The following is a 57,671-nucleotide window of genomic DNA, read 5'->3' on the forward strand; positions in this document are numbered from 1 at the left end:
TTTTAGCCTTCGTTCCCATAAAAGCTCAGTCCAGTATCTCGGTTCGCTTGCTTTTCCCGCTAGAGTCGCCGCCTTACACTCCTAAATATACGTGTTTCTTTATAGAATAACTATTTATGAAATTCATTCATCTAATTAAACTTAAAATTATTTTTGTTGCTATTAGATTGTCATGAACTAGGGTATTCTACTAGTGATAATTATCTAGGGAAACGTTATATTAGTGCGCTTACAAAAAGTTGTTGTAATACAGCTATTGATTGCAAATGATACAGTATAGGACAGAGCGGACAACTCTTTATTTTAAGGGAAATCTTCGTTTATAGCTGGAATATATGATTGACCGACGATATTTTATTCAGTATACTGAGTCCTAAGGATAAGTTGTACTAGTTAAAAAGTGATTTATTTTAATACAGTTGAAAGGGAGATGTGACAAATGGGTAACAAAAACAATAATATTTTTGATCCAAAACAAACGCTAACTGAAATCGAAGACAAGTTTGAAATGTTCCAAATTCTGAATGAAGAAGGCGAAATTGTTAATGAAGAGGCGGATCCAAAATTAGCAGACGAGGAGCTAGTAGAGTTAATGACGCGTATGGTATATACACGTATTTTAGACCAACGCTCTATCTCACTTAACCGTCAAGGGCGATTAGGCTTCTACGCACCGACTGCTGGTCAAGAAGCGTCACAACTTGCTTCTCATTTTGCCTTAGAAAAAGAAGACTGGATTTTACCAGGTTACCGTGATGTACCACAAATTGTTTGGCATGGTTTACCTTTAGAAAAAGCATTTTTATTCTCACGTGGACACTTTGCAGGGAATCAGGTTCCTGAAGGTGTAAACGTTTTAGCACCACAAATCATTATTGGTGCACAATATATTCAAGCTGCTGGGGTAGCGCTTGGTCTTAAAAAACGCGGTAAAAAAGCCGTTGCTGTAACATATACAGGTGATGGTGGATCATCACAAGGTGATTTCTATGAAGGCATTAACTTCGCTGGCGCATTTAAATCTCCAGCAATTTTCATTGTACAAAACAACCAATACGCAATTTCTACACCTCGTGAATTACAAACTGCAGCAAAAACGATTGCACAGAAAGGTGTAGCGGCTGGTGTGCCAAGTATTTTAGTAGATGGCATGGATGCTCTTGCAGTATATGTAGCTACACGTGATGCACGTGAGCGCGCAGTCAATGGTGAAGGCCCAACATTTATTGAAACAATGTGTTACCGCTATGGTCCACATACAATGGCAGGGGATGATCCAACACGTTACCGTACATCAGATACAGATAGCGAATGGGCACAAAAGGACCCGCTTGTACGTTTCCGTAAATACCTAGAAGCTAAAGGTCTGTGGGATGAGAAAAAAGAAGAGGCTGTCATAGAGCGTGCAAAAGAAGAGATTAAAGAAGCTATTAAAAAAGCTGATGCTGCTCCAAAACAAAAAGTAACAGAGTTAATGGAAAACATGTATAAAGGCGAAATGCCATCGAATTTAAAAGAACAGTATGAAATCTACAAAGAGAAGGAGTCGAAATAACCTATGGCACAAATGACGATGATTCAAGCAATTACAGATGCACTTCGCACAGAATTAAAGAACGATGAAAACGTTCTTGTATTCGGAGAAGATGTGGGTGTCAACGGTGGGGTATTCCGCGCAACTGAAGGCCTACAAAAAGAATTCGGTGTTGACCGAGTATTCGATACACCATTAGCAGAGTCTGGTATTGGTGGCCTAGCGATTGGTCTTTCTCTAGAAGGTTTCCGACCAGTTCCTGAAATTCAATTTTTTGGATTCGTTTATGAAGTAATGGATTCAATTAGTGGTCAATTAGCACGTATGAGCTACCGTAGTGGTGGTGTATACAACGCACCTGTAACAATCCGTTCACCATTTGGTGGTGGCGTACATACGCCAGAAATGCACTCAGATAGCTTAGAGAGCTTAATGACAGCGCAACCAGGATTAACTGTTGTTGTACCATCAACACCATACGATGCAAAAGGCTTACTCATTTCATCTATTCGTAATGATAATCCAGTTATTTTCTTAGAGCATTTAAAATTATATCGTTCGTTCCGTGAAGAGGTACCGGAGGAAGCATACACAATTCCACTAGGAAAAGCGGATGTAAAACGTGAAGGTAAAGATTTAACAATCGTTGCATATGGCCTCATGGTACATGAAAGCTTGAAGGCAGCAGAAGAACTAGAAAAAGAAGGTCACTCTGTCGAAGTTATTGACTTACGTACAATTCAGCCAATTGATATTGAAACAATCATTGCTTCAGTTGAAAAAACAGGTCGTGCAATTGTTGTTCAAGAAGCGCAAAAACAAGCAGGTATTGCTGCGAATGTTGTAGCTGAAATTACAGAGCGTGCAATTTTAAGCTTAGAAGCACCTGTACTTCGTGTAGCAGCACCAGATACTGTGTACCCATTCCCACAAGCAGAAGGTGTTTGGTTACCGAACTATAAAGATGTAATGGAAACAGCGAAAAAAGTTTTAACATTCTAATGTAACCTGCAAATTTGATGAAGAGCAAAGAGAAAGGATGGGTACACATGGCATTTGAATTCAGATTACCAGATATTGGCGAGGGTATTCACGAAGGAGAAATCGTTAAATGGTTCGTTAAAGCTGGGGATACAGTGAAAGAAGACGATATTCTTTGTGAAGTACAAAATGATAAAGCAGTCGTAGAGATTCCATCACCAGTTGAAGGTAAAGTAGAGGAAGTATTAGTAGGAGAAGGTACAGTAGCTGTTGTGGGCGATGTATTAATTCGTTTTGATGCTCCTGGTTACGAAGACTTAAAATTAAAAGGTGACGACCATGCAGAAGCGAAAACTGAGGCTCAAGTACAGGCAACTGCTGAAGCTGGTCAGGATGTAGCGAAAGCACCTGCTAAAGAAGAAACGCCAGTAAAAGAAGCGGCTTCTGTAAAAGAAGAAGCTACTGATAGTACTAAGCGTATTATTGCGATGCCTTCAGTACGAAAATTTGCACGTGATAATGATGTAAATATTCGTGAAGTTGCAGGTACAGGCAAAAATGGCCGTATTCTAAAAGGAGATATCGAGAATTTCTTAAATGGTGGTGGCGTAGCACAGGCTGAAGAAGCACCAATTGCAGCGGAAGAAGTAATTGCTCAACAAGAGCCAACTTCAGCGGCACCAGTGGTTCTTGAAGGTGATTTCCCTGAGACACGTGAAAAAATGTCTGGTATTCGAAAAGCGATTGCAAAAGCAATGGTACACTCGAAACAAACAGCTCCTCATGTTACACTTATGGATGAAGTCGATGTGACGGCACTTGTAGCACATCGTAAAAAATTCAAAGATATCGCTGCTGAAAAAGGTGTGAAATTAACGTACTTACCATACGTTGTAAAAGCGCTTATTTCTACTTTGCGCGAGTTCCCAGAATTTAACCGCTCATTAGATGATGCAACACAAGAAATTATTCAAAAGCATTACTACAATATTGGTATTGCGGCAGATACAGAAAAAGGCTTACTTGTTCCGGTCATTAAACATGCAGATCGCAAATCGGTATTTGCGGTATCAAATGAAATAAATGAACTAGCAACAAAAGCCCGTGATAGCAAGCTTGCTCCACATGAAATGAAAGGTGCATCAATGTCTATCACGAATATCGGTTCGGCAGGAGGACAATGGTTCACACCAGTTATTAATCATCCTGAAGTTGCAATTTTAGGAATTGGTCGAATTTCAGAGAAACCTGTAATAAAAAATGGTGAAATTGTAGCTGCACCTGTGTTAGCATTATCATTGAGCTTTGATCATCGTATGATCGATGGAGCCACTGCGCAAAATGCTTTAAATCACTTAAAGCGTTTGTTAAGTGAGCCAGAATTATTATTAATGGAGGCGTAACAAAAATGGTAGTAGGAGATTTCCCAATCGAAACAGATACTCTTGTCATTGGTTCAGGTCCTGGAGGATATGTAGCAGCAATTCGTGCAGCACAAACTGGCCAAAAAGTAACAATCGTTGAAAAGGATGTAATTGGTGGTGTGTGCTTAAACGTAGGTTGTATCCCATCAAAAGCATTAATTTCAGTAGGTCACCGTTTTGAACAAGCTAAGCATTCAGATGACATGGGTATCGTCGCTTCTGACGTGAAATTAGACTTCTCAAAAGCACAAGCATTTAAAGACAGCGTTGTTAAAAAATTAACTGGCGGTGTTGAAGGCTTACTTAAAGGCAATAAAGTTGAAATTGTACAAGGTGAAGCTTATTTTGTAGACGCTCATTCAGTGCGTATCATCAATGGTGAATCTGCTCAAACTTACACATTTAACAATGTGATTTTAGCAACAGGTTCTCGTCCAGTTGAAATTCCAACATTTAAATTTACTGATCGTGTACTAAACTCTTCAGGCGCACTTTCTTTACAAGAAGTACCTGGTAAATTAGTCGTTATCGGTGGAGGATATATTGGTACAGAGCTAGGCTCAGCTTATGCTAACCTTGGTTCACAAGTAACAATTATTGAAGGCGGCAAAGATATTTTAGCTGGCTTCGAAAAACAAATGACACAAATCGTGAAAAAAGGCCTTAAAAAGAAAGGCGTTGAAATGGAAGTAAACGCATCTGCAAAAGGCGTTGAAGAAACAGAAAACGGCGTAGTAGTAACATATGAAGTTGGCGGAGAAGAGAAAAAAGTTGAAGCTGATTACGTATTAGTTACTGTTGGTCGTCGTCCAAATACAGATGAAATGGGTCTTGCTGAAATCGGTATTGAATTCGGTGAACGCGGTCTTATTAATGTCGACAAACAATGTCGTACAAATATTCCGAACATCTATGCAATCGGTGATATCGTAGCGGGTCCTCAGCTTGCGCATAAAGCTTCTTATGAAGGTAAAATTGCTGCTGAAGCAATCGCTGGCGAAAAATCAATCGTGGATTATTTAGCTGTTCCTGCTGTATGCTTCACAGATCCAGAAATGGCGACTGTTGGTTACAATGAAGATCAAGCTAAAGCAGAAGGTATCGAGTATACTGCAGCGAAATTCCCATTCGCAGCAAATGGTCGTGCTCTTGCATTGAACCAAGCAGAAGGTTTCGTGAAGCTAGTAGCTCGTAAAGAAGACGGCTTATTAATTGGTGCTCAAATTGTTGGTGCTGGTGCATCAGATATGATCGCTGAAATGGGCTTAGCTATTGAAGGCGGCATGACTGCTGAAGATATTTCTCTAACTATTCATGCTCACCCAACACTAGGTGAAATCACAATGGAAACTGCTGAAGTTTTACTAGGCAACCCAATCCATATTTTAGCTAAAAAATAAGTTGAAACATTTGAAACGACTATAAAGCATGTTTGCTTTATAGTCGTTTTTTTGTATATTCCTTGTAATTTTGATACAGTTAATATAGAAAGAATATTCTAATAATACAGAGGTGATGATGAGATGGAATTAGGCTTAAAGGGCAAGGTGGCAATTATTACAGGTTCAAGTAAAGGCATCGGATATTATACTGCCATGCAGCTTGTCAAAGAAGGCGCTCAAGTTGTGTTGTGTGCACGTGGTGAAAAACAGCTACAAGTAGCAGCTGGTTGCATTAAAAACGAAACGGGCAAGGACGTTTTATTCGTACCGACTGATATTACGAAAGAAAAAGATTGTAAGAAGCTTATCGAGCGAACAGTAGCGCATTATGGGCGTATTGATATTGTCATTAATAACGCCGGCACAGCATCAGCCAATCCTTTTGAATCGGTTAGTAGTGAAGTATGGCAGGCAGATTTAGATTTAAAAGTGTTTGGAGCTATTAATTGTTCGAAATTTGCTGTGCCTCATATGCGTAAGGTTGGTGGGGGAGCCATTGTTAATGTAACAGCTGTCATGGCAAAAACGCCACCAGCAAGTTCGCTTCCGACTACTGTCAGTCGTGCAGCAGGGCTTGCTCTAACGAAGGCGATGAGCAAAGATTTAGGAAAAGATAATATCCGTGTAAACTCGGTTTGTATTGGGTTAATTCGCAGTGATCAAATTGAAAATCAATGGAAAAAAGAAGCATCGGAGTTATCATGGGGAGAATATTCTCAAAAGGTTGGCCAATCTATTCCTCTAGGGCGTGTTGGTGACACGCAGGAAGCAGCAAATGTTATTACTTTCTTAGTATCAGATGCCGCAAGCTATGTGACGGGAACGTCTGTTAATATCGATGGTGGTTCAGGTCACGCACTATAAATACATAAAGAGTGAAGAGAAATAAGTTCTCTCCACTCTTTTTATTCTTCTTCATTAATAATGACATTTTTACCACGCATTTTCATAAGTAGCGGTATGAGCAACCAAGACACTGCAACAACTAAAAATAGTAATGATAAAGGTTTTGTCATGAAAATTGAAAAATCCCCATTAGAGATAGTTAAAGCTCGACGCATATTATTTTCGATCATAGGTCCCAAGACAAGAGCAAGTACTAGAGGCGCTACTGGGTAGTCGTTTTTAGCAAATAGATAACCAAGTAGTCCACAAGCAAGTAATAAATATAAATCAAATGTTGTATATTGCACGGCATAAACACCGAAAAACGATATAGCGATAATGATTGGTAATAAATATTTTTTAGGCGTTTCAATTATTTTTGCAAAAATACGTACAAGCGGCATATTTAAAACTAATAACATTAAGTTACCAATAAACATACTTGCAATTAAACCCCAAGCAACCTCAGGATGCTCATCAAATAATAACGGACCTGGCTGAATATTGTACATAATGAGTGCACCCATTAAAATAGCGGTAGTACCAGAACCTGGAATACCTAAAGTTAGAAGTGGAATCATTGCACCACCCGATGCTGCATTGTTAGCTGATTCAGGTCCAGCTACACCAGCGATATGCCCTTTGCCGAATTTCTCTGGTGTCTTACTGAATTTTTTCTCGGTAATATAAGAAAAGAAAGAAGCAAGTGTTGCCCCTGCACCAGGTAAGACACCGATGAAAAACCCTAAAAATGAGCCGCGTGCAATCGGCACTGCACTATCTTTTAAATCTTGTTTTGTTGGTAAAATGCGCGTAATCTTTGCAATTTGACCATCATCACCGTCTTTTTCAAGTATCGTTTTGAATACTTCACCTAGGGCAAATAAACCGACGGCAATTGTCAAAAATTCAATTCCAGAAAACAACATTGGTTGACCAAAAGTAAAACGTTCGATACCTGATACTGCATCAATTCCGACTGTACCAAGCATTAAACCAAGCACCGTCATGATTAACGCTTTCGTAATCGAACGCCCAGCAAGTCCACTCACTGCGGCAAGACCTAGGAGCATTAATGAAAAATATTCAGCAGGACCGAATTTTAATGCCACACTGGATAATGGTTTGGCTAATAGTACAAGACCAAGTAATGCTATGATGCCTGCACAAAACGATCCAATTGCAGCAATAGCAAGAGCACTACCAGCACGACCTTGTTTCGCCATTTGATAACCATCGAGTGTTGTAACAACAGATGATGATTCACCAGGCGTATTTAACAGAATAGAAGTTGTTGAGCCACCGTACATAGCCCCGTAATATACGCCTGCAAGTAAAATGATAGAACTTGCAGCAGCAGCTTCAGTTGGTAATCCTGATGTAAGTGTTGCAGTAACTGGTATGAGCAAAGCAACCCCACTCATTGGACCAATTCCAGGAAGCACCCCAACTGCAGTTCCGATAATAACGCCGACAAAAGCAAATAATAGATTTTGCCATTGAAAAGCAACTGCGAAGCCGTCAGCTAAAAATTGCACTGTTGACATGTGTTCACTCCTTCACACTAAAAAGTAGGCAAACTAGGCAAAGAGCCACCTAGAATAACTGAAAATAAATAATAGATACCAACGGAGAAAGTGGCTGAAATAATAACAGAAACTACTATTTTTCCTCGTTCCATTGTTTGGAAGCCGATTAATAAAAAGATAAAAGTCGTAATCACGTAACCTACTATTTCAAGGAAAAATACATAGGCTATCGCGCTAACAAATAGGATGAAGAACTTTTTTATTTCAATGGGAAATGGATTCGAAGGCGATTTTGGACCTTTAGCTAATCTTGCCTTCACAGCTTGTCTCCATGTTTCATAAAAGAGCCGTAAGCTAAGTAACACTAGAATTATTCCCAAGCCTAATGGAAATGTTTTCGGTCCCACTGTAGAACCGTATGCGCTATCTGAAATTTGAGTTGCTTGTACGACAAATAAAATACCAATGATGAAAAATACAATACTCGAGATTTTATCGAAAGTTTGGCTCAACCGTTTTGCACCTCCTATCAAGAAAAGCGACGAAAAGAGTCGCTTTTCTTTCTTCATTTTTGCATACCTAGAGCTGTTAATAGCTCAACAATTGTCTCGTTTTGCTCATCTAAATATTTAGTGAATTCCTCTGCGTTGCGGTACTCACTTTGCCAGCCATTGCGTTCTACTTCAGATTTCCATTCATCTGTTTCAACCATTGCTTGCAATTTTTCAGACCAATATGTTACAGCATCTTCAGACATATTTTTTGGTCCAAAAATGCCGCGCCAAATTGTAAATTCTTCATCAATACCTGCTTCTTTAAAAGTTGGCACCTCAGCTAATTCACCTTCTAATCGCTCTGAAGAACTGACAGCTAGTACGCGAACATCACCTGATTTTACATAGGATGCTATGGTCGAGGCATCTGTTGCAATCACATCGGCATTACCACCTAAGAGTGCAGCAACAGCTTCACCACCCCCATCATAAGAAACGTATTTCACTGTTTTTAAATCGATTCCTGATTTGAATGCTGGAATAATACCTATCAGATGATCCATAGATCCTGGTGCAGAACCACCAGCTAGTGTTACATCTTGAGGAGTCGTTTTTAAGGCATTTATCACGTCATCGAGCGTTTGATAAGCCGAATCATTTTTAACCACAATGGCACCATAATCACGCGTTAATTGTGCTAAAGGTGTTGTATCCTTATAACCAAATTTACTGTTTCCTTCAGCTTTTTCATTATTAATCAAAATAGGTGGTGATTTTACCATTAGCATGTAATCATTTTTAGCTTCTTTAGTCGCAAAAGTAGCCATAAATACGGCGCCACCACCACCAGGTTTGTTTTCCACCTGTATTGGTTTTTCAATAAGTTTTGTATCATTCATCGTTTTAGAAATTGCTCGCGCTGTTAAATCCCAGCCACCGCCAGCGCCAGAAGGAGCAACAATTGTGATATTATTTTCCGGATAATTGCTTGCTTTCGTTTCTCCCGCGTCCCCAGCACTAGAAGAATCTGTTGAAGTGCAGCCTGCCAAGCCAGCTAATAAAAGTGTTGCTGCCGCAAATTTCGTCAATGTTTTCCACATAAGATATCCCCCTTGTAAAGAAAAATGGTAGCGCTGCAATTGCAAGCGCTACCATAAATTTACCGTAAATTTATCCAATGACAATATTATGATAATAATGTTAATTTGTTTCATTTTGTTCATAATGTTTATGAGTAATGAAGTATCTACGCTCAGGTCGTCCAACAGTACCATAAATAAGCTCAGTATGTGCTTGTTTTTGTGTAACGAGAAACTCTAAATAACGCCGAGCTGTAGAACGGCTGACCCCGATATTTTTTCCTAATCCCTCTGCAGTAGTACCATCCTCAATGGTAGTTAAATGATTAATGACATGATTCATTGTTGTTGGATCGATCCCCTTTGGTAATAATGATAATTCTATTTTTTCATTGGATGGTGCTTTTGGCCAGAGCTGTTGAATTTTTTCCTGCGTGAATTTTTCATCATTTTGTAGAATAAAGTGTTTCATGCGGTATTTTTCGACACTTTCTTTTAATTGCTCGAAAGTAAAAGGTTTTAAAATATAGTCCGTGACATTTTTTCGATAAGCTTCTTGCACAATATGTGCTTCTGTTGCCGCTGTAATCAAAATAATGTTGGTAAATGGCCGAATTGCTTGAATTTTATCAATCAAATCAATGCCAAGAATATCAGGTAAGTAAACATCCAATAAAATAAGGTGCGGTGAAAAAGACATGAGCCAGTCTAGTGCTTCTTCACCGGTATGTGCACAGGCAATTACATGAAATCCTTCAATTTTTTCTAAAAAACGACGATGCACGTCAGCAACACGTACATCATCCTCAATAATCAATACCTCAATATCTTGCATCTCCTACATTTCCCCCTTTGCTAATAGATGCAATGAATAATGCACCACTTAAATCTCCTTCTTCAAGAGCCAGTGTGCCGTTTAATTCATGAACACTTGAAATAACTTTACGTAAACCATATCCTCTAAATTTCGTATCTTTTGTGGAAATATTTTCTGAAAAGAGTACTTCTAGCTTTTCTTGTGCTAAGCCGTTACCTGAATCTTCAACCTCTATTATTATTTCTTGACCATTGTCAAAAACAAAAAGTCTAACAATTGGTGGGCGATCCTTATTTTTCTCAACTTCTTCAAAAGCATTTGTCAACAAATTACCCATTATGGAGATAATGAGACTTTTTTCGATGTTATCCGGCAACGTTTCTAAATAACTGTCTTCATCGAAAATAAGTTTGACTTTTAATTCGCGTGCCCGATTAAAGAACCCTATGATAAGTCCATTTAAAAATGGGTCTTTGACACGATTTGTGATGAACTGAGTTAATGAAGAATGCCCTTGTACTTCTTTATGAATAATAGATAATGCTTCATCTGAGGCATTCAATTGAATTAGCCCTGAAATCGTATAAAGAATATTGTTGAATTCATGCGTTTGTGCACGTAATGCTTCGGTATATTGCTTAACTTGAGATAATTCAATCGCCAGCTGGTCAATTTCTGACTGCAATCGAAAACTAGCAACAGCACCAACAATTTTCCCGTTCATCTTTATGGGCACGCGGTTCACAATTATTTCATTACCATTAATAATCATTGGTTTATCGTGTTGTTTTTTACCATAAGTAAGAACTTCAAGTAGGTGAGTATTTGGAACATGATATTCAATATTTTCTCCGATTACAGAATCTTTATCAGATAAATGTAAGATTTTAGCTGCAGCATTGTTCAGCGTTGTAATTTCACCTTTGTGATTAACAGTAATAATGGCTTCTCGTACAGATTCAATCAGTGCATTTTTTTCTGTGAAAAGATTGGCAATTTCATTAGGTTCGAGGTTGAACATTTGTTTTTTGATACTGCGAGATAAAAAAATGGAACCGACAATACCAATGATTAAGGCAAGCATCATAATATAAAAAATGTTGTCGAGATATTGCAAATATAAGTTGTCCAGCTCACTTGTTAAGTAGCCAATTGAAACGACACCGAGAATTGTCCCATCCGTGTCGAACACAGGGGCTTTACCTCGAATTGATTCACCCAAAGAGCCATTAGCAATGGATATATAGGATTCCCCATCTAATAATGCACGTGCATTGTCGTCACCAACCATAGGTTTGCCAATTCGTTCAGTAATGGGATGAGAGTATCGAATGCCATTTTCATTGCCAATAACTACGTATGCAGCATCTGTTGTATTCATAATATCGGTGCTGATTTTTTGAAGTACCTCCGTTGGATTGTCTGTTTTAAATGCAGCTAAAACATCCCCACGATTAGCAGTTGTTTCTGCCAAATAGAGTGCCCGTTTTCCCAATTGTGTTTGCAGTGCATCAGAAATTGTTAAATAAAATAGTAAGCCAGCAAAGACTACAATGATTAGAATAAAAAAACTACTATAGTAGGCAAATCGTGTTTGTAATTTTAATGGTTTTATAATAAGTGATCATCCCACTTCCTTCAATATTAAGAAAATTAAAAATAATAAATCTATATTAACAGCTATTATGTTATATAATCTATGGTTGTTCAAAAAAACTATAAAAAAGGGTGTGAAGGGATACTTAATTAATAGAGTTGTAGAGCATTTCATTATTTTTGTATAGAGAAATCACTAAAAAGAGACGTATGTTTGTAGATGATAGCTTGTTTAAATATTGTTTCTAATGTAGGTTTTTTTCTATTATTTTTCTAAAATTATAATAGACAGAAAATTTCTGCACATGTAGAATGAACGTGAGGGGGTGAAAAGTAGTAAATGTTGAACGAGAATTTTGTTGCGGTGTTAATGAGGGTTGTTCGAATTATTGTCCAGATTGGGATACTAAATATTTTTTATTACATGGGTGTTGGCATTGTGACTTTATTGCATTTGCCTCTTCCAGGGAGTGTAATTGGGTTACTACTATTAGCACTTTCACTCCATTTTAAAATCATTAAAGTTGAATACATTCAAGATGGTGCAGGTTTTTTAATTGGTATATTAACATTATTTTTTATCCCTGCAACAGTAGGGGTGATTGACTATCCTGAACTTTGGTCAAAGACTGGTCTACTAATTATTTTAGCTGTTATTGCTAGTACATTAGTTTCTATTTATATTACTGGGTTACTTAGTCAACTTATTGAGAGAAAAGAGGCTGCAAAAAAAGAAGCAATTGTAGAAGAAGGAGAGGGGGAATTAACCGTTGACTGAAATAATTGTCGTAGCGGGCACAATTACTTTATTCTTTTTATTGACAAAACTTTATCAACGTTTCCCGTATCCTTTAATGATTCCATTAGTAACTACAACATTACTTAGTATAGTCATTTTACTTGTTTTTGAAATTCCATATCCTACTTATATGGAGGGTGGAGAGTGGCTTCAAAAAATGTTAGGACCTGCTGTTGTAGCCCTTGCTTACCCGCTATACAATCAGCGTGCCATTATCATGAAGTACAAAATTTCGATTTTGTCGGGAATTGTCATTGCAATGGTAACAGGTTTAGTAACAGTTTTTGTGTTGTTAAAATGGATTGGGGTTAGTGAAAATTGGTTGTTAACGGCCTTACCTAAATCATTGACAACACCTGTCGGCATGCAAGTTAGTGAGACGATAGGGGGTATTCCTCCACTAACAGCTGTGTTTGTAATGATAGCAGGGTTTGTAGGAGCCATTATCGGACCATTTGTTATTAAATATGGCAAAATTGAATCAGCTGTCAGTCGAGGTGTTTCGGTAGGAAGTGCCTCACACGGCGTAGGACTTGTCAAATTGAAAGATTATGGAGAGCAGGAATTATCGGTCGGATCCTTGTCGATGGGCTTAACGGCGATCATAGGCGCATTTCTGTGCCCGCTCTTTGTCTATTTATTTATATAAAAAGGCTATATACAGAAGAAAATCTGTATACAGCCTTTTTTTAACTTTTTTCAATAATAAATTGAATGGTATGCGCAAGCCCTGTATGCAAAATACCTTCATTTCTTACTTGTTCACCTGTGAAAAAGTGTAAAATTTTATGTGATTGACACCAAGTAAGTACATCGATTGGATCATACAAATATTCAAGCTGTTGTGGGCCACCTGATGCGTAGGGCAGTTGATGTGTGGAATATAATTCCATCATTATTAGTCCGCCAGGTTTCACAGAATCTATAATGCGTTTAATAACTTCATGCTGATGTTCTACCCGAAAATGACCAAAGACCATGATGGCTGCATCGAAGAATTCCACTGGTAATTCATCTTGCAGTAAGTCAGTAAGCTTAGTTTCCACGATAACGTCATGTCTTTTCGCAAGTTGTTCAGTTTTCTGTAAACCACTTTGTGCATAATCAAAAGCAGTAACAGTATGTCCTTCGTTCGCTAAAAAGACGGCATTACGTCCTTCCCCCTCTGCATAAGCAGCTACGTTTGGATAGTTTTTCAGGTAATCTACATAATTTTTTATGAAGTTATTTGGTTGTTCACCGTATACATATTCTAATGTTTGAAATCGTTTATCCCAGGCATTCATGCAATCACTCCTTCATCTTTATTGTAGGTAAAGTGTTCAATAGATTCTAATGATTTGCTCAGCACTATATTTAGAAAATTGCAGTATGTTATTTTTTGTACGCTACTCAAATTTTAGGGGCAAGCAATAACTTCTAGTGAAAAATGCGAAGTAATTTTATGATTTATTTAATATTATAAAGTATGGAGGGTACGTACAATGAATTTAGAGGATCGTTTAAAACAATTGAGAGAGCAAACATCACTATACACAAGATGATGTTGCGGAATTTTTAAATATATCGAGACAATCCGTTTCCAAATGGGAATTAGGTAAAGGTTATCCAGACATTGAGAACCTTATAAGACTTAGCGATTTGTATGAAATTTCATTAGATAAGTTTATTAAGGGAGAAGAAAAATATCAAAAGAATAGCCATAATAACTCTAATCAGAAATCAGTTGGGGATTTTTTATGGAATTATTGGTGGCTTATTTTCCTAGTATTAGGTATGAAATTTTTCTGTTCTTAGCTACTTATTGAAAAGTAAAAATGACTAGAAGGGAATAGTCTTTTGTATAGTAGTTGAAATTAAAAATAAGCTGTCTCAAATTAGTTGAGACAGCTTATTCGTGTTTAAATGATAGCTCTGCGTTCTTTAATAACGCGAATCGTTTTTAAAGTAGAATCTTCTGGACCTTGAACTGGTAAACCAGCTTCGACATTCATTTGAATGTAACGAATATTTTCCTCAGTTATTATTTCCCCGGGAATAAAAATTGGAATACCAGGAGGATATACCATTATGAATTCAGCACAAATACAGTTATCTGCTTCGGCGAGTGGCACAACTTCTGTATCTGCATAAAAGGCATCACGAGGTGACATTGCAAGCGCTGGAATTTCTGGCACATTTACGACTGCTTCAGTAATAGCCGCTTCTGAATCAAAAGCTTTAGACATACGACTTAATGCATTCATCAGGAGGTTAATTTCCTTTTTCGTATCAGCAAGTGTCACAAGACATAAAATATTGTATAAGTCGGATAATTCTACTTCAATATTCGCGTTATGACGAAGCCATTCTTCAGCTTGGTGACCTGATATACCTAAATCTTTTACACTAATTAACAGTTTTAATGGATCCATATCAAATGTTGCAGATGAATGTAATTTTTCTTTCCCTGCACATTTTAAATGTGGAATTTGGTTAATGCGTTTACGAGCATCTTTTGCTAAACGAATCGCATCGCCAATTAGATCATAGCCGTGAATGGCTAGCTGACGACGTGCTGTATCCAGTGATGCAAGTAATGGATAAGATGTCGAAGTTGTTGTTAGCATCGAAAATACAGCTTGTACACGTTTTGCAGAGACAAGACCTTCACGCACATTTAAAATCGATGTTTGAGTCATGGAGCCACCAAGCTTATGTACGCTTGTCGCAGCCATATCAGCACCTGCTTCCATAGCGGAATAAGGTAGTTCATCATGAAATTTAATGTGAACACCATGTGCCTCATCAACAACAACTGGAATATTACGACTATGGACAATTTCAACAATACGTTTTAAATCTGCTGAGAAGCCATAGTATGTTGGGTTAATAACAAGAACAGCCTTTGCATCTGGGTAAGCATTTAATGCTTTTTCTACAGCCTCTGCCGAAATACCGTGAGAAATACCATACTCGCTATCCACCTCAGGATGAATAAAAATTGGAATAGCACCAGCGAAAACAATCGCTGACATTATGGATTTATGAACATTCCGTGGTACTAGAATCTTATCACCTGGACCGACGACGGTCAAAATCATCGTCATAATGGCGCCACTAGTACCTTGAACGGAAAAGAATGTATGATCAGCACCAAAGGCTTCTGCAGCAAGTACTTGTGCTTCTTTGATCGCACCCTTTGGTGAATGTAAATCGTCTAGTGGAGCAATATTAATTAAATCGATTGATAAAACGTTGTCGCCGACGAATTCTCGGAAAGCTGGATCCATTCCGTGCCCTTTCTTATGGCCTGGAATATGGAACTGAATTGGATGTCTGTTCCGATGTTTTAATAATACGTCGAACAATGGAGTCTCTAATTGTGACAACGCAGGTACCACCTCACTTTTATAATATCTAAGAAAACAAATGAATTATAGCACCTAACGACATGAAAAAATAGACTTTAATAAAAAAATAAAGGGATTTTTTGATGATTTCGAGAAGATAGTAGCGTATGAAAGGGGAGATTTGATGAATTGGGATACACGTGTCACAAAACTTTTGAAAGTTAAATACCCAATTATTCAGGGGGGATTAGCTTATTTAGCCTATGCTGATTTAGCAGCGGCAGTGTCGAATGCTGGAGGACTTGGACAAATAACTGCCATGAGTTTGCATGACGCTGACTTATTACGTGCAGAAATTCATAAGGTACGAACATTAACTGATAAGCCATTTGGTGTGAATTTTGCGATTGGCATGCATGGTACTGGCTATGAGGATATGGTACGTGTTGCAGTCGAGGAAAAGGTACCTGTTGTGACCATGACGGGTGGCAATCCTGCACCAATATTTGATTTACTTGCAGGAACAGATATCAAGAAACTAGTACTTGTTGCAGCACGTAGACAAGCTCAAAAGGCTGAAGAGCTTGGCGCTGATGCAGTTATGGTTGTAGGACAAGAAGGTGGTGGTCATCTTGGACGAGATGATATCGGTACGATGGTGCTCGTACCACAAGTTGTGGATAGCGTAAAAATTCCTGTCATTGCCTCTGGTGGTATTGGTGATGGGCGTGGCTGGATGGCTGCACATTCACTTGGTGCTGAGGGAATAGAAATGGGTACACGGTTTATCGCAACAAAAGAATGTATTGATGCATCAGCAGCTTATAAAGAGGCACTACTAGCAAGCTCTGAAGCAGATACAACTGTTATTAAACGCTCCATTGGTGCACCAGCTCGAGCGTTACGTAGTGAATTTACAGAGAAAATTTTAGAAATTGAACGAACAACACCTACTTATGAAGCATTGAAAGATTATATCAGCGGTAAGGCGAATAAACGCTTTATCTATGATGGTGACAAGGATGCTGGCATTGGTTGGGCAGGGCAAGTTACTGGTATGATTCACGATATTCCAACAGTAGATGCGCTTATAACACGAATGGTTGCAGAAGCGGAAAGTATCCGGGTAAAATGGGGACAGTAACGTAAAGGTGGTAATGTCCAAATGGAATATTCTTATCCGTTTTCAATTGATTGGTCGACTGAAGAAATTGTTGATGTTATTAAATTTTTTGAAGGCATCGAGCAGGCCTACGAAAAGGGCATTAAACGCGAAGTGATGATGGCGAAATATCGTCGCTTTAAAGAGATTGTACCTTCGCAGGCAGAGGAAAAAACAATTTTTCGTGAATTTGAAGATGCTAGTGGCTATGTGAGTTATCCAGTCATAAAGCAAACAAAAGAGACAGCAGATGGTACAGTCATAAAGGTTTTACCGAAGCAACGACGTTAAAAAAGTGTGGATGTGAGAAATACTCACGTCCACACTTTTTTCTTGCCACCCATGCAGCTATTCTTCTTACGGAAGTTGGCTTTGTAAGTGACTTATTTGGTATGCATTAACAAGTAATAATCAGTGTTAAATATCAACCTGTTGCATAAAATACATCAATATTGACATGGTGAAAGCTTGCCTCAGATGAACGCATCGCAGTCGTAATTAGAAAATGAAGAACTAATAATGTCACATAAGTTCTCATGTCTTACCACCTGTAATGGTTATGTTCAATCCTCTAATACGCTGATTGATTTGTAGGTTTTTAAGCCATGTAGCTTGCTAAAAGCACCTTTTAACTTTGAGCTTCTAACCACATACAATACCGTATGTAGGAGGGGGTAATTCAACCTCGCTAAGGTTCTACCATCATTCGAGATGATGGTGTTTTTTGTATCCATATATTAATTGTGACATTAAACAAAGAAAAATATAGATAATTGTTTCTGTTTTTTATAGTATGCGTCAAAAAAATTATTTTCCTACAATGATGTTGTAGACCGGCAGTAAGCTATTGAAAGTTTCTTCTGCTAATTTATGAAATTCACTGGAAGACAATTTAACGGCTTCTTCACGTGGAATATGTCGGCCGACTAAAAACTCGCCTTTTTTAACATCACGTAGTCGAATAAGTAATTCCTCCAGTTTCTCTTCTTTTGCATCTTGCATGGAAAAAGCCAATGGGGACATATGGTCACCAGAAATAATAAAATCGTTCGGAAGCTGTTGTAACAATGATTTTTTTGCTAGCAGTCGTTGTGCCATCACATTTTTTTGCGGTGCTTCATAAATAATGGCTAATACGATGAATAAATGTGAGCTCCAAAGACCAATCTGAAAGTGAGGCAATGCTTTATAACCTCTTTTGTATGGAGCGAAGGCAACCCAACTATCTTTTGGCGGATTGACTGTTCGTCGAGCATGTTTAGCAACATGAGGGAAAAATTCTTCTCCGAGCTGGCCAGAAAAGAAAGTGGAAAAATCTTCCCCAAGTTCATTGAATTTTGGTCGTACACAAGTATTTAAAGCATCCATCCTTTGTTCTAAACCATTTATTTGAAAAACATTGAAATCTTTATTAGTCCATTTTAGTTTCGGCATTTTTGATAACTCCTGTCGATTATAAGGTTTATTTTATTAAGAAAATGGGAAAAAATCTTATAACAAGTACTTTAACGAAATCTGATAAGGTTTTGTAACAAAATAAAAAAAGGACGTGATTTTTATGAAACAGATCGTAAAAATTATACGAAAAGTTGATATTGAAAAGCAATATGAACGCATTTTACAATTAGAATTAGATTATGAACTAGCCTCTTTATTCTCTGCAATGAATGAAAAAAATGAGCTAGAAATTGAAAAAAGTAAAAAACGCCTGATTGAAATCCAGATGGAGCTTGAAAGTTTGCACGCCTATGCGTAAAAAAAAAATTATACCCATTTAAAAATCACTTGCTGAATATTCCGACAGCAGGTGATTTTTGTCTTTATAAAGAGTAAAATAGACAATATATCATAATAGAAAATGTATTACGTAAGACTTCTATTTTAGAGAAGTTACTGTTTAGCGCTAATTGATGTCACATGTTTACATTAAACGTTGTCTATTCCCTTGGTTAAAACTTGATGTACTTACCTACACTTTGGCTGTAAGTCGTACAAGTTGTATGGTAAACGTAAGAGACAATATAGATCTTTATGATCGGCATTGAGACCTATCAATGAAGGCATGGCTCAATTTTTCGCGTGTAAGACAAGACAGTAGCAATGATGATGTAACGATATAACGGTTATGCGGATGAGCGTGAATGCGCTTTTCTTATATTCGAAGGGTGGGTTATTATGAGTTTACAACGAATCGATGAATTTGCGAAAAGTATTATTTTTGAAGCGGGTAAACGCATTAGAAATGCATTTTCGTACAATTTAGTTATCGAAACAAAATCTAATGCAAATGATCTTGTTACAAATATTGACCGTGAAACAGAATTGTTTTTCATAGAAAAAATTAAAGCGTTCGACCCGACCCATAAAATCTTAGGAGAAGAGGGAATGGGTGAAAAAGTCGAATCGTTAGATGGTATTGTTTGGATTATTGATCCAATTGATGGCACTATGAATTTTGTCAAGCAACACCGTCACTTTATGATATCAATAGGGATATTTATTGATGGTATTGGTAAGCTTGGTTACATATTCGATGTTATGCGTGAAGACCTATTCTATGCAATTGCTGGCGAGGGAGCTTGGTACAATGATTCTCCACTACGTAAATTGCAGTCAGTTACAATTGAAGAGTCCGTGATTGGTATTAATGCAAGTTGGGTTGCGCCAAATCGACATATCCATCATGAAAAAGTTATTGACTTGATAAGAAAAGTTCGTGGTACACGTTCCTATGGCTCGGCAGCAATGGAAATCGCTTTTGTTGTTAGTGGTAAGCTAGACGCCTATGTATCCATGCGTTTGTCTCCTTGGGATATCGGTGCTGGTACAATTATTGCTAACGAAGTTGGGGCCATTGCAACGAATTTACATGGCGAAGGTTTTGATTTCCTACATCAAGATACTTTTATTATAGCTAATCCGTCTATCCACAAAGAGTTATTAGAAAAATATATCGTGCCTTATCGCTAAGAAAGGAGCTGTCCACTATGTGGACAGCTCCTTTCAGACTGTAGAAAACTCAAAAAATCTATAGTCTTTTTTCTTTTAAAATAGAAGTACTATATGAATTCGTTGATTTCCACTACGCTCCTGCGGGGCCTTTTGCTCATGCTATTCCCGCAGAAGTCGCCGCCTGCGCTCCAATCAACTCGTGTACGTCTATAAATGATGGAGGCGATGGACAGGATGACGAACAATAGTAATAATGAACGAGATTAATTAGAAATGCTGACATCAGTAAATTATTGAAAGTCTTATTGGGGCGCTTCAAGTGGAAGAAGCCAATCATTTACGTCATCAAAATGACATGAAACAAATCTATGCACGTCGAAAAGAAATGATTGAACGAGTATTTGCGAGAAAAGCATGGTATGCGTTGGACAACCTTATGAGGGATTAAAAAATGTTCATGTAGGCGATGCTTACCTTATTAAGAAGCTAGCTTATTGGACATGACAAAGTCCAATAATGGCAGTGAATAGTTGCTCGTAGCGTACTACTCTCGTTAATAGGGGCTATTTGTAACGAATATTTCTGATAAAATGTCAAAAGGTATTCGGAATAATAACATTCCGAATACCTTTTCCAGATAGCATAACTAACATATTTTAGATAACAAATGTAAGTCTTCATTGGCACATTTGTTTTTACATTAAAGTAAACCTTGTTCACGTAGTTTACGTTTCATTTTAAAGGCTGTCATGAAAATGACACAAGTAGCCACAATGCCTGCTAAAATGCCAAATCCACTACCAGCTGCCACAGAATACCCGATAGCACACATTGCGAGTATAGCCGCTAATGCGTAAATAGCCATTACGAATTTTGCACGATTCATAGCCAAGCCTCCTATTTTATTATAAATTTTTTGAGTCAAAAATATTTTTTTAGAATGATAGAAATTCTAATAAGGACATTCACGTCCTTCTTGTGCTATAATATCACAGTTAAACATATGAAAAAAGAATATGGAGTGGAATAATGACAAACTTACGTCAAGATCTTCGCAATATCGCAATTATCGCCCACGTTGACCATGGTAAAACTACTTTAGTCGACCAATTATTAAAACAATCAGGTACATTCCGTTCAAACGAACGTGTTGAAGAACGTGCAATGGACTCTAATGATATTGAACGCGAACGCGGTATTACGATTTTAGCTAAAAATACAGCAGTAAATTATGAAGGAACTCGTATCAACATCCTTGATACGCCTGGACACGCTGACTTCGGTGGTGAGGTAGAACGCATTTTAAAAATGGTAGACGGCGTTTTACTAGTTGTCGATGCGTATGAAGGTTGTATGCCTCAAACACGTTTCGTACTGAAAAAAGCATTAGAACAACGTTTAACACCAATCGTTGTTGTTAACAAAGTAGACAAAGATTCAGCTCGCCCACTAGAGGTAGTAGATGAAGTGCTTGAATTATTCATCGAGTTAGGTGCAGATGAAGACCAATTAGACTTCCCAGTCGTTTATGCTTCAGGTGTAAATGGTACAGCTTCATTAGACGCTGATCCATCTAAACAAGAAGAAAATATGAAATGTCTATTCGAAAAAGTTATCGAATCTATTCCAGCACCAATTGATAACTCGGAAGACCCATTACAATTCCAAGTAGCTTTACTTGACTATAATGACTTCGTTGGACGTATCGGTATTGGTCGCGTATTCCGTGGAACAATTTCTGTAGGTCAACAAGTTGCACTGATGAAATTAGACGGTACAGTGAAAAACTTCCGTGTAACGAAAATCTTTGGTTTCTTCGGCTTAAAACGTGAAGAAGTAGAGACAGCAAAAGCTGGTGATTTAATCGCCGTTTCAGGTATGGAAGACATCAACGTAGGTGAAACAGTTTGTCCTGTTGAACATCAAGAAGCGCTTACGCCTTTACGTATTGATGAGCCAACGTTACAAATGACTTTCTTAGTAAACAATTCTCCATTCGCAGGCCGTGAAGGGAAATGGGTTACTTCTCGTAAAGTTGAAGAGCGTTTACGTGCTCAATTGCAAACGGACGTTTCTTTACGTGTTGAAGACACTGATTCTCCAGATGCTTGGACAGTTTCAGGCCGTGGGGAACTTCACTTATCTATCCTAATCGAAAATATGCGTCGTGAAGGCTTCGAATTACAAGTGTCTAAACCACAAGTAATCGTGCGTGAAATCGACGGCGTAAAATGTGAACCATTTGAACGCGTTCAAATCGATGTTCCGGAAGAAAATGTTGGTTCAATTATAGAATCAATTGGTACACGTAAAGGTGAAATGCTTGATATGGTGAACAACGGCAGTGGCCAAGTTCGTTTAACGTTCTTAGTACCAGCTCGTGGATTAATCGGTTATACAACTGAATTCATGTCGATGACAAAAGGTTTTGGTATTATCAACCATACATTCGATTGCTACCAACCGTTATTACCAGGTAAAATCGGTGGCCGTCACCAAGGTGTATTAGTTTCAATGGAAACTGGTAAATCAACAACTTATGGTATGATGCAAATTGAAGACCGTGGTACACTATTCTTAGAGCCAGGTACAGATATTTACGAAGGTATGATTGTTGGTGAAAATACTCGTGATGCTGATATCACTGTAAACATCACAAAAATGAAACAAAAAACAAACATCCGTTCGGCCAACAAAGACCAAACGAATGTTATTAAAAAACCACGTATCTTATCTCTAGAAGAAGCACTTGAATACTTGGGTGATGACGAGTACTTAGAAATCACACCAGAATCTATTCGCCTTCGTAAACAAATTCTAGATAAAAACGAACGTGAGAAAGCAGCGAAAAAATTACGTAACGCAGATCAATAATTTTCCGCTGACATGAAAGGAAGAGGAGTCTTGGATATAAAGTCCGCTTTATTGGGTGAACTCAATGTTATTCAAGTTGCTGCATCAACAAATGCAGAGGAAACAACAAGGGTTTATGAGAGAATGGCCGGTATAACAAGATTTTTATATGAAAATTTACCGAGCTATGAAATTGCAGGCTATGTTGTATTTCTTCTGGTATTTGTACTTTCCGCAATTGTCTATAAATTAGGCTTTGCAAAGAAGTTAAAGCTATCTCAAAATATTGTCATTTATGCGTTCTTATTTGTAGGATGTATTATGTTGACATTTTTCGCGTTATTCCTACCTATGATTGAAGGTCTCATCGTAGCGGCGTTAATTTTGATTGTGTACAAAACACGTATGTGGCGTGAAAAAAGAGAAGAGCAACAAGCTGCCAATCAATGATGGTAGCTTGGCTCCTATACCGTGAAACTTTAATTTAGTTTTTGTGGAATGAAACAGTCTTAGCATTTATTTGCTAAGGCTGTTTTTTTGTATAGAAGAAAATATTAATAACTAGAGAGAACATCAACTCGACCCTTTTTTGCTAGAGTTGTATATTTCTAACCTAAAATGGTTGGCACCGAAATCTTCTAGTGTGAATAAGTTAATGTCGATAGGTTAATTCATCAATCAAGGAGGAAATGGAATGCGGTGGCTTAAAAAAGGTTTTTTAGTTAGTGGTATTGCTTTGTTGCTCCTGTCATTGGCGGCGTGTAATAAAGCTGAGCTCGAAAAAGTCAAAGTTGGAGAAGTAACACGCTCGATTTTCTATGCACCGCAATACGTAGCACTTGAAAAAGGTTTTTTCGAAGATGAAGGGCTTTCGGTTGAACTTCAAACTATAGCAGGTGGCGATAAGACCATGACAGCGTTACTGTCTGATGGCATTGATATTGCCTTAGTTGGCTCGGAAACATCTATATATGTTACAGCGCAAGGCTCAAATGATCCGATTCAAAACTTTGCACAATTAACACAAACAGATGGCACATTTTTAGTTGCGCGTGAAAAGATGGAGAATTTTTCATGGGAGGATTTAAAAGGATCTACATTCCTAGGACAGCGTAAAGGTGGAATGCCACAAATGGCTGGCGAGTTTGTATTGAGAAAACATGGTATTGACCCAACAAAAGATTTAACACTTATTCAAAACATTGATTTTGCTAATATTTCTACAGCATTTGCCTCTGGAACTGGAGATTTTGTTCAGTTATTTGAACCAACTGCTAGCGTATTTGAAAAAGAAGGGAAAGGCTATATTGTCGCTTCATTTGGCACTGAATCAGGCCATTTACCATATACCTCTTTTATGGCGAAAAACAGTTATTTAGACAATGATGCCAAAACAGTCCAAAGCTTTACAAACGCGTTAAAACGGGCGCAAGATTTTGTGCAAGAGAAAAGTGCGGCAGAAGTAGCGAAAATTATTCAGCCCTATTTTGAAAATGTTGATGTAGCTTTAATTGAGACGGTTGTTGAGCGCTATAAATCGCAAGGCTCATATGCAACTGATCCAATTTTAGATGAAGAAGAATGGGCTAACCTACAAACGATCATGGAGGAAGCAGGTGAACTTCCTCAACGTGTCGATTATGAAGAGCTTGTTAATACGACGTTTGCTAAAAAGGCTGCGGAGTAATGGGATTTTTAGAGCTCGAACATATTCACCATAGCTATTTTTCAAATACACAAGCAAAGGAAGTTTTACGTGATATTAGCTTAACCATACGAGAAGGAGAGTTTGTCTCTTTTATCGGGCCAAGTGGCTGTGGAAAAACGACCCTATTGTCAATAATAGCTGGATTATTTCCCTCCACGGAAGGGAAGGTATTCATTGACAAAGAAGAAATTTCACCCCATAATCAGTCACTCATTGGCTATATGCTCCAACAAGATTATTTATTTCCGTGGAAAACTATAGAAGAGAATGTCACAATTGGTTTGAAAATAATGGAACGTGATAAAAAATCGCATAAGGTAACAGCGAATGCACTGTTGCAAGAGATTGGATTGCCGCATGTTGGAGGTTATTATCCGAGAGAATTATCGGGAGGAATGCGTCAACGAGTAGCCTTGGCAAGAACACTAGCAGTTAATCCTAAAATCTTATTGTTGGATGAACCATTTTCTGCGCTTGATTATCAATCAAAATTAAAGCTTGAGGATTTAGTCGTGGAAACATTAAAGGCCTATCATAAAACGGCAATCCTTGTAACGCATGATATTGGAGAAGCTATTGCAATGAGTGAACGTGTATTTCTCTTGTCAGCAAACCCAGGTACTTTGCATAAAGAGTTTGAAATACCGGAGGAGTTACAGGCATTATCACCTTTTGATGTAAGACAACATCCGGCATATTCAGAAGTATTCCAAACGATTTGGAAGGAGCTGGAGAGCCTTGGATAACACGTTATTTAAACAATATCAGCAATTGCTTAAGAAGGAAAAACGTTTCGTTCGCTTATATCAGCTCATCATCTTATTACTCTTTTTCGGCGGATGGGAGTTATTTTCGAGACTTGAGTGGATTGATCGCTTAATTTTTAGTTCACCAACACGTGTATGGCACACATTTATAGAAAAAGTGAGTGATGGTTCGTTAACATTACATGTCAGTGTGACCCTTATGGAGACGATTATTGGATTTATTGCGGGTACTTTACTGGGTACTTTAATTGCAACGTTACTCTGGTGGTCACCAATGCTATCCAAGGTACTTGATCCTTATTTAGTAATTTTAAACGCGATGCCAAAAGTGGCACTCGGGCCAATTCTGATTGTCGCGCTCGGTCCAGGATATATTTCAATTATTGCCATGGGTGCACTGATATCGATTATTATTACAACGATTGTCGTATATACTGCCTTTAAGGGAGTTGACCCGAATTATAGCAAAGTTTTGCAAACATTCGGAGCAACTAGATGGCAAACATTTAAAGAGGTTATTTTGCCAGCATCATTTCCAACTATTATTTCAACATTGAAGGTCAATGTTGGATTATCATGGGTCGGAGTGATTGTAGGTGAGTTTCTAGTGGCGTCGAAAGGACTTGGCTATTTAATCATTTATGGCTTCCAAGTATTTAACTTTAATCTTGTGCTAATGTCGCTGCTCATTATCGCTTTTTTTGCGACAATTATGTATCAAGTTGTCGAATTGATTGAAAGGACGATTATAAAAAATAATGGTTAATCAACAAAGGAGATGTCTCAAATAATTTTTGAGACATCTCCTTCGGTATTGCTAATAGACATTAAAATTCTTTATCCATATGTGGAGACGTACGATAGAAACGGAAGTTGCCCGTTTCGATTCGTGTCACTGTATTTTGCTTAATACGATCATGGCAGGTGTCGCACATATACGTGTGAATCGGCCGATTGCGTAATTTTTTTGCTAACGGTAAATCATCATCTAATTGGTTAATAGTATCGCAAATGACACATTTTACGCGCATAGCATACCCTCCCTATTCTGCACGAATGGCTAACACTTTTTTAATAGGATTGTCTACATTTGAACCGTCTCCGAACAACACATGAACAGGTCCATCTTCGCTTAATGGCTTACCATCTTGGCTATATTTAAAAATAAGCGTATTTGCCTGTTCGAGCGTAAAAGGATGCTCTTTGCCATCTTGACATTCAATGATGATTTTTGTCGCTTCTGGCTGTACTTCAGCATTTTTTAAGAAGTGGCTTAATTCGATTCCGAAAGTACCAGTTTCCATTCCTTTACGGTCGAATTTTCGCTCTGATTTTAACGTTGGTGGGAAAGTAGCACCTTCCATAATCTCACGAGACCAGTGAGCACCAACTTCACGCATATATTTTGTATCTGCATCTTCCTCATCTTCTTTTGTGTGGAAGTATGTGTTTAAGTCTAGTTTACGGTCATCGAAAATCCAAACAGTTGGATCTAATGTTAGTTGATATGAAACTGCACCCTTGATAGGAATAATTGTTTCCATATTAGAAATCCTCCTCAAATCTTGTATATCCATGAAATAGTATAACGCTAAAGACAGGAGATAATAAAGAAATATAATTCGATTTGTCTTTTTACTACGAAGACACTTGCATTTTTAACGACTAAAAGATAAACTTTATTAAGATAGAATCGAAGAAATATCAGATAATGGGGGCGTCCTCATGGATACGAAATCACAAACTTCTTTTCAAGAGAAGGCTTTGGAGCTTTTAGTTGCTGATGCTGATAAAATTGCTCGCCTCATTCGAGTACAAATGGATCATTTAACAATGCCACAATGTCCTTTATATGAAGAAGTATTAGATACACAAATGTTCGGCCTTTCACGTGAAATTGACTTTGCTGTGAAGCTTGGACTCATTGAACGCGAAAAAGGCAAAGAAATTCTCGATTCACTCGAGAAAGAACTTTCTGTACTACATGACGCGTATACAGACAAATAAAAAGAAAAAACTCAAACGCTCCTTGCGATTTGAGTTTTTTTTCTAGAACGAGGTTTTCACAATGAAACAATATTTAAAACGGTATGCACAAAATTTTGATTATCCATTATTTTTTACGTTCTTATTGTTAAGTTTATTTGGCTTAGTGATGATTTATAGTTCAAGTCTAATGGTGGCAATTGTACAAAGAGGAGAAGCACCTGATTATTTTTATCAAAAACAAGTGATAAATTTAACTGTAGCATTTCTTGGGTTTTTGGTGGCAGCATTTTTCCCCTATAAGCATTACGCCAATAAAAATATAATGCTGCTACTTACGATTGTGTTAGTTGTGCTATTTACTTGGGTAAAAGTAGCTGGTAATGGTGCAGAGGAAGTAGGTTCTAAGAGTTGGATTTCCGTGCCAGGACTAGGGAATTTTCAGCCTTCTGAATATGCAAAACTATTTATAATTTTATATTTTGCCGCTGCTTTCTATCGAAAGGGGCAAAAGTATACGTTAGAAAAATTACAACCTACGGAAATTTTTTATCCAATATTTCTTTGGATACTTGTTGTAGCAGGCGTAGCCTTTGAAACCGATTTAGGGGCAGTCATTATTCTTTGTGGTATTGCTATTTCTGTTGTGGCGGCGAGTGGTATTCCTTTTAAAACGTTCTGGAAATTTTTCGGTGTGTTAGGGGCATTTGGTACAGCCATTTTGGGGATGCTCTGGCTATTTAAAGGGGAGCTGTTAACAGGAAATCGTAAAGGACGTATTCAATCCTATATAAATCCGTTCGATTATGAAGATGGTGTAGGACATCAGGTTGTGAATAGCTACTATGCTATTGGTGGAGGCGGTTTAGAAGGTAGAGGTCTCGGTCAATCGATTCAAAAATTAGGTTATTTACCTGAACCACAGACCGATTTTATTATGGCGATTATTATGGAAGAACTCGGTATTTGGGGGGTACTTATCGTTTTAGGTGGTTTAGGGTTTATTGTATATAAAGGATTTTCCATTGCATTGCGTACGAAAGATCCGCTAGCACGCATGATTGCGGCGGGGATAGCGAGCTGGATTGCATGGCAGACGTTTATTAATCTTGGGGGTGTAACAGGGATAATCCCGTTAACCGGTGTAACGCTACCTTTTATTAGTTATGGCGGGACATCTATAATTTTGCTATCTTTAGCTATGGGGATATTGGTGAATGTTTCCATGTTTGAAAAGGTAGAAAGAAAAAATGCACAATCATAAGGGGGATACCAATGGAATCAATCAAGAAAATTCTTGTAGCAAACAGGGGAGAAATTGCAATTCGTATTTTCCGTGCTTGTACGGAGCTGAATATTAGCACTGTGGCTATTTATTCGCGTGAAGATAGCGGGGCATTCCATCGCTATAAAGCGGACGAGGCATATTTAGTCGGTGCTGGCAAGAAACCAATCGATGCTTATTTAGATATCGAAGGCATCATTACGATTGCCAAAGATGCAGACGTTGATGCGATTCATCCAGGTTATGGCTTTTTATCTGAAAACGTAGACTTTGCACGTCGCTGTGAAGAAGAAGGTATTCTCTTTATCGGGCCAACTTCCCAGCACCTCGATATGTTTGGCGATAAAGTGAAGGCGCGTGAACAGGCTGTGCGTGCAGATATTCCTGTGATTCCTGGGACAGATGGTCCAGTGGCTTCTGTCGATGAAGTTCTCGCATTTGGTGAGCAATATGGGTATCCACTAATGATTAAAGCGTCCTTAGGTGGCGGTGGACGTGGCATGCGTGTTGTCCATACGAAGGACGAGGCAACGTCAGCGTATGAACGTGCCAAATCAGAAGCTAAAGCAGCCTTTGGTTCTGACGAAGTATATGTAGAAAAATGTATTTTACAACCTAAACATATTGAAGTGCAAATAATCGGAGACAAGGAAGGCAATATCGTGCATTTATATGAACGAGATTGTTCCATCCAGCGTCGCCATCAAAAAGTAGTTGAAATCGCTCCATCGCATTCCATTTCAGAAAATTTAAGAAACCGAATTTGCGATGCGGCTGTGAAACTGATGAAAAATGTCTCGTACATAAATGCAGGGACAGTCGAATTTTTAGTCGCGGGAGAAGATTTTTACTTCATCGAGGTCAATCCTCGTATTCAAGTTGAGCATACCATTACAGAAATGATTACAGGCATTGACATTGTGCATGCGCAAATCAAGGTAGCAGCGGGCTATGGCTTACATAGCGAGGAAATTCATATGCCTGAGCAGGCAGCTATACCGTTGTTTGGTTATGCGATTCAAGCCCGTGTTACGACAGAAGATCCTGCGAATGACTTTATGCCGGATACAGGAAAGCTGATGGTATATCGTTCAAGTGGTGGCTTTGGCGTACGATTAGATGCCGGCAATGGCTTCCAAGGGGCTGTTGTCACTCCGTATTACGATTCCTTACTTGTGAAAATTTCAACATCCGGCATGACGTTTAAAGAAGCCGCTGCGAAGATGGACCGCAATTTAAAGGAATTCCGTATTCGTGGTGTGAAAACGAATATTCCGTTTTTAAATAATGTGGTGACACATGAAAAATTTATCTCAGGTGCGTTTGATACAAGTTTTATTGATACAACGCCTGAATTATTTAACTTCCCTGTGCGTCAAGACCGCGGGACGAAATTATTAAGCTATATTGGAAATGTTACATTAAATGGTTTCCCAGGGGTGGAAAAGAAGGCTAAACCTATTTTCACACAACCTATTAAACCATTAGTAGACTTGCATGGACAGCCTTTATCTGGCACGAAACAAATTTTAGAGACGCAAGGTGCAGATGGGCTTGTGAAATGGATTCTTGAGCAGGACGATGTGCTGTTAACCGATACAACGTTCCGTGATGCGCATCAATCCTTACTGGCGACACGTGTGCGTTCGCAGGATATGTTCCAAATTGCGGATGAAACAGCGCGCATGATGCATAATTTCTTCTCCCTTGAAATGTGGGGTGGGGCTACGTTTGACGTGGCATATCGTTTTTTAAAAGAAGATCCGTGGGAGCGCTTAGCCAAACTACGAGCACAAGTACCGAATGTGTTATTCCAAATGTTATTGCGTGGGGCAAATGCGGTTGGCTACACGAACTATCCAGACAATTTAATCCGTGAGTTTATTGCAGAATCGGCCGCTTCAGGCATTGATGTGTTCCGTATTTTCGATAGCTTGAACTGGGTGAAAGGCATGGAAGTGGCTATTGATGCAGCGCGTGCATCAGGCAAAATTGCCGAAGCCTCAATCTGCTACACTGGGGATATTTTCGACGATGCCCGTGCGAAATACTCGGTGCAATACTACAAAGACATGGCGAAGGAGCTGGAGGCAGCCGGTGCACATATTTTAGCGATTAAAGATATGGCCGGTTTATTGAAGCCAGAAGCTACCTATCGCTTAATTTCGGAGCTAAAAGAGGCGATAAACCTACCTATACATCTGCATACACATGATACAAGTGGCAATGGTATCTATTTATACGCAAAAGCGATTGAAGCTGGGGTGGATATTATCGATACAGCCCTTGGGTCTATGGCTGGTTTGACATCACAACCAAGTGCCAACTCGTTGTACTATGCCATGAAGGGTGGAAAACGTGAGATTCGAGCCGATATCGAGTCGCTGGAAAAGCTATCGTACTACTGGGAAGATGTGCGTAAATGCTATAAAGATTTCGAAAGTGGCATGATTAGTCCACATTCTGAAATTTATGTGCATGAGATGCCGGGCGGTCAGTATAGTAACTTACAGCAACAGGCGAAAGCAGTAGGACTCGGCGACCGCTGGGATGAAGTAAAGCGCATGTATTCCCGTGTGAACCTGTTATTTGGCGACATCGTGAAGGTCACACCGTCGTCCAAAGTAGTCGGCGATATGGCATTATTCATGGTGCAAAATGATTTGGATGAACACAATGTCCTGACAAAGGGCCAACACATTGATTTCCCGGATTCCGTTATTGAGTTCTTCCAAGGCTATTTAGGACAGCCGCATGGCGGTTTCCCACAAGTGCTACAACAAGTTATCTTAAAGGACCGTGAAGCGATTACAGTGCGCCCTGGTGAGCTATTAGAGCCTATAAACTTTGAACAATTAGGTGCAGTACTGGAGGATAAATTACATCGACCGGTTACAAAGCAAGATATTCTCGCTTATGCTCTCTACCCGAAAGTATTTGAGGAGTATGTAAAAACAGTTGCGTCTTTCGGCAATATTTCGGTATTAGACACGCCGACGTTTTTATATGGCTTAAAACTAGGCGAAGAAATTGAAGTAGAAATAGAAAAAGGCAAGACACTCATTGTGAAACTCGTATCGATTGGTGAACCACAGCATGATGGGACGCGGGTCATGTATTTCGAGCTAAACGGACAATCGCGTGAGCTAGTGATTCAAGATATGACCGTTGAAGTAGACGGCAGTATCGCGTTAAAAGCAGACCTAAGCAATCCGAACCAAATAGGGGCGACGATGCCAGGGACGGTGCTGAAAGTGGTTGTATCAAAAGGCAGCCCAGTAAAACGTGGCGACCACCTGCTGATTACCGAAGCCATGAAAATGGAGACGACGGTGCAAGCACCGAAGGATGGGATTGTCAAAGAGGTATACGCTACTGCGGGTGACGCTATTTCAACAGGTGATCTATTAATAGAAATTGAATAATTAATAAAGAAAAAGGTTATTAGACGGCAATTATGCGTACTAATAACCTTTTTTCTTGCTATTTTTTCATGAATTTTATAAAAATTGATTAAGTAATCAAAAAAATAATTAGACAATCAAAAAAAGGTGAATTTATGCTAAATGATAAAAAGTCTTTTATTCAAGAGGCAAGAAAACAGCAACTTATTGAAGCGACAATTATGACATTAGATGATATTGGTTATGTGAAGGCAAGCTTAGCACAAATTGCAAAGCGCGCATCTATTAGTACAGCCCTTATCTCCTATCACTTCGCAGATCGACAAGACTTGATTGACGGAACTTTGCAAGCGCTACTTGAACAATCTGCAACATATATTTTAACGAAAACTTTCGAATCTAATGAGCCGATTACACAACTAGCTCGTTTTATCGAAGCGAGTATTGCTTATCAAGCAACGCATCCTAAGCACAATGTGGCCTTGCTAGAAATTGTATTTAATGCACGCACAAAATGGCGTGCCGTATTATAAGCTACCAGATGATGGAGATGATCCATTGCTAGCAGCGTTGTGTAGCGTGTTAGAGGCTGGTAAAATACAAGGAGATTTTAAAATTAGTTCTGTTGATGTGATTGCGAAAATGATTCAAGGTGCAATAGGTGAATATATGTCAATTGGGGGGACGCTAGCGATAGATGCAAAGCAGTACAGTGAAGAAGTAATTGAAATTATTAGAACAGCAATGAAAGTAGAGGGAGCGATACATGCTTAAAGGTTTATTTAACTGGATGCTAATTATTGGCTTAATATTATTAGCGGGGCGTATTATTACAGCAATTTGTCGATTTTTTGACATACCATTTACTACATTGTTTACTGATTTTGCACTTATATCATTTGTCATTTTGATTGTAGGTGCACTTGGCTCGGAAGTAATGAAAAGGCAAATCTAAGCTTAATAATGAAAAAAGATTCGACACGTTTTGTGTCGAGTTTTTTTAAAAAATAGAAGGGTCTACATGAAGCCGTTGATTTCCGTTACGGCGGTCGTTTTTCGCGGGCAAGGCTTCAGTCTCCTCGTCGCTACGCTCCTGCGGGGCCTTTAGCTCATGCTATTCCCGCAGAAGTCGCCGCCTGCGCTCCAATCGACTCATGTACGTAATGATAGGCAATCAAGTATTGAACCTATTGTTCTTAAAATGACGTTTATTCAATATGTATTTAGTATTCGTTCTATGCGTCAGACGATTAAAGAAATCCAAGGTGCCACTTTTAAATATTTCTGATAAAATTTCAAAAGGTATTCGGAATATGATTATTCCGAATACCTTTTGTGTCGAATCTTTTTTTATAATTATTTCTTTTTCTCATTATAATTACTACGTGCTACTAGCATAATCATATAGCAAAGCAGACCGAATAATAATGAAATGAACAATGAATGCAATAAAGCAACTGTTAGATTTAATCTAGTAAGGACTACTAACATACCAGCTAAAACTTGTAGAATAACAATAATGAAGGCAATTATCCAACCATAGTAAATAACGCGTTGATTTTTGTATTCTTTTATAGCGTGCCATGTTATGTATGTAACCCAAATGAAAATAATGAGTACTGCAAGGCGGTGTCCCATTTGCACCCATTCGTACATGTTGTTTGGCAGTGCAAATGGTGTTTCGTTGTAACAAAATGGCCAATCAGGACATATCAGACTCGAATCTGTATGGCGTACCAGTGCCCCCGTATAAACGACTAAATAAGAATAAATTGTGACAGCAATCGTATGCCAACGTAACTTTTTGCCAATAAATACGTTATCAGCATCAAATTTTCGATCTACTTCAAATACAATCATAGAAAGAAGGAGAACCGCTGCAAAGGAAATAAGTGAAATCCCAAAATGCAGAGCAAGGATGAAATCACCTTGTCCCCAAAGTACTTGAGCTGCACCGATGAGGGCCTGTGCGATTAAGAAGAACATTGCTAGGATACCTAAAAATTTTACTTCTCGAACATGACCGAGTTTACGCCACGTCCAGATTGTTAAGGCAAGAATTGAAAGTGAAACGACTCCTGTAACAAGACGATGCGAGAATTCAATTAATACTTCTGGTGTTATTTCTTTTGGAATTAGAGAACCATTGCAATCGGGCCAGTTTCGGCCACAGCCTAAGCCACTATCTGTTTTTGTAACGAGTGCGCCTCCAAGTAAAATAAGGAGCATCCCTACAGTAGCAGCAACAGCAAACCACTTCATATACCTGTTGTGTTGCATAAAATGAGTCACCTACTTTATCTATCAACATTACATGAACGTAATGTTTCTGCTACTAGATAATATCTAAAATACGTTTAAAAAACAACTTGTAAAGAGACGGGAGTAATAGATGTCGATTCCATTTCACAAATTGTTCATAATTTCGTGCTTTAACCTTCACAATTCAATTTAGAAAATGTTTTACTATAGATATGTTGTTTTTAATTATATTTCTAGACTAAACTAATTTTTACAACTTCATCTAAATTTCACTAAACGTCTAGAAATCAATCGCAAATTTCGCTATAGTTAGTGTTAGCGGAATATGCTTACAAAAATGAAAGGAGAGGTAACATGTCAAACGGTCGTACACTGACGGCTACTAGAAATACTGAACCAGAAACAACATCTGTTGTAAAAGATTTCTTAGCACTGATTAAAATTGGAATCGTTAACTCGAATCTTGTTACAACGTTTACAGGGATGTGGCTGGCATTTCAGTTTACTGGTAGACACTTCTTGCAAGAGCTTGATGTCATATTTTGCACCATGCTGGGTGCGGCATTAATTATCGGTGGTTCTGGTGCGATGAATAATTTCATCGATCAAGATATTGACCCGATCATGAAACGAACGAAGGCAAGACCGACAGTAACGGGTAGATTCAAACCTAATTTTGTATTGACCATTGCCCTCTCGTTTTTAATTGTAGGTGAAATTTTGTTATTTGCGGCATCATTAGCGGCCGGCATGTGGGGACTATTAGGGATATTTGCTTATGTCGTTCTGTACTCAATGTGGTCAAAAAGGAAGCATGTTAGTAACACGGTTGTAGGCAGTATTTCTGGTGCGATTCCACCAATAATCGGTTTCGCAGCAGTTGAACCAGCACTTGGTTCAGGAGCACTTGCTTTATTCCTTATCATGTTTGCATGGCAACCACCGCATTTTTATGCACTTGCTATGAAACGTACAGAAGAATACCGTGCGGCTAATATTCCCATGCTACCAGTTGTAAAAGGATTTAAACGAACAAAGTACTCAATGATTTTCTGGATTCTTTTATTATTTCCGTTACCGTTCCTTTTACCTGAGCTAGGAAATGGCTTCTTAATACTTGCGACTGCATTGAACTTGGGTTGGGTAATACTAGCTCTTAAGGGCTTTACCACAAAAGATGATATTAAATGGGCAAATAAAATGTTTATTTATTCGTTGAATCATATGACCATTCTATTTGTATCCATCATAATATTTGCGGTATTTAGCTAATTTTAGGAATTCTTTCTTTTCCCTAAAGAATTCATATAGACAGAACCAATGTCCTAGGTACACATGAAAATACAACAAAGAAAGAGGGGTTTAATTAAGCTATGATGAAAGGGCTTAAAAAATGGCGTCTTTTTTCACTTCTAGCAGTGATGATGGTCTTCCTTTCGGGATGTGGTGAAGAATATATTTCTGCACTGAAACCATCTGGTGAAGTAGGTAAAGAGCAATTGAATTTATTACTGTTAACTACGGGGATTATGACGCTAGTAATAGTAGTAGTATCAGTTATCTATTTACTTGCATTCGTTAAGTTCCGTCGTGCTAAAGTCGGAGAAAACGTAATTCCTAAACAAGTAGAAGGAAGTCACACTCTTGAAGTGATTTGGACAGTTATTCCAATAATCTTATTATTAATTATTGCTGTACCAGTTGTTACGGCTACTTATAAATTTGCAGATGTTGCTGCAATGGATGAGGTAGACGAAAACGGTAATAAAACTGCTCTTACAGTAAATGTAACTGCAAAATTATATTGGTGGGAGTTCGAATACCCTAACCAAGGTATCGTAACTGCACAAGAATTAGTTGTACCAACAGGCCAAAAAGTTTACTTTAACTTAAAAGCTGCCGATGTTAAGCACTCATTCTGGATTCCTGCTGTAGGCGGTAAGATGGATACAAACGTAGAAAACTTAAATAAATTCTACCTCGTATTCGATAAAGAATCGAAAGACCTTAAAGACGGCGTATTTTATGGTAAATGTGCTGAGTTATGTGGTCCTTCACATGCATTAATGGACTTTAAAGTAAAATCATTAAGCCCAGAAGCGTTTGATGCTTGGGTGGCTTCAATGAAAGCTACAGAAGGACAAACTGCTGACAAAGCATCTACAGATCTTGGTGAAGCAACATTTGCTAACAGCTGTTTAGCTTGTCATGCTGTATCGGGAGTAGGCGGAACAGGTGGAGTAGGTCCTAACTTAACGACATTTGGTGACCGTAACCGTGTTGCTGGTTTCTTAGAGCACACTGAAGAGAACTTACAAGCATGGATTAAGGATCCTGAACAATACAAACCAGGTAACTTAATGATGAAACCTGATGGTACTGCACCAATCTATGGCGACTTATCTGACGAAGAAATTCAAGCTCTTGCAACTTATATCATGGGCTTATCAGTAGAGAAATAATTTTAAGTTTTTTGTAACAAACTTTGAGGGAGGTAAGAGTTGTGAGCTCATACACACAGAAAAAGGGCTTTGGAGCAGCTATCTGGGACTACATTACAACTGTTGACCATAAAAAGTTAGCAGTAATGTATTTATTAGCAGGTACTTTGTTCTTCGCTATCGCTGGCTTTGAAGCGTTATTAATGCGTATTCAATTAATGAAACCGAATAACGATTTCGTTTCAGCTGGTTTTTTCAATGAATTATTAACAATGCACGGAACGACAATGTTATTCCTAGCTGCGACTCCATTATTATTCGCATTTATGAACATGCTTGTACCATTACAAATTGGTGCACGTGACGTTGCATTCCCATTCCTTAACTCTTTAGGGTTCTGGTTATTCTTCCTAGGTGCTATTTTCCTGCACCTGTCATTCTTCATGGGTGGCGCTCCTGATGCGGGCTGGACATCTTATGCATCATTATCTTTATATTCTCCAGGACATGGTATTGACTTCTATGTACTTGGTTTACAAATTTCAGGGGCAGGTACATTAATTTCTGGTCTTAACTTCATCGTTACGATTATTACAATGCGTGCTCCAGGTATGACGTTCATGCGTATGCCTTTATTCACATGGACAGCACTAGTTTCAAGTGCATTAATCCTATTCGCCTTCCCTCCACTTACAATTGGTTTATTAATGATGTTATTTGACCGTATGTTCGGTGGTAACTTCTTTGACCATACAATGGGTGGTAACACAATTATTTGGGAACACTTATTCTGGATCTTCGGACACCCAGAGGTTTATATCTTAGTATTACCAGCATTTGGTTTATTCTCTGAGATTATTCCAGCATTTTCTCGTAAACGTTTATTCGGATACTCTTCAATGGTATTCGCAACAATCTTAATTGGTTTCTTAGGCTTCATGGTTTGGGCCCATCACATGTTTACAGTTGGTCTTGGGCCAACAGCAAACGCAATCTTCGCTGTTGCTACAATGGCAATTGCCGTTCCAACAGGTATGAAAGTATTCAACTGGATCTTAACTATTTGGGGCGGATCTATTAAAGTTACGACACCAATGCTTTATGCACTTGGTTTCATCCCGTCATTCGTTGCGGGTGGTGTTACAGGGGTAATGCAAGCAGCTGCTCCTCTTGACTATCAATTACACGATTCTTACTTTATCGTTGCTCACTTCCACTACGTAATCGTAGGTGGTATCGTATTAGCTTTATTTGGTTCAGCGCACTTCTACTGGCCAATTTTCTTCAACCGTATGTTAAACGAAACGCTTGGTAAAATTACTTTCTGGGTATTCTTTATCGGTTTCCATTTAACGTTCTTCCTTCAACATTTCTTAGGTTTAATGGGTATGCCACGTCGCGTATTCACTTACATGGAAGGTCAAGGTTGGGATCAGTTCAACTATATTTCTACAATCGGTGCATTGATGATGGGTGTAGGGGTTATCTTAATGGTAATCAACTGCTTAATGTCTATCAAAGGTAAACCAGCAGGTCGCGATCCATGGGGCGATGGACGTACATTAGAGTGGGCTATTCCACAGCCAATTCCATTCTATAACTTCCGTCAAACGCCACTTGTGCGTGGATTAGATCCTTATTGGATTGAAAAACAAGAAGGTAACAAAGAGGGTATGACATATGCTGAGCCACTTGGCGATATTCATATGCCAAACAACTCTGCAATTCCATTCGTTATTTCTTTAGGTATGTTTATCGCAGCATTCGGTGCACTTTATAATCCAGATGCTGATAAGCCATGGTCAATCTATGTATTAATCATTGGTCTTGCAATTACATTTGGTGCAATGATTGTCCGTTCTGTTAAAGACGATCACGGCTTCCACTTACACAAAGAAGATATTATCAAAATTGAAGAACAACTTTATGGCAAAGGAGGAAATAAATAATGGATTTCAATACTAAATTTACTCCTCATACTTGGCCAGATCATCCTGAACAAGCAACGCTAGAAGGTAAAAACAAAGTCGTTGGTTTCTGGATTTTCCTTGCATGTGAAGTTGTACTTTTCGCAAGTTTATTTGCTACTTACTTAGCACTTAAGAACAAAGGGCCAGCTGGCATGGAGTTCACAACACAAGATTTATTTGAATTACCGTTAGCTTTTGCAATGACGATGTTACTATTAACATCATCACTTACATCTGTTTATGCAATTTACCATATGCGTAACTTTAACTATAAAGGTATGCAAACTTGGTTAGCTATCACTTTACTTCTAGGCCTTGGCTTCTTGGCCCTTGAAATTTATGAGTTTTATCACTATGTGCATCTTGGTTTCACTTTTAACCAATCTGCATTCGCCACTGCGTTCTATTCGCTAGTAGGTACACACGGTTTCCACGTAACGTTAGGATTAGTTTGGATTACAACATTACTTATTCGTAACGCTAAACGTGGTCTTAACCTGTACAATGCGCCTAAATTCTTCGTGGCTGCTTTATACTGGCACTTTATCGACGTGGTTTGGGTATTTATCTTTACAGTAGTATACTTGATGGGAGTGATCGGATAATATGTCATCACACGATACACCTGTAGTTGCTAAGTCTCAAGCGCAATACGAATATGATCGTCATCATAATGCCGTTCATATGCGTAAACAAGTAATCAACTTTGCGATCATGATTTTCTTAACATTCATCGCATTCGCAGTTGTTGCAGCTGATTTTTCTAAATACTTAATATTCCCGTTCGTTTTATTGCTTGCTGGTGTTCAAGTTGTTCTTCAACTTTACGCTTTCATGCACTTAGAAGACAAAAAAACTCACTACGGTGGAGTAATTGGCTTCTTCATGTGGGTGGGGATGTTAATCGCATTTACGTTCTTCTTAGCATTCTTAACAATCATTTGGTGGTAAACCAGAAATGCACGTTCTCTACTTTTAGTAGAGACGTGCTTTTTTCGTTGGATACTAGAGAAGACTACGCAATAGAAAATTGTTCACCTTTCGTTCATTGCAGTTCAACTGTATGCGTTTTATAATAGGAGTACTGAAGTTTAAAGGAGTGCGTACTGTATGCCACTTAGTATATTTGGTTTCCAAGCTTTATGGAGCCCGTATTTAATAGGGGTTCTCGTTTTCATAACTATTATCTATTTCTTAGTAACAACGAAATGGCGCAAAGATTTTAAAGTAAGTGAGCCGTTGAAAAAAGGAGAGGCAATATACTTCTTATTGGCAATGGTAACGATCTATATTATTAAAGGATCTCCAATCGATTTAATGGCACATATTATGTTTACAATGCATATGGTGCAAATGGCTATATTACTATTACTTGTGCCGATCTTCATTATTAAAGGAATTCCTTGGTGGGTATGGAAGGTAGTTATTGAGGCACCAGTTGTAAAACCTTTATTTAGAGTTTTAACTTTACCGGTCGTTGCGACAATTGTATTTATCGGTCTATTTTCTTTTTATCATTTGCCTTCAGTCTTAGACTACATTAAATTAAATGAGACTTTACATAGTACATACACTTTTGTATTATTTATTTCTTCGGGTTTAATGTACTGGCCAATAATTCAACAAATGCCAGAAAGTTCTCAAATGAAGCCTTTGTATAAGTTAGCTTACATTATTGCAAACGCAGTATTAATTACACCTGCATGTGCTTTAATTATTTTTGCTCCCAATGCGATGTATGAAACGTATACAAATGGTGATGCTTGGTTAAAAGCAATGGAGCTTTGTGTACCGGCTTCTACATTATCTGGCTTGTCTTTATCGGGACCAGAGCTATTTACAGATATGAAACCTGTTGCGGATCAACAACTTGGCGGCGTACTTATGAAAATACTGCAAGAGCTTATCTTTGGTGTTTTAATCGCTTCTATTTTTACAAAATGGTATCGCTCAGAACAAAAAGATCCCGATAAAATTACTGCAGATGCCTTAAAGGCGCACCAACAGAAATGGGAAAGCGAACATCAACATCAGCTATAAAAGAGAAATTTACATTGTATAAGGAGTTTTGTGCATGGAAATACAAATGTTGCCTACTATTAGTACGTCATTTATCGTCATTAGTGCTGTATTAGTAGCAATTGGTTGGGGCTTAATCATGAAGGGGAAGGTAGAGGCACATAAAAAAGTAATGTTAGCTGCTGGTGCTGCTGCACTTATTTTCTTTATCATTTATGCTTCACGTACAATCTTTATTGGAAATACTGCGTTTGGTGGCGGTGAGGATTTAAAACCGTATTACACATTCTTTTTAATATTCCATATTACTCTTGCGACAGTGGGAGCAGTATTCGGTATTGTAAGTATTATTTCAGGTTTGAAAACAAAGATTAAGCTTCACCGTCGAATCGGACCTATTACAAGTATTATTTGGTTCTTCGTAGCCATTACAGGTGTAATGGTGTACATGTTATTGTATATCCTGTTTGAACCAGGTGAAACAACGTCAGTTATTAAAGCAATTTTAGGGTTTTAACATATAAATCTCCCTCCTTACTCTTGAGAAGGAGGGAGATTTTTTATATCGTTTTGGTTAAAAAGAGAAAGGACAACGACAACGAGTAAAGGTCCGATTAAAATGCCGAGAAACCCAAAAACTTTAAAACCGATAAACATTGCGACAAACGTGGAAAGGGAAGATAGCCCAATCTTATCGCCAATAATTTTTGGTTCAATCATTCGACGCACTAAAAAAAGTACGATTGTAAGAACAAGTAAGGAGACGGCAAATACATATTGTCCTGTTAGTGCTTTGTAAATGGCCCATGGTATTAGTAATATAAATGAGTCTAGAAATGGAATGACATCTAATAACACAAGTAACAGTGCTAAAATTAAAGGAAAAGGCGTTTTTAATAAAAAAAAGGCTGCTAAAGCTATTGTAAAAATACAAATACCGACAAGGAATTGAGCCTTCACAAATCCAAATAAAGCAACCTTGACCCGCTGGCCAATAAATAGTATTTTTTGGTGATGATGAAAAGGAATGGGGGCTAATATTTTTTGATTAATAGATGGTAATTCTAACAGTAGCATATAGAGAACTATCCAATAAACGAATATATCAAACAAACGTGAAGATAGATGTGTAATTAACGATGACCAAACATTCAAGTTTGTTAAAGAAAAAGCAAATTTTTCAATGGATGCTAGTGAACGTGTGATGAAGAGTTGAATTTGTGTAACAAGTTCTAAAGGCAAATGATATGTGTAATTGGCTAGCTTTGATTGAATTTGAATCCAAAGTGCAGACAATTGGTTGAGGTAGTCTGGTATATGGAGTAAAAAAGATGAAAATTGTTTCCAACTAATAAATGCAGCAAGAATACATAAGATAAGTGTTAAGAAAAAAAACAACAAAAAGAAAATGGAAACGACAATTTTTCTCTTTTTTCGAAAACGTTTGCTGATACGGATAATGACAGGTTCTAACAGTAGTGCCGTAACGTAGGCAAGTAGGACTGGTAAAGATAAGGATATGAACCACAGTATAATAATTCCGATAGCAATGATGATTATTGGATGGCGAAAAAAGGGCCTTTTGAAAAATTGTATCATTAACTTCACCTACATCATTTGAAAGATATCGTTAGTATGAGGAGAAAAAATTATTTTACTCAAAATAAAAAAGACTGGACCACCAGTCTTTTCAAAGCTTATAGGCATTACACGCAAGGCCAACCTAAAGTTAGTATACCATCTACTATGCTGTCATTAAAAACATAGTTTGCTGATTGCTACTATTTGCCGACATACGTGCTAAATGTTTTGTATATTCTATTATTACATTAGACGCGAACTTCATAAGCTTCAAGATCTAATCTTACTTTTTTTAAGATCTCATCACATTTTTTAACAAGGTGCGCTGGGAAAATTTCATCTTCCCCATACTCTACACCATGTGGATAGTAATATTTACCAAGTGCTGGCTTCATTAAAGTTAGAACTGCATCGTGTGCTCCAACATCACCAGATTTAGCATATGCGAATACGCGTAGGTAGTAACGACCTTCACGAGTATCGAAACGACGATCAAAAGTCATACGTTCATAATCCCAGCCACCGTCACATTCAAGACCGTTCTTATTCATAACGCTTTCAATTAGTTCTTGGTCAGCTGTTAAATTTTCAAGGTTAGTATTTTCAAAATACATCTAATAATCCTCCTTTAGCTTTTCGTACAAAGTATACGCTCATTTTTATAATAGAGCATATTCGACATTGTTGCAATGACAACATTGTGTCAACACGATTACAATTGATATAATAAATTACAATAATGGTGATGGAAAGGGGTCAAGTATGAAAGCTTTATTTCGCATTTTAATTGTATGTGCAGCAATTGCGTTTATCGGCTTTATGTTCTTTAATACTGCACGGGAAAATGAACCACTAGAAGGCCCAAATGCTAAGTCTAATGTTATTCCAAAGACAGAGCTGAAGCAGCCAGAGATGGGGGCAATGGCCCGTCCGAAAAGTGGTATGTCAACACTTATCGGACAGGAAACACGAGTAGTATTGGAACAACATGGTGAACCAGCAAGAAAAGAGCCATCATCATATGGTTATGAATGGTGGGTTTATAAGACAAGCGTTTCCTCATTTTTTATGGTTGGTGTGCAAAATAATATTGTGACACAAGTATACATAGCAGGTGATAAACTAGATGCAGCACCATTTAAAATTGGTCAGAAGCGTGATGAAATTTATCGAATGACAATTATTGATTATGAAGTGGCTGCCAATGTTGGTGAAAATATTTTCGTTTTCTCGATGAGTGAGGAAGATATGCAGACACGATTGCTTGTGAAGTTTGATGGGCTTTTTGCACAGCTCTATATAGATGGAGAAACAGGTGAATTACAAGGTGTACGCTTTACAGATAGCGAGACGCTCGTACTACATCAACCGTATGAAATGATTTACCAAGGTGAGCTAGTCATACCAACTCCACCATCCTCGTTTTTACAGCAAGATATTAACTTGGCAAGTGCAGCCCAGCTAGATGATTTAATAAATGTAACAAGAGTTCATCATGATTTAGCACCAGTAGAAATGGATGATGCATTAGATGAAGTAGCGAGAAAGCATAGTGAAGATATGAAGGTGCAAAATTTTCTCTCACATGAATCACCAACAAATGGTGATTTGAAGAAGCGGTTAGAGGCATATGAAATTGCCTATAATGAAGCGAATGAAAATCTAGCAACTGCTTATTTCGACGCCATTGAGGCGATGCATGGTTGGCTCAATTCTCCTGAACATCGTAAAGTAATCTTAAACGATAAATATTCGCTTGTCGGATCGGGCGTTTTTTTAAATTACTATACACAAATTTTTATCGAACCGACTGAGCACAGTATGGACAGTGAGCTAGAGGATAGCGAAGAACCAGAAGATAATGCAGACGAAACTTCAGATCAAACAATTCAATAATGAAAAATTGGTTGTTTTACGTATAAGACAGCCTCTCAGACTGTAGATAAACTCGAACAATTTCGAGTTGGCTGACACCCAACATTTACTGATTAGAAATATAGTCAAAGACAAATAGGTATTGAGAGAAGCACTTCATAATACCTTTTGTCGTTTTTGAAGGTAGTTGAGTTCAAATTTCCCCTGAATTTTATGTATGAATCGACTCTATTTCCGATTTCTTCACGAGCTAAATTCAGCTCTTCTTGAAGCTTTTCCTCGTAAGCAGGTGTTTCTGTCCTTCTTGTCATACTTGCATTTATTGGCACCCGCTTTCACATGAGCGGAATCAACGAATACATGGTCTTCTGATAATACACCACGGTTCATAATCTCTTTTAAGGTGTGGAAAAAAAGCTGTTCAATTGTCAGGATTTCAGCTTTTCACGCTCATTGATTTTTCGTCATCATGTTTAAGAACAGAATCAGTACGCGATACAAGTTGATTGGAGTGGAAGGTGCGAAACCACTACAGGAACAGCACGTGCGGAAAATCCATTTTTGTGGCAACCCGCTGCAAAAATTTGTTGGAGCCATGCCTGCGGAAAGGGAGCGCCTGGAACGGAAATCAACGGTTTCTTACTATTTATTCTAAAAAGAGGTTGTCTTGCATATAAGATAACCTCTTTTTTTATGTCGTCTTCTTATGTGGGAAAATTTAAACACTTAGCGTTGCTGCTCTGACTGGTGCAAATAGTGTGTAGTAAGTGACTGTTAAGCCATCGACTTTTTTCGTCACAACGTTACAAACACCGTCATATGATAGAGAACTGAAAGGAGGAATGAGACAATGCAATTAGCTGAGTTGTTAAAAGACTGGCCGTGCAGTGTGACAGGTGGATCGATTCGAACAACTATTACTGGTGTTGAGGATTACGCACAGGCGGTGAAACCTGGGGATATTTTTGTTGTGCGCAAAGGCAAGAAAACATCCGGGAGCCGGTTTGTAAAAGAAGCATTAGCCAGAGGTGCTGCTGCCATTGTATCTGAGGAAAGTATTTCATTACCCGTCACTGATCAAAATATTCCTTTCGTATGGGTACCAAATACCGCATTGTTTTTATCATTTGCTAGTGCAAAACTTGCGGCCTTTCCTGCAGAGGCTTTAACCGTTGTTGCGATTACAGGAACAAATGGTAAAACGACAGTGAGCCATTTTGTTAGTCAATTATTAAAAGCGTTACATAACGATGTAGCCGTTATTGGAACAGTTGGTTTCTTCATTAATGGGCAAAGGCAACAAACATCGTATGAGCAGTTGACAACATTACAGGCAAAAGAGCTACAGCCAATATTAAAACAATGTGTGCGTCAAGGAGTGACACATGTTGTTTTAGAAGCCTCTTCGATGGGTTTACAACAACATAGACTTGATCATTGTGATATTGATTGTGGTGTATTTTTGAACTTGTCAGAGGATCACCTAGAGGATCATGGGGGATTAGAGGCATATAAACGAGCGAAAAAAAGATTGGCAGACTTGTCAAAGAAACTTGTGTTGAATGGAGACGACAATTTTTGCCGCTCAGTCGGTATATACGATAAGAAAAAATCGTGTTCATTTGGCTTTGATAATCACAATGATTTACATATTCAAATTGTGAGTGAGACACGGGGAAAAACAGTACTTTGTTTGCAAACATCAAAGAGCGAGCATATAGTAGCTATCCCTTTTGTTGGTAAGTACCATTTGCAAAATTCAGTGGCCGCATTAATGGCTGTTTGGCGTCTTGGTTATTCAATTGAAGAGATAGCTGAGCATATGTGGGCATTAAAATTACCTGAAGGGAGACTCGAAAAAATTGACAATCCTCTTGGTATTGATGTCTACGTAGATTATGCCCATACAGCAGAGGCACTACAGGCTGTTTTACAAACTTTTGATAGCAAGAAGACGCTACTCCTTGTTTTTAGCTGCGGCGGCAATCGAGACAAGGCAAAACGCTTTGCGATGGGCGCGGTGGCCAGTAAATATGCTGATATAATTTTTTTAACGACTGATAATCCCCGCGATGAGGATCCTATCTTAATTAATGAAAGTATTATTGCGGGTTTTTCTGAACAACAGTATTATGAAATTTTTTTAGATCGCAGGGTTGCAATTCATCAGGCCTTGGCAAAGGCACAAAAAGGAGATATTGTCCTTGTTGCTGGAAAAGGGCATGAACAGACGCAACAAATAAAGAATCTTAAGTTCCCTTTTTCTGATCAACAATGTATTCAAGATTATTTTACCAATCTTATGATTGGCGACGTTGAATGACGAAGAAAGAAGCTGTGGCAGTAGCGAGTTGGCGGCCTGTTTCATCCTCGATATCACATGCCATCACGAGTGTTTGTCGTCCCTTATGTACAAAACGTCCGCGTGCAATTAGTTCTTTATTTGTAGTTGTTGCAATATAAGAAATGTTGATATTAGTCGTTACAACATTAAAACCCTCTGCTACAGAACGTGAAGCTAGTCCTCCCATTGCTGCGTCAGCAACGGTTGCAATGATTCCTCCATGTGGTACTTTAATTGTATTATGAATAACCGGTGTAATTGGAATACGGACCTCACTGACCTCAGGCTCGAATTTGCCCACCATGTGCAAGGTAGCGTTAATGTAACGGCGATGGATTCCTTGTTGCTTTTGGCGAAGTCCGCTTAGCAAATGTAGTAAAACTTCCTCATCCTCCATAGTACTTTTTTGTAAAATATCTGCTAGTAAATCTTCTATTTGTTCTTTAGATGAAGGTAACAAGATTAAAAACTCCTTTATAATTGAAATATCAATAATGTAAAATTACCATAAAATCTGTTATGATGGGTAAGAGATTGGGGGAATTAAAAATGATGATGACCTCTGAATGGGCAATCATTTTGGATGAGGCCGATGCGCTTTGTGAGATGATTCTGTCCTCTGAACCTGCAAATACGCTGGAAGAGGCGTATAAGGCTGTATATAGCGATGCTCATTTAGTGGGAGCTATTCACGCTTTTGGCCGCATGAAGGAGCAATACGAAGATGTACAACGTTTCGGAAAATATCATCCGGACTATCATACAATAATGAAATCGATTCGTCAGCAAAAGCGCGAACTTGATTTAAATGAAAAAGTTGCAGCATTAAAGATAGCTGAAAACGATTTTCAAGATTTACTTGATGAAATTAGCTTGCTAATTGGGAAAACAGTATCAGAAGCGGTAAAAGTTCCTGTAAGTAACCCTTTCTTTGCATCCAATTCTTCATGTGGAAGTGGCTGTGGCTCTGGGGGCTCTTGCTCCTGCTCCGCCTAAAATAGAGGAAGTGTCCAAACGACGCTTCTTCTATTTTTTTTATGCGAAAAATTGTATAGTAATTGTGTAAGGAAGGTAAGAAATAGGGGGTACTGTAGATGAAGACATATCGAATTGCCGTTATACCTGGAGATGGTATTGGAAAAGAGGTTGTCCCAGCGGCGATGAAAGTACTTGATAAGGCTGCACAATTAGATGGGGATTTTCGATTTGAATGGACTACTTTCACATGGGGGTGCGATTATTATTTAGAGACAGGGAAAATGATGCCTGATGATGGAATTGAAATATTAAAAGGCTACGACCAGATTTTTTTAGGTGCTGTTGGTATGCCTGAGATGGTGCCTGATCACATTTCACTATGGGGGCTACTGATTAAGATTCGCCGTGAAATGAAGCAATCGATTAATGTACGTCCAGCAAAATTAATACAAGGATTACCTTCACCATTGCGCAATCCTAATGGTTTTGATTTTGTTGTTGTTCGTGAAAACTCAGAAGGAGAATATGCTGAGAGTGGTGGGCGTATTCATAGTGGACAGGATGAAGTGGCGATTCAAAATGCTATTTTCACAAGAAAGGGTACAGAACGTGCAATACGATATGCTTTTGATATGGCAAAATCCCGACGTCAGCATGTCACGAGTGCTACAAAATCAAATGGATTAACATACAGTATGCCTTTTTGGGATGAAGTTTTTGCTGAAGTGGGTAGAGATTATGAGGATATTGGACAAGTATCAAATCATATTGATGCATTAGCTGCATTTCTAGTGATGAAGCCAGAAAACTTTGATGTCATCGTCGCATCGAATTTATTCGGTGATATTTTAACCGATTTAGGTGGCGCTATTATGGGCAGTATCGGCATTGCGCCAGCGGCAAACTTAAATATTGAACGGCTATATCCATCAATGTTTGAGCCCGTACATGGCTCTGCCCCTGATATTGCAGGACAAGGTATCGCTAATCCACTGGGCCAAATATGGACAGGTAAAATGATGCTTGATTTTTTAGGCTATCAAGAGCTAGGTAAAAGAGTGCTAAATGCGATTGAAGACACCTTATCACAAGGTATAAAAACTGCTGATTTGGGCGGCACAGCGACATTACAAGATGTGACAGATGCCGTATTACATTATTTACAATAAAGTCGTTGCTTAAAAAAGTATAGGGTGGGGATGACTTAATGCTAAATTTTTTTGTGTATAACTGGCAAGTAAGAGATGAATGGTTTCAGTGGTGTCATCAGCTGTGTATCGATGAATTATTAAAGCGCCGTACTGGTGGAGCAGGAAGTATTTTATATACGTTATTTCATATTATAGATGTTGAGTATAGCTGGATTCGTGGTATTCAACACAAAGAAGACAGAATATTTAGTTTTAAAGATTACAGAACGCTTGAAAAGATTGAAATGCTCTCAACAAAATTGCGGAACGAAATAATTGAATTTTTAAAGTCCAATAAGGAATTTAATGATGGGGTTGTAACAGTCGCTTGGGATGAAAATGAATATACAAAAAACGACATATTACATCATGTTATTGTTCATGAAATTCATCATATTGGGCAGCTTTCTGTCTGGGCAAGAGAAATAGCTTTACCTCCTGTTCCTGCAAATTATATTGGTAGAGATTTTAAGTCTTATGTTAAAGACTAAAACAAGAGGTAAGGGCATTTATAAAGAGCTCTTACCTCTTGTAACAGATTTGAATTCTTCATACGATTATTCTTGTGTCTTTAATAGCTCCACAGCTATATCAGGTCGATCAGTAATGATACCTTTTGCACCGTTGTGAATTAATTTATTCATAGTCGTTTCATCATTGATTGTCCAATAGTGTACAGGAATGTTTAAATTGTTTAAAAACTGAATAAATTTCGGTGAATCTAGCGTGACAACTCCTGATTTCGGAGGGAGTTGAAAAACATCTACTTTTGGATGATATAAATGGCCGAATTGGCTAGAAAACGCAGTGAATGCTTTTCGTACATCTGATTCACCAGCACCTAATGCAACTTGGTTTTGTGCATACAAATTAAAACGGTCTATCTGTTCCCCGTAAAGGCTTGTGACAATCACACGATTTTCTGCGCCCAGCTCTTCAATTAAACGCCAAAGCTTGGACGGCATTAAACTACCCTCATACGTATCAGGAGCATCTTTAATATCAATATTTACCAACATATTTGGGTAGCTTTCTAGTAGTTCGCGCAGTGTGACAACATCTGTTTTTACATCTCGGTAAGGGTTTCCCCCCTGTAAATCTTCGAAATGATAGCCGTGATTCAATGCGTTGATTTCTGCTAATGTCATGTCTGCCACTAGACCGTAACCATCAGTCGTACGTTCGACCGTAGCATCATGAAAGACGATAATTTCCTCGTCTTTTGTTAAACGAATGTCTATTTCAAAGCCGTCTACACCAAGTTGTGCGGATTTTTCAAAAGCAAGCACTGTATGCTCAGGTGCTAAATGGGCTCCGCCGCGGTGCGCAATAATAATCGGACGATCATATTGTAATGCTTGTTTTTCTTCACGTTGCTGAGGTTTAGATATAGCTTTACTACCTGCCCAAGCTGCTGCACTAGCTGCAGCGATTGCAAGTGCTATGTTTGTTTTTTTACCCATATTCGTCCTCCTTGACAATCAAATTAATAAAAAAGGTACTGGTGAATTCACTATTTTTTATCTTGATTTAATTGATGTACAAACACCGTTTGAATCTGCGGAACTATGACAAAAGTACTTCGCTCTAAGACAATTTACCTGTGCGATAACGGACGCCTGTGAAGCAAAATCCAGTTTGTCATAAGCTCCTGCGGTTGTCTCAAATTATGAAGGATAAAAATTTTGTTAGCTTAAAACACAACCCATTCATAAGAATAAGGTTTAACTGACCTGTTCAACGCGCTTGTTTAAAACATTTTAAAATCGAGATGTAACGATGATGAGACGTAATTAAATGGCTAAACTTAAGTGCTTTTAAAGCACTTTTATCTAGCATAAGTAAATGGAATCTGTCGATAAACGCGCTATGCTTTTCCATTATAACGGAAAAACGAGCGTTCTGTCAGCTAAACTCTGTTGCTATCATTTTCCGGTCTATGGTATTCTTTTATGTAAGAAATGAGGGAAAACTATATGAACGAACGACAAGGGCTGATCGTTTACGTCCATCAATTAAAACATGCAAAGTCACTTCGAAAATATGGTCATGTTCATTATATTTCTCGTAAGCAAAAATATGTAGTGCTTTATTGCGATCGAGAGGACATTGAAATGATGACAACAAAACTACAACGCCTTCCTTTTGTGAAAGACGTTGTGGAATCTTACCGTCCATTCGTTAAAACTGAGTTCGAAAATGCTAAACCAGATAAAGCGAAGGAATATGACTATAAAGCGGGTCTTTAAGCTTAGTTTAATGCTGGGATATAGTGATGTAGTCTCATTATTCCAATTAAGTATTGATAAAATAGTTTTGGCTCCGAAAATATAGATGAGTGCTTTATTTCTACAACAACCGCTTTACGACCTAGTTGTTCAATACATTCTTCGAACATGATTTGACGCTTTGAAGGCTTTTCCTCATTAAAAGGAATGCCTTCACGACAAATATAAATCGGCATGAATTTACTTTCACCTACTGGTTTTAAAGCGACAGCTAAAGAGGCAACCTTTTTTTCTTCTTTTGTGGATGTTAGTATAAAGGCTTGATGGAAGCGCTCTTGATTGGTTTTAATCATTTCAAGTAGCTCATATACATCACCATAGCCTTCACCTAATTCTATAAATTGTTGTGGCATTTAAACTTGCACATCCTTTCCAATACACATAGTATCATGCTGCGGGAGGTCAAGCACATGAAATTTGCAATGAGTTTTTTTTCCATTCTTGCACTAATTATTACAGGAACAATATTTTTCCAGTATCAAGCGTATTCATCAGATTTAGAAACGGGAAATGGAGAATTCCATTACTCACAGGAAATTGAATTTGTCTATCGTGAAAACAGTCTAGATATCAGACAGCATTTTAAAAACTTGCCAAATCAAAAAGTGAAAATAAAGTGGCCCAAAAATGCGATAGATCCAAGTTGTTTTATCGAAAACGAGAAAAGCTGTAATCGTTTATCACAAGAAGTATCCTATTTTGCAAAAGGCGATACTAAATCACAGTCTGTTTCGTACATAATTCCTATCGAGGGCGGCTTAAAAGATAAAATGCTGCTACAAAACGTTTTGGCAACATTAACAAACGGTGACGCATCTTATACTGTTATGCATATTTCAACAGATAGCAAAACGGTCGGTCAATGGATAACAGGTTTACCATTAGTAGGACAACAGCAATTATCACTCGTTAACTACACAATGTTTAGTGGTAATGGCACAGTTCGTGATATTTATTGGCAGGCTGGAAATCTTAAGGTGCAAGAACAGACGCCAGTTTTATCAATTTATGCACAGCAGGCTATTTCGAAAGATTTCTTAAAGTCTCTGGAAACACTGAAATTTTTAAATAATGAACATATATCCATTATTCAAGAAACCAGTCCAGTAGCGGGGCACGATGATCGACTTTTATTTTTACCAACGCTAACTGCACAAGCAGTAGAGCAGGAAGTTGTACTTTCACAAATTAAATCACAATTTACGTTTGAAGATTCACCAGCATGGTTGCAAGAAGTTGTGGCATCCTACCTAGTGAAAGAAACTATTGGCTCGGATAAGACAAAGGAAATAGTTAAAACCTTAAAAGAGTTTATGACAGCTAACCAAGAGTCGGCATGGCAAAAAGCTTTGGACACTCTCGGAGAGGAATCAATTTCTCCTACGACAATGGACGAGCTTTTATCGGACGTGTTAGACGCCAAAACTTCTTATTTTAAGTTAAATGCTGCGCAAGAAAATGGTACGTATCCGTTATTGTTTGAAGATGATCGTAGTGTATATGTAGATGACACAATCAAACAAGATGTTCAGGTTATTTTCTATGAGGGTCAAACTTTATATACAGCTGATACACTGCTACCACACCTTGGCTATACTGCTGGTGAGGGGGAAAATGGGTATTACGTAAATAATGACAATCGTACATTCCGATTCCCGAAAGATCCAGGATTCTACGTATTCAATCAACGTAGATATTCCACAATTTCAGAACCAATCATTAAAATTGCGAATCGTTATTATGTAGAAGAAGCTTGGTTACAACGTTTATTCCTTGTAGAATTACAAAAAAGTGATGATCGTATCCAAGTATTAACACAAGAACAAGAATAATTTTTTGCAGCGGAGGTGTCCTTTCGCTGCAAAAATGCTTTCTATAAGTAAAAGAAAGTATGGTGACACGCATCTTATGAGAGTAGTAGCAGGAGAACGCAAAGGGATGCCATTAAAGGCGATTACAGGTAATACGACGAGACCAACAACAGACAAAGTAAAGGAATCAATCTTTAATATTATTGGTCCTTTTTTTGATGGAGGTATTGCACTCGATTTATTTGCTGGGAGTGGAGGACTTGGTATTGAGTCGTTAAGCCGAGGGGCCCAGGAAGCGGTTTTTATTGAAAAGGATGCGAAGGCATTTCAAGTTTTACAAGAAAACATAAAAAAATGTCGTTATGAGGAGTGCTCTGAGCTTTTTCGTATCGATGCTAAACGTGCTGTGAAAGCGCTCTTAAAACGTGAAATCTCGTTTAAGCTAGTATTTCTAGATCCGCCCTATCATCACAAAGAGTACTACGATTTAGTGCAAGTGCTTGTAGACAATGATAAAGTACAACGTGATGGCATTATTTTATGTGAACATGCGAAAGAAGTAATATTACCACATAGCTTTGGAGCTTTTATATTACAGAGACAAGAAACATATGGCGGAACGATTATTTCAGTTTATCGTTGTGCAGGGGAAGAGGGAGAGTAAGTTGTCAGAGAAAATTGCTGTAGTTCCTGGAAGTTTTGATCCTGTGACATTTGGGCACTTAGATATTATTAAACGTGCAGCAGATGTATTCGATGTGGTCTATGTTGCTGTTTTAAACAATTCATCGAAACAGCCATTATTTTCAGTAGAAGAACGCATGGCTTTAATGGCTGAGGTTACTAAAACATTGCCTAATGTTCGTATTGAATGTTCTTCTGGTCTTCTTATCAATTATGCAAAAGAAAAGAATGCAAAAGCTATTGTCCGAGGCTTACGGGCAGTTTCAGATTTTGAATACGAAATGCAAATTACTTCAATGAACCGTTTTCTTGATGAAACGATTGAAACATTTTTCATCATGACAAAAAACCAATATTCATTTTTAAGTTCTAGCATTGTAAAAGAGGTAGCGAAGTATGGCGGCAATGTTCGTGAACTTGTTCCTGTTTGCGTAGAACAGGCTTTAAAAGAAAAATACGGCTTTGCCAACTAATGAGAAGAGGATGTCTTAATAAGGAGACATCCTCTTCTTTATATGCACCCAACATGAACAATATTTTAACAGTAGTCATTGCCAAGAAAAAATTACCGATAGACTGTTTATTTCATGAAGAATACAGCATAAATAGTTGGCACAATGATTATGCTAAGAAGGCGGAATTTAATATATGGACGAACGGAAAGTTTGGCAGATTTGGCAATAACGAAAATTTGTAAATGGATACTAATACTTTGCATCGTCAATAATATTACAACTAGTAATGGTAAATACGTAAAGCTTGGTAAGGCTGTAACCGTCATTTTCAGTCCATTTGTTACTTCGAGAATTGCGGCTATCGATAATTCTGCTGACTGAGGGAGATTAGGTAGCATTTTGTCTAATCCTTGTTGCACGATGGTTTGAATAGTGGTGAAAAAAATAATGGTTGTTCCAACTAAAAGAATAGTTGGTGCTGTTTCTTTAATGCTTTCTGAAAATGGGGCTGCATACAAAGTTGAATTGTGTAAAGAAATGGTAGGTGGGTCGGTTTTTCGAAATAAAAAATAACCGACTACTAAGCAACAAATATTAAAACTATGTAGTAAACATAAAAACAGCCATCCGAACGTATTACTGTGTAATAAATCAAGACTCACAAAGCCAAGTACAAAAAGCGGACTTGGTGCATGACAAACAGCCAATAAAAAATTTGCTTCTTTAGGGTGTAGTTGTCCGCTATTTTTTAAATAAACAATGGTTGTTGCACCTGTAGGATAACCGCCGAGTGCGCTAATAAGATAGGCTTGTACGTATAAAGAAGCCCTTTTCGTTTTCGTACGCATAGGAGCGGTTAAACGGAGTAACCATTGCGTTAAAATAAGATAAGGTAGTAAATACGGAAATAGCGCCTCCATAAAAAGGTTTACTCCTAAATCAGTGCCAGTATGAGCAGTTTGTGGGAATAACAAGAGTAATAGAATAAGAAGTATGCAGAGCGCTATTTGAATTGTCGCAAACATATTATCATCTCGTTTCAACTTTTTGTCATTCACATAGGCAAATGCTAAAATCAATATATGTCAGAAAGGCAAAAACATGAACAGATGGTTTTGCGTGCGTCTTAGGAGGAGTTCGTCCGAATGAAGAAAAAGATAAGTATTTATGCAGTGTTTTTAGTCGTGATTTGTTTTTTAATGTTATACCGACTAGACGCATATATTATGAAGCCTGGTAGTGCATACGATATTAGTAACTTTGTAACTGTATCAGATGGTGATACGGATGATGTAGGAACAATGAGTTTAATGACAGTGGCTATGCAGCAAGCAACACCATTTACGTATTTATGGGCCAAAACTCAAAAATACCAAAAGATAATGGATATTAACCAGGTAAGAAATCCATTAGAGGATGATGAGGAATACAATATTCGGCAACTTAAATTAATGACAGATTCACAATTTAATGCAAAATATGTAGCCTTCCAAAGAGCTGGGCTAGAGGCAAAAATCCATTTCAAAGGTGTGTTTGTATTAAACGTACTGGATGGTGGAGCTTCAGATGGTCTATTAAAAGCTGGTGATGAAATTATCCAGGTAGATGGTCAAAAAATTAGTAATCAACAAATGCTTGTTGATCTTTTGAAAGACAAGCAACTAGGTGAGCAAGTCACGATTCAGTTTATTCGTGATAAAAAAGAACAACAAGAAACGATTACCTTAAAGGAAATCCCTAGAGCAGAAGAAAGACGGGCTGGCTTAGGTATTACGTATGCAGAGAGTAAATCAATTGAAACAAGCCCAAAAGTAACGATGAAAACGGAGGATATCGGCGGCCCTTCTGCAGGCTTAATGTTCACCCTTGAAATTTTAAATCAGCTTTTGGATGAAGATATAACAAAAGGCTATGCGATTGCTGGAACTGGGGAAATGTTGGTAGATGGATCAGTTGGAAGAATTGGTGGTATTGACTACAAAGTCATTGCAGCGGATCGTGACGGTATGGAGATATTCTTTGCGCCAGATGATGAAATTCCAGCAGAGATGAAAGCAAAGTATCCTGAATTAGAATCTAATTATGCTACTGCAGTGAAGACAGCTAAAGATATCGGTACAAAAATGAAAATTGTACCTGTTAAAACCGTAGATGATGCAATTGCCTATTTAAAGCAATTACAACCAAAATAAAAAATGCCGCCTTGTGCGGCATTGTAGACCGTAGACAAACTCGAATAATTTCGAGTTTGTCTACGGTCTCTTTTCTTTTACAGTAAAGTAATCATAATCATGTCCGGACAAAGCGCCTCCTTTCCACGGACGTACCAGCTAGGCTCCTCCTTCACTACGCTTCGTGCGGGATCTATCTAGGTCGTTATTAGTTGATTGGAACGGAGTTGCGGGAGAAGCGGCTCGGCCCTGCTCGAACAAAGGGACCGTCCGCAGTGACCTTAGGCAAATTACGGAATTTTTTAAGAATATGTCGACGATCAGAAATGCCGTTTTGTGCCCCATAGCATAGGTTGGCACTTAAAGCCTCCCAATGCCAAATTAAAAACGAATGGGCGGAGTTTGATAGTCTTTTGGAAGCTTTAGCTGTTGTGCCCCGTATTCTATACTTAAATTATATATTTCTGCAGCATGGATATCGACGGCTAGCATGCTGTCTTTCGTAGCAGCCACACGGCTTATAAGTGGCAATGTGAAATCTTTTTTACGCTGTCCTAAGTACGCTTGACCTTGTGAATTCATACCAAGTAATCGAATGGCAGAGGGGCTTGTAAAGCTTCTTAGTTGCTCCTTCGTAAAAGAAGTGTAAATATGAGTGAGCATGCGTTGAAGACGTGTCCAAGTATAGCGTTTGGATTTTATTTTCTCCATAAAGCTTGCGAAAGAATCACTGGTTTTAGCGGCTTTAATAAGTGCGTACTCGATGCCTTCTGTTACTTCGGCATAGCGTGTTAATTCGCTAGGCGTGTGCCGCATAATAGTAAATTGCAGCAATGGCCAAAAATTCTCCCAGCTAGCAAACTGATTGAAATGACTATGCCAGTCATGTAAATATTCATAGGTCGCTTTAGGAAGGGCATCTTGCACACTTTGCAGAGTGCCTGTCGTAGCAAGTGCTTTGCGAATACCTGTAGCACTTCCAATGGATGCCCCCTCCTGTAATGCATCGTGATACCCTGCTGCAATGCGCGGTATCGTTAGTGGTTGAATGTCACTGCCAAGCGTGTTCGCAGCTTCAATATAGTGAAAGCCGAGAATATTGTTCGGTTGTCCTAAATTAATGTATGTGGCAGGGAATTTTTGAGAAAGCTGTTCATAGGCGTAATGTAGACTTTTGGGATAGCTAACACCTGTTTGTAGGCGCTCTTTGATAAGGGCGTTATATTCGTTACGATGGTCATCTATCAATTGATACGTATTCAAAAAGGGTTGAATAGAGCCATCCTCGCTACCAAAAGCAAAAGAATCGCAGCAAATTGCGGATAATAAAGATATCGCTCCCTTTGCGAAATCAGTTGCTGGTGCGGTACTATAGACATAAGGTAGCTCAATAACAATATCGACACCGCTTGCGAGGGCCATTTTTGTGCGTGTCCATTTATCGACCATGGCTGGTTCACCGCGCTGTAAAAATGATCCGCTCATTACAGCGATGGCGATATCTGCTTGTGCTATTTGTTTCGCCTGTTCCAAATGGTAAGCATGCCCATTGTGAAACGGATTATATTCAACA

Annotated in this window: 59 protein-coding genes and 1 pseudogene (1 of these 60 running past the window's edge); 41 read left to right on the forward strand and 19 right to left on the reverse strand. The window is 38.3% G+C overall.

Annotated elements, in window-relative coordinates:
• Positions 1 to 439 precede the first annotated feature (439 nt).
• From pdhA to H131_RS06370, 5 genes are all read left to right on the forward strand, one after another.
• Positions 440 to 1,555 carry a pyruvate dehydrogenase (acetyl-transferring) E1 component subunit alpha gene (pdhA, locus tag H131_RS06350; RefSeq protein ID WP_010858260.1) on the forward strand — a complete coding sequence of 372 codons (1,116 nt, stop codon included), beginning with the start codon at positions 440 to 442 and terminating at the stop codon, positions 1,553 to 1,555.
• Between the two features lie 3 nt (positions 1,556 to 1,558).
• A complete protein-coding gene (locus H131_RS06355; RefSeq protein WP_010858261.1) occupies positions 1,559 to 2,536 on the forward strand; it encodes an alpha-ketoacid dehydrogenase subunit beta in 978 nt (325 codons plus the stop codon).
• Positions 2,537 to 2,583: 47 nt separating this feature from the next.
• Positions 2,584 to 3,918, forward strand: a complete 1,335-nt coding sequence (locus H131_RS06360; protein ID WP_010858262.1) for a dihydrolipoamide acetyltransferase family protein — start codon at positions 2,584 to 2,586, stop codon at positions 3,916 to 3,918.
• 5 nt (positions 3,919 to 3,923) lie between these two features.
• The gene (lpdA, locus tag H131_RS06365; protein WP_010858263.1) at positions 3,924 to 5,339 is read left to right on the forward strand and encodes a dihydrolipoyl dehydrogenase; all 1,416 of its coding nucleotides are present in this window, start codon (positions 3,924 to 3,926) and stop codon (positions 5,337 to 5,339) included.
• Positions 5,340 to 5,462: 123 nt separating this feature from the next.
• Positions 5,463 to 6,245 (forward strand): SDR family NAD(P)-dependent oxidoreductase, encoded by a 783-nt coding sequence (locus H131_RS06370; RefSeq protein WP_010858264.1) that lies wholly within the window; start codon positions 5,463 to 5,465, stop codon positions 6,243 to 6,245.
• Between the two features lie 41 nt (positions 6,246 to 6,286).
• Here the strand turns inward: H131_RS06370 and H131_RS06375 are convergent, their stop codons facing one another.
• The 5 genes from H131_RS06375 to H131_RS06395 all read right to left on the reverse strand — a co-directional run bounded on the left by H131_RS06375 (position 6,287) and on the right by H131_RS06395 (position 11,803).
• The gene (locus H131_RS06375) at positions 6,287 to 7,813 is read right to left on the reverse strand and encodes a tripartite tricarboxylate transporter permease (protein WP_010858265.1); all 1,527 of its coding nucleotides are present in this window, start codon (positions 7,811 to 7,813) and stop codon (positions 6,287 to 6,289) included.
• A gap of 17 nt (positions 7,814 to 7,830) precedes the next feature.
• A complete protein-coding gene (locus H131_RS06380) occupies positions 7,831 to 8,307 on the reverse strand; it encodes a tripartite tricarboxylate transporter TctB family protein (RefSeq protein ID WP_010858266.1) in 477 nt (158 codons plus the stop codon).
• Between the two features lie 53 nt (positions 8,308 to 8,360).
• The gene (locus tag H131_RS06385; RefSeq protein WP_010858267.1) at positions 8,361 to 9,389 is read right to left on the reverse strand and encodes a tripartite tricarboxylate transporter substrate binding protein; all 1,029 of its coding nucleotides are present in this window, start codon (positions 9,387 to 9,389) and stop codon (positions 8,361 to 8,363) included.
• A 100-nt stretch (positions 9,390 to 9,489) separates the two neighbouring features.
• Positions 9,490 to 10,203, reverse strand: a complete 714-nt coding sequence (locus H131_RS06390) for a response regulator (protein ID WP_010858268.1) — start codon at positions 10,201 to 10,203, stop codon at positions 9,490 to 9,492.
• Positions 10,190 to 11,803 carry an ATP-binding protein gene (locus H131_RS06395; RefSeq protein WP_419185160.1) on the reverse strand — a complete coding sequence of 538 codons (1,614 nt, stop codon included), beginning with the start codon at positions 11,801 to 11,803 and terminating at the stop codon, positions 10,190 to 10,192. The genes H131_RS06390 and H131_RS06395 overlap by 14 nt, the downstream gene beginning before the upstream one ends.
• Positions 11,804 to 12,121: 318 nt before the next feature.
• On the opposite strand from H131_RS06395, the gene H131_RS06400 reads away from it, so the two are divergent.
• Both H131_RS06400 and H131_RS06405 read left to right on the forward strand, forming a co-directional pair.
• Positions 12,122 to 12,559 (forward strand): CidA/LrgA family protein, encoded by a 438-nt coding sequence (locus H131_RS06400; RefSeq protein WP_010858270.1) that lies wholly within the window; start codon positions 12,122 to 12,124, stop codon positions 12,557 to 12,559.
• A complete protein-coding gene (locus H131_RS06405; protein ID WP_010858271.1) occupies positions 12,552 to 13,229 on the forward strand; it encodes an LrgB family protein in 678 nt (225 codons plus the stop codon). Before H131_RS06400 ends, H131_RS06405 begins: the two co-directional genes overlap by 8 nt.
• A 40-nt stretch (positions 13,230 to 13,269) precedes the next feature.
• Here the strand turns inward: H131_RS06405 and H131_RS06410 are convergent, their stop codons facing one another.
• Positions 13,270 to 13,866, reverse strand: a complete 597-nt coding sequence (locus H131_RS06410; RefSeq protein ID WP_010858272.1) for a class I SAM-dependent methyltransferase — start codon at positions 13,864 to 13,866, stop codon at positions 13,270 to 13,272.
• Between the two features lie 277 nt (positions 13,867 to 14,143).
• Between H131_RS06410 and H131_RS23500 the strand changes: the two genes are divergently transcribed.
• A complete protein-coding gene (locus tag H131_RS23500; protein ID WP_230491880.1) occupies positions 14,144 to 14,377 on the forward strand; it encodes a helix-turn-helix domain-containing protein in 234 nt (77 codons plus the stop codon).
• A gap of 104 nt (positions 14,378 to 14,481) precedes the next feature.
• On the opposite strand, the gene H131_RS06415 is transcribed toward H131_RS23500, so the two are convergent.
• Positions 14,482 to 15,951, reverse strand: coding sequence for an aminotransferase class I/II-fold pyridoxal phosphate-dependent enzyme (locus H131_RS06415; protein ID WP_010858273.1), 1,470 nt, complete (start codon positions 15,949 to 15,951; stop codon positions 14,482 to 14,484).
• Positions 15,952 to 16,096: 145 nt separating this feature from the next.
• Here H131_RS06415 and H131_RS06420 point away from each other — a divergent pair, with 145 nt between their 5' ends.
• Together H131_RS06420 and H131_RS06425 are read left to right on the forward strand one after the other, a co-directional pair.
• Positions 16,097 to 17,056, forward strand: coding sequence for an NAD(P)H-dependent flavin oxidoreductase (locus tag H131_RS06420; protein ID WP_010858274.1), 960 nt, complete (start codon positions 16,097 to 16,099; stop codon positions 17,054 to 17,056).
• A 21-nt stretch (positions 17,057 to 17,077) separates the two neighbouring features.
• Complete coding sequence (locus H131_RS06425; protein ID WP_010858275.1) at positions 17,078 to 17,365, forward strand: UPF0223 family protein; 288 nt, start codon at positions 17,078 to 17,080, stop codon at positions 17,363 to 17,365.
• 516 nt (positions 17,366 to 17,881) lie between these two features.
• Here H131_RS06425 and H131_RS06430 read toward each other — a convergent pair.
• Complete coding sequence (locus H131_RS06430) at positions 17,882 to 18,508, reverse strand: YktB family protein (protein ID WP_010858276.1); 627 nt, start codon at positions 18,506 to 18,508, stop codon at positions 17,882 to 17,884.
• Positions 18,509 to 18,632: 124 nt separating this feature from the next.
• Here H131_RS06430 and H131_RS06435 point away from each other — a divergent pair, with 124 nt between their 5' ends.
• From H131_RS06435 to H131_RS25830, 3 genes and pseudogenes are all read left to right on the forward strand, one after another.
• Positions 18,633 to 18,830, forward strand: coding sequence for a hypothetical protein (locus H131_RS06435; protein WP_010858277.1), 198 nt, complete (start codon positions 18,633 to 18,635; stop codon positions 18,828 to 18,830).
• A 419-nt stretch (positions 18,831 to 19,249) separates the two neighbouring features.
• Positions 19,250 to 20,044, forward strand: a complete 795-nt coding sequence (locus H131_RS06440) for an inositol monophosphatase family protein (protein ID WP_010858278.1) — start codon at positions 19,250 to 19,252, stop codon at positions 20,042 to 20,044.
• A gap of 301 nt (positions 20,045 to 20,345) precedes the next feature.
• A pseudogene (locus H131_RS25830) lies at positions 20,346 to 20,530 on the forward strand (transposase); the annotation flags it as partial.
• 196 nt (positions 20,531 to 20,726) lie between these two features.
• Here H131_RS25830 and H131_RS06445 read toward each other — a convergent pair.
• Positions 20,727 to 20,912, reverse strand: coding sequence for a DUF5325 family protein (locus H131_RS06445; protein ID WP_010858280.1), 186 nt, complete (start codon positions 20,910 to 20,912; stop codon positions 20,727 to 20,729).
• Between the two features lie 143 nt (positions 20,913 to 21,055).
• On the opposite strand from H131_RS06445, the gene typA reads away from it, so the two are divergent.
• The 5 genes from typA to H131_RS06470 all read left to right on the forward strand — a co-directional run bounded on the left by typA (position 21,056) and on the right by H131_RS06470 (position 26,120).
• Positions 21,056 to 22,900 carry a translational GTPase TypA gene (gene typA / locus H131_RS06450; RefSeq protein WP_010858281.1) on the forward strand — a complete coding sequence of 615 codons (1,845 nt, stop codon included), beginning with the start codon at positions 21,056 to 21,058 and terminating at the stop codon, positions 22,898 to 22,900.
• A gap of 30 nt (positions 22,901 to 22,930) precedes the next feature.
• Complete coding sequence (locus tag H131_RS06455) at positions 22,931 to 23,329, forward strand: YlaH-like family protein (RefSeq protein ID WP_010858282.1); 399 nt, start codon at positions 22,931 to 22,933, stop codon at positions 23,327 to 23,329.
• Positions 23,330 to 23,573: 244 nt separating this feature from the next.
• Entirely contained in the window at positions 23,574 to 24,566 is a 993-nt protein-coding gene (locus H131_RS06460; RefSeq protein ID WP_010858283.1) for an ABC transporter substrate-binding protein, read from the forward strand.
• On the forward strand, positions 24,566 to 25,333 hold the full coding sequence (locus H131_RS06465; protein ID WP_010858284.1) for an ABC transporter ATP-binding protein: 768 nt from the start codon (positions 24,566 to 24,568) through the stop codon (positions 25,331 to 25,333). Before H131_RS06460 ends, H131_RS06465 begins: the two co-directional genes overlap by 1 nt.
• Positions 25,326 to 26,120: an ABC transporter permease gene (locus tag H131_RS06470; protein WP_010858285.1), complete on the forward strand. Its 795-nt coding sequence runs from the start codon at positions 25,326 to 25,328 to the stop codon at positions 26,118 to 26,120. The genes H131_RS06465 and H131_RS06470 overlap by 8 nt, the downstream gene beginning before the upstream one ends.
• A 61-nt stretch (positions 26,121 to 26,181) precedes the next feature.
• Here H131_RS06470 and H131_RS06475 read toward each other — a convergent pair whose 3' ends face one another.
• Both H131_RS06475 and H131_RS06480 read right to left on the reverse strand, forming a co-directional pair.
• The gene (locus H131_RS06475; RefSeq protein WP_010858286.1) at positions 26,182 to 26,385 is read right to left on the reverse strand and encodes a YlaI family protein; all 204 of its coding nucleotides are present in this window, start codon (positions 26,383 to 26,385) and stop codon (positions 26,182 to 26,184) included.
• A gap of 12 nt (positions 26,386 to 26,397) precedes the next feature.
• The gene (locus H131_RS06480; protein WP_010858287.1) at positions 26,398 to 26,898 is read right to left on the reverse strand and encodes a molybdopterin-binding protein; all 501 of its coding nucleotides are present in this window, start codon (positions 26,896 to 26,898) and stop codon (positions 26,398 to 26,400) included.
• A gap of 181 nt (positions 26,899 to 27,079) precedes the next feature.
• Here H131_RS06480 and H131_RS06485 point away from each other — a divergent pair, with 181 nt between their 5' ends.
• The 6 genes from H131_RS06485 to H131_RS06505 all read left to right on the forward strand — a co-directional run bounded on the left by H131_RS06485 (position 27,080) and on the right by H131_RS06505 (position 32,984).
• Positions 27,080 to 27,361, forward strand: a complete 282-nt coding sequence (locus tag H131_RS06485; protein ID WP_004224778.1) for an Fpa/YlaN family protein — start codon at positions 27,080 to 27,082, stop codon at positions 27,359 to 27,361.
• 61 nt (positions 27,362 to 27,422) lie between these two features.
• Entirely contained in the window at positions 27,423 to 28,604 is a 1,182-nt protein-coding gene (locus H131_RS06490; RefSeq protein WP_010858288.1) for an FtsW/RodA/SpoVE family cell cycle protein, read from the forward strand.
• Between the two features lie 11 nt (positions 28,605 to 28,615).
• On the forward strand, positions 28,616 to 32,050 hold the full coding sequence (gene pyc / locus H131_RS06495) for a pyruvate carboxylase (protein ID WP_010858289.1): 3,435 nt from the start codon (positions 28,616 to 28,618) through the stop codon (positions 32,048 to 32,050).
• A gap of 134 nt (positions 32,051 to 32,184) precedes the next feature.
• Entirely contained in the window at positions 32,185 to 32,562 is a 378-nt protein-coding gene (locus H131_RS25255; protein ID WP_010858290.1) for a TetR family transcriptional regulator, read from the forward strand.
• Positions 32,531 to 32,803 carry a hypothetical protein gene (locus tag H131_RS25260; RefSeq protein ID WP_010858291.1) on the forward strand — a complete coding sequence of 91 codons (273 nt, stop codon included), beginning with the start codon at positions 32,531 to 32,533 and terminating at the stop codon, positions 32,801 to 32,803. Before H131_RS25255 ends, H131_RS25260 begins: the two co-directional genes overlap by 32 nt.
• Positions 32,796 to 32,984, forward strand: coding sequence for a hypothetical protein (locus tag H131_RS06505; protein WP_010858292.1), 189 nt, complete (start codon positions 32,796 to 32,798; stop codon positions 32,982 to 32,984). Before H131_RS25260 ends, H131_RS06505 begins: the two co-directional genes overlap by 8 nt.
• Positions 32,985 to 33,385: 401 nt before the next feature.
• On the opposite strand, the gene H131_RS06510 is transcribed toward H131_RS06505, so the two are convergent.
• Positions 33,386 to 34,309 (reverse strand): COX15/CtaA family protein, encoded by a 924-nt coding sequence (locus H131_RS06510; RefSeq protein ID WP_010858294.1) that lies wholly within the window; start codon positions 34,307 to 34,309, stop codon positions 33,386 to 33,388.
• A gap of 336 nt (positions 34,310 to 34,645) precedes the next feature.
• Here H131_RS06510 and cyoE point away from each other — a divergent pair, with 336 nt between their 5' ends.
• The 7 genes from cyoE (at position 34,646) to H131_RS06545 (ending at position 41,238) form a co-directional block, all read left to right on the forward strand.
• Positions 34,646 to 35,563 carry a heme o synthase gene (gene cyoE / locus H131_RS06515; protein ID WP_010858295.1) on the forward strand — a complete coding sequence of 306 codons (918 nt, stop codon included), beginning with the start codon at positions 34,646 to 34,648 and terminating at the stop codon, positions 35,561 to 35,563.
• Between the two features lie 101 nt (positions 35,564 to 35,664).
• The gene (coxB, locus tag H131_RS06520) at positions 35,665 to 36,753 is read left to right on the forward strand and encodes a cytochrome c oxidase subunit II (protein WP_010858296.1); all 1,089 of its coding nucleotides are present in this window, start codon (positions 35,665 to 35,667) and stop codon (positions 36,751 to 36,753) included.
• A 41-nt stretch (positions 36,754 to 36,794) separates the two neighbouring features.
• Complete coding sequence (gene ctaD, locus H131_RS06525; RefSeq protein WP_010858297.1) at positions 36,795 to 38,681, forward strand: cytochrome c oxidase subunit I; 1,887 nt, start codon at positions 36,795 to 36,797, stop codon at positions 38,679 to 38,681.
• Entirely contained in the window at positions 38,681 to 39,307 is a 627-nt protein-coding gene (locus H131_RS06530) for a cytochrome c oxidase subunit 3 (protein WP_010858298.1), read from the forward strand. Before ctaD ends, H131_RS06530 begins: the two co-directional genes overlap by 1 nt.
• A 1-nt stretch (position 39,308) precedes the next feature.
• On the forward strand, positions 39,309 to 39,653 hold the full coding sequence (locus H131_RS06535) for a cytochrome C oxidase subunit IV family protein (protein WP_010858299.1): 345 nt from the start codon (positions 39,309 to 39,311) through the stop codon (positions 39,651 to 39,653).
• 159 nt (positions 39,654 to 39,812) lie between these two features.
• Positions 39,813 to 40,742 carry a cytochrome c oxidase assembly factor CtaG gene (ctaG, locus tag H131_RS06540; RefSeq protein ID WP_010858300.1) on the forward strand — a complete coding sequence of 310 codons (930 nt, stop codon included), beginning with the start codon at positions 39,813 to 39,815 and terminating at the stop codon, positions 40,740 to 40,742.
• Between the two features lie 34 nt (positions 40,743 to 40,776).
• Positions 40,777 to 41,238 carry a DUF420 domain-containing protein gene (locus H131_RS06545; protein WP_010858301.1) on the forward strand — a complete coding sequence of 154 codons (462 nt, stop codon included), beginning with the start codon at positions 40,777 to 40,779 and terminating at the stop codon, positions 41,236 to 41,238.
• A gap of 17 nt (positions 41,239 to 41,255) precedes the next feature.
• Here the strand turns inward: H131_RS06545 and ytvI are convergent, their stop codons facing one another.
• Both ytvI and H131_RS06555 read right to left on the reverse strand, forming a co-directional pair.
• Positions 41,256 to 42,320, reverse strand: a complete 1,065-nt coding sequence (gene ytvI / locus H131_RS06550) for a sporulation integral membrane protein YtvI (RefSeq protein WP_010858302.1) — start codon at positions 42,318 to 42,320, stop codon at positions 41,256 to 41,258.
• 230 nt (positions 42,321 to 42,550) lie between these two features.
• On the reverse strand, positions 42,551 to 42,916 hold the full coding sequence (locus H131_RS06555; protein WP_010858303.1) for a YugN family protein: 366 nt from the start codon (positions 42,914 to 42,916) through the stop codon (positions 42,551 to 42,553).
• 148 nt (positions 42,917 to 43,064) lie between these two features.
• On the opposite strand from H131_RS06555, the gene H131_RS06560 reads away from it, so the two are divergent.
• Together H131_RS06560 and H131_RS06565 are read left to right on the forward strand one after the other, a co-directional pair.
• The gene (locus H131_RS06560) at positions 43,065 to 44,198 is read left to right on the forward strand and encodes a CAP domain-containing protein (RefSeq protein ID WP_010858304.1); all 1,134 of its coding nucleotides are present in this window, start codon (positions 43,065 to 43,067) and stop codon (positions 44,196 to 44,198) included.
• 829 nt (positions 44,199 to 45,027) lie between these two features.
• Positions 45,028 to 46,500, forward strand: coding sequence for a UDP-N-acetylmuramoyl-L-alanyl-D-glutamate--2,6-diaminopimelate ligase (locus H131_RS06565; protein ID WP_010858305.1), 1,473 nt, complete (start codon positions 45,028 to 45,030; stop codon positions 46,498 to 46,500).
• Here H131_RS06565 and H131_RS06570 read toward each other — a convergent pair.
• Complete coding sequence (locus H131_RS06570; protein WP_010858306.1) at positions 46,478 to 46,981, reverse strand: PaaI family thioesterase; 504 nt, start codon at positions 46,979 to 46,981, stop codon at positions 46,478 to 46,480. The genes H131_RS06565 and H131_RS06570 overlap by 23 nt on opposite strands.
• An 89-nt stretch (positions 46,982 to 47,070) precedes the next feature.
• Between H131_RS06570 and H131_RS06575 the strand changes: the two genes are divergently transcribed.
• From H131_RS06575 to H131_RS06585, 3 genes are all read left to right on the forward strand, one after another.
• Complete coding sequence (locus H131_RS06575; protein WP_010858307.1) at positions 47,071 to 47,517, forward strand: YlbF/YmcA family competence regulator; 447 nt, start codon at positions 47,071 to 47,073, stop codon at positions 47,515 to 47,517.
• Between the two features lie 98 nt (positions 47,518 to 47,615).
• A complete protein-coding gene (locus H131_RS06580; RefSeq protein WP_010858308.1) occupies positions 47,616 to 48,668 on the forward strand; it encodes a tartrate dehydrogenase in 1,053 nt (350 codons plus the stop codon).
• A gap of 38 nt (positions 48,669 to 48,706) precedes the next feature.
• Entirely contained in the window at positions 48,707 to 49,180 is a 474-nt protein-coding gene (locus H131_RS06585) for a DinB family protein (RefSeq protein WP_010858309.1), read from the forward strand.
• A 66-nt stretch (positions 49,181 to 49,246) separates the two neighbouring features.
• On the opposite strand, the gene H131_RS06590 is transcribed toward H131_RS06585, so the two are convergent.
• Complete coding sequence (locus tag H131_RS06590) at positions 49,247 to 50,152, reverse strand: glycerophosphodiester phosphodiesterase family protein (RefSeq protein WP_010858310.1); 906 nt, start codon at positions 50,150 to 50,152, stop codon at positions 49,247 to 49,249.
• A gap of 513 nt (positions 50,153 to 50,665) precedes the next feature.
• Here H131_RS06590 and H131_RS06595 point away from each other — a divergent pair.
• Positions 50,666 to 50,938, forward strand: coding sequence for a YlbG family protein (locus H131_RS06595; RefSeq protein WP_010858311.1), 273 nt, complete (start codon positions 50,666 to 50,668; stop codon positions 50,936 to 50,938).
• 2 nt (positions 50,939 to 50,940) lie between these two features.
• Here the strand turns inward: H131_RS06595 and H131_RS06600 are convergent, their stop codons facing one another.
• Positions 50,941 to 51,330: a DUF7147 family protein gene (locus H131_RS06600; RefSeq protein ID WP_010858312.1), complete on the reverse strand. Its 390-nt coding sequence runs from the start codon at positions 51,328 to 51,330 to the stop codon at positions 50,941 to 50,943.
• Positions 51,331 to 51,387: 57 nt separating this feature from the next.
• Here H131_RS06600 and H131_RS06605 point away from each other — a divergent pair, with 57 nt between their 5' ends.
• The 3 genes from H131_RS06605 (at position 51,388) to coaD (ending at position 53,945) form a co-directional block, all read left to right on the forward strand.
• On the forward strand, positions 51,388 to 52,809 hold the full coding sequence (locus tag H131_RS06605) for a hypothetical protein (protein WP_010858313.1): 1,422 nt from the start codon (positions 51,388 to 51,390) through the stop codon (positions 52,807 to 52,809).
• Positions 52,810 to 52,885: 76 nt separating this feature from the next.
• Positions 52,886 to 53,452 (forward strand): 16S rRNA (guanine(966)-N(2))-methyltransferase RsmD, encoded by a 567-nt coding sequence (rsmD, locus tag H131_RS06610; RefSeq protein ID WP_036129912.1) that lies wholly within the window; start codon positions 52,886 to 52,888, stop codon positions 53,450 to 53,452.
• A 1-nt stretch (position 53,453) separates the two neighbouring features.
• The gene (gene coaD / locus H131_RS06615; protein WP_010858315.1) at positions 53,454 to 53,945 is read left to right on the forward strand and encodes a pantetheine-phosphate adenylyltransferase; all 492 of its coding nucleotides are present in this window, start codon (positions 53,454 to 53,456) and stop codon (positions 53,943 to 53,945) included.
• Between the two features lie 107 nt (positions 53,946 to 54,052).
• Here the strand turns inward: coaD and H131_RS06620 are convergent, their stop codons facing one another.
• The gene (locus H131_RS06620) at positions 54,053 to 54,847 is read right to left on the reverse strand and encodes a hypothetical protein (protein ID WP_010858316.1); all 795 of its coding nucleotides are present in this window, start codon (positions 54,845 to 54,847) and stop codon (positions 54,053 to 54,055) included.
• Between the two features lie 225 nt (positions 54,848 to 55,072).
• On the opposite strand from H131_RS06620, the gene H131_RS06625 reads away from it, so the two are divergent.
• Complete coding sequence (locus H131_RS06625) at positions 55,073 to 56,119, forward strand: SepM family pheromone-processing serine protease (protein WP_010858317.1); 1,047 nt, start codon at positions 55,073 to 55,075, stop codon at positions 56,117 to 56,119.
• 360 nt (positions 56,120 to 56,479) lie between these two features.
• On the opposite strand, the gene H131_RS06630 is transcribed toward H131_RS06625, so the two are convergent.
• Positions 56,480 to 57,671: the 3' portion of a nucleotidyltransferase gene (locus H131_RS06630; protein ID WP_010858318.1), read on the reverse strand. Its footprint extends 20 nt past the window's final position; 1,192 of the gene's 1,212 nt are visible here — the last part of the coding sequence; its start codon lies off the right edge, out of view — the gene reads right to left on this strand; the stop codon is at positions 56,480 to 56,482.

The sequence above is a fragment of the Lysinibacillus sphaericus OT4b.31 genome, assembly GCF_000392615.1.
Lineage (GTDB): Bacteria > Bacillota > Bacilli > Bacillales_A > Planococcaceae > Lysinibacillus > Lysinibacillus sphaericus_B.

Excerpts from the sequence above, each read along its gene's own strand:
- pdhA (WP_010858260.1), top strand. The coding sequence starts at position 440 with ATGGGTAACAAAAACAATAATATTTTTGATCCAAAACAAACGCTAACT.
- H131_RS06355 (WP_010858261.1), top strand. The coding sequence starts at position 1,559 with ATGGCACAAATGACGATGATTCAAGCAATTACAGATGCACTTCGCACA.
- H131_RS06360 (WP_010858262.1), top strand. The coding sequence starts at position 2,584 with ATGGCATTTGAATTCAGATTACCAGATATTGGCGAGGGTATTCACGAA.
- lpdA (WP_010858263.1), top strand. The coding sequence starts at position 3,924 with ATGGTAGTAGGAGATTTCCCAATCGAAACAGATACTCTTGTCATTGGT.
- H131_RS06370 (WP_010858264.1), top strand. The coding sequence starts at position 5,463 with ATGGAATTAGGCTTAAAGGGCAAGGTGGCAATTATTACAGGTTCAAGT.
- H131_RS06375 (WP_010858265.1), bottom strand. The coding sequence starts at position 7,813 with ATGTCAACAGTGCAATTTTTAGCTGACGGCTTCGCAGTTGCTTTTCAA.
- H131_RS06385 (WP_010858267.1), bottom strand. The coding sequence starts at position 9,389 with ATGTGGAAAACATTGACGAAATTTGCGGCAGCAACACTTTTATTAGCT.
- H131_RS06390 (WP_010858268.1), bottom strand. The coding sequence starts at position 10,203 with ATGCAAGATATTGAGGTATTGATTATTGAGGATGATGTACGTGTTGCT.
- H131_RS06400 (WP_010858270.1), top strand. The coding sequence starts at position 12,122 with ATGTTGAACGAGAATTTTGTTGCGGTGTTAATGAGGGTTGTTCGAATT.
- H131_RS06410 (WP_010858272.1), bottom strand. The coding sequence starts at position 13,866 with ATGAATGCCTGGGATAAACGATTTCAAACATTAGAATATGTATACGGT.
- H131_RS06420 (WP_010858274.1), top strand. The coding sequence starts at position 16,097 with ATGAATTGGGATACACGTGTCACAAAACTTTTGAAAGTTAAATACCCA.
- H131_RS06425 (WP_010858275.1), top strand. The coding sequence starts at position 17,078 with ATGGAATATTCTTATCCGTTTTCAATTGATTGGTCGACTGAAGAAATT.
- H131_RS06430 (WP_010858276.1), bottom strand. The coding sequence starts at position 18,508 with ATGCCGAAACTAAAATGGACTAATAAAGATTTCAATGTTTTTCAAATA.
- H131_RS06435 (WP_010858277.1), top strand. The coding sequence starts at position 18,633 with ATGAAACAGATCGTAAAAATTATACGAAAAGTTGATATTGAAAAGCAA.
- H131_RS06440 (WP_010858278.1), top strand. The coding sequence starts at position 19,250 with ATGAGTTTACAACGAATCGATGAATTTGCGAAAAGTATTATTTTTGAA.
- H131_RS06445 (WP_010858280.1), bottom strand. The coding sequence starts at position 20,912 with ATGAATCGTGCAAAATTCGTAATGGCTATTTACGCATTAGCGGCTATA.
- typA (WP_010858281.1), top strand. The coding sequence starts at position 21,056 with ATGACAAACTTACGTCAAGATCTTCGCAATATCGCAATTATCGCCCAC.
- H131_RS06460 (WP_010858283.1), top strand. The coding sequence starts at position 23,574 with ATGCGGTGGCTTAAAAAAGGTTTTTTAGTTAGTGGTATTGCTTTGTTG.
- H131_RS06465 (WP_010858284.1), top strand. The coding sequence starts at position 24,566 with ATGGGATTTTTAGAGCTCGAACATATTCACCATAGCTATTTTTCAAAT.
- H131_RS06475 (WP_010858286.1), bottom strand. The coding sequence starts at position 26,385 with ATGCGCGTAAAATGTGTCATTTGCGATACTATTAACCAATTAGATGAT.
- H131_RS06480 (WP_010858287.1), bottom strand. The coding sequence starts at position 26,898 with ATGGAAACAATTATTCCTATCAAGGGTGCAGTTTCATATCAACTAACA.
- H131_RS06485 (WP_004224778.1), top strand. The coding sequence starts at position 27,080 with ATGGATACGAAATCACAAACTTCTTTTCAAGAGAAGGCTTTGGAGCTT.
- H131_RS06490 (WP_010858288.1), top strand. The coding sequence starts at position 27,423 with ATGAAACAATATTTAAAACGGTATGCACAAAATTTTGATTATCCATTA.
- pyc (WP_010858289.1), top strand. The coding sequence starts at position 28,616 with ATGGAATCAATCAAGAAAATTCTTGTAGCAAACAGGGGAGAAATTGCA.
- H131_RS25255 (WP_010858290.1), top strand. The coding sequence starts at position 32,185 with ATGCTAAATGATAAAAAGTCTTTTATTCAAGAGGCAAGAAAACAGCAA.
- H131_RS25260 (WP_010858291.1), top strand. The coding sequence starts at position 32,531 with ATGCACGCACAAAATGGCGTGCCGTATTATAAGCTACCAGATGATGGA.
- H131_RS06505 (WP_010858292.1), top strand. The coding sequence starts at position 32,796 with ATGCTTAAAGGTTTATTTAACTGGATGCTAATTATTGGCTTAATATTA.
- H131_RS06510 (WP_010858294.1), bottom strand. The coding sequence starts at position 34,309 with ATGCAACACAACAGGTATATGAAGTGGTTTGCTGTTGCTGCTACTGTA.
- cyoE (WP_010858295.1), top strand. The coding sequence starts at position 34,646 with ATGTCAAACGGTCGTACACTGACGGCTACTAGAAATACTGAACCAGAA.
- coxB (WP_010858296.1), top strand. The coding sequence starts at position 35,665 with ATGATGAAAGGGCTTAAAAAATGGCGTCTTTTTTCACTTCTAGCAGTG.
- H131_RS06530 (WP_010858298.1), top strand. The coding sequence starts at position 38,681 with ATGGATTTCAATACTAAATTTACTCCTCATACTTGGCCAGATCATCCT.
- H131_RS06535 (WP_010858299.1), top strand. The coding sequence starts at position 39,309 with ATGTCATCACACGATACACCTGTAGTTGCTAAGTCTCAAGCGCAATAC.
- ctaG (WP_010858300.1), top strand. The coding sequence starts at position 39,813 with ATGCCACTTAGTATATTTGGTTTCCAAGCTTTATGGAGCCCGTATTTA.
- H131_RS06545 (WP_010858301.1), top strand. The coding sequence starts at position 40,777 with ATGGAAATACAAATGTTGCCTACTATTAGTACGTCATTTATCGTCATT.
- ytvI (WP_010858302.1), bottom strand. The coding sequence starts at position 42,320 with ATGATACAATTTTTCAAAAGGCCCTTTTTTCGCCATCCAATAATCATC.
- H131_RS06555 (WP_010858303.1), bottom strand. The coding sequence starts at position 42,916 with ATGTATTTTGAAAATACTAACCTTGAAAATTTAACAGCTGACCAAGAA.
- H131_RS06560 (WP_010858304.1), top strand. The coding sequence starts at position 43,065 with ATGAAAGCTTTATTTCGCATTTTAATTGTATGTGCAGCAATTGCGTTT.
- H131_RS06565 (WP_010858305.1), top strand. The coding sequence starts at position 45,028 with ATGCAATTAGCTGAGTTGTTAAAAGACTGGCCGTGCAGTGTGACAGGT.
- H131_RS06575 (WP_010858307.1), top strand. The coding sequence starts at position 47,071 with ATGATGATGACCTCTGAATGGGCAATCATTTTGGATGAGGCCGATGCG.
- H131_RS06580 (WP_010858308.1), top strand. The coding sequence starts at position 47,616 with ATGAAGACATATCGAATTGCCGTTATACCTGGAGATGGTATTGGAAAA.
- H131_RS06585 (WP_010858309.1), top strand. The coding sequence starts at position 48,707 with ATGCTAAATTTTTTTGTGTATAACTGGCAAGTAAGAGATGAATGGTTT.
- H131_RS06590 (WP_010858310.1), bottom strand. The coding sequence starts at position 50,152 with ATGGGTAAAAAAACAAACATAGCACTTGCAATCGCTGCAGCTAGTGCA.
- H131_RS06595 (WP_010858311.1), top strand. The coding sequence starts at position 50,666 with ATGAACGAACGACAAGGGCTGATCGTTTACGTCCATCAATTAAAACAT.
- H131_RS06600 (WP_010858312.1), bottom strand. The coding sequence starts at position 51,330 with ATGCCACAACAATTTATAGAATTAGGTGAAGGCTATGGTGATGTATAT.
- H131_RS06605 (WP_010858313.1), top strand. The coding sequence starts at position 51,388 with ATGAAATTTGCAATGAGTTTTTTTTCCATTCTTGCACTAATTATTACA.
- rsmD (WP_036129912.1), top strand. The coding sequence starts at position 52,886 with ATGAGAGTAGTAGCAGGAGAACGCAAAGGGATGCCATTAAAGGCGATT.
- H131_RS06620 (WP_010858316.1), bottom strand. The coding sequence starts at position 54,847 with ATGGAGGCGCTATTTCCGTATTTACTACCTTATCTTATTTTAACGCAA.
- H131_RS06625 (WP_010858317.1), top strand. The coding sequence starts at position 55,073 with ATGAAGAAAAAGATAAGTATTTATGCAGTGTTTTTAGTCGTGATTTGT.